The organism is Cryobacterium zhongshanensis (assembly GCF_022760445.1).
Lineage (GTDB): Bacteria > Actinomycetota > Actinomycetes > Actinomycetales > Microbacteriaceae > Cryobacterium > Cryobacterium algoricola.
The window spans coordinates 56,695-114,365 of sequence record NZ_JALGAR010000005.1 but is presented as its reverse complement, the minus strand read 5'-3'; the positions used below and the strand labels follow the sequence as shown (position 1 = coordinate 114,365).

Annotated in this window: 52 protein-coding genes and 2 tRNA genes (2 of these 54 only partly in view); 44 read left to right on the top strand and 10 right to left on the bottom strand. The window is 66.3% G+C overall.

Annotated elements, in window-relative coordinates; all coding sequences use genetic code 11:
* The 9 genes from MQH31_RS16585 to MQH31_RS16545 all read left to right on the top strand — a co-directional run.
* Positions 1-620, top strand: the final stretch of a protein-coding gene (locus MQH31_RS16585; protein ID WP_243012938.1) for a hypothetical protein. The gene continues 1,942 nt to the left of window position 1, outside the view; only the last 620 of its 2,562 coding nucleotides appear in the window; its start codon lies off the left edge, out of view; it ends in the stop codon at positions 618-620.
* 112 nt (positions 621-732) lie between these two features.
* On the top strand, positions 733-1,824 hold the full coding sequence (locus MQH31_RS16580) for a hypothetical protein (RefSeq protein WP_243012937.1): 1,092 nt from the start codon (positions 733-735) through the stop codon (positions 1,822-1,824).
* Between the two features lie 33 nt (positions 1,825-1,857).
* Positions 1,858-2,946, top strand: coding sequence for a hypothetical protein (locus MQH31_RS16575; RefSeq protein WP_243012936.1), 1,089 nt, complete (start codon positions 1,858-1,860; stop codon positions 2,944-2,946).
* 130 nt (positions 2,947-3,076) lie between these two features.
* The gene (locus tag MQH31_RS16570; protein ID WP_243012935.1) at positions 3,077-4,219 is read left to right on the top strand and encodes a WxL protein peptidoglycan domain-containing protein; all 1,143 of its coding nucleotides are present in this window, start codon (positions 3,077-3,079) and stop codon (positions 4,217-4,219) included.
* An 80-nt stretch (positions 4,220-4,299) separates the two neighbouring features.
* Positions 4,300-5,208, top strand: a complete 909-nt coding sequence (locus MQH31_RS16565; RefSeq protein ID WP_243012934.1) for a hypothetical protein — start codon at positions 4,300-4,302, stop codon at positions 5,206-5,208.
* A gap of 126 nt (positions 5,209-5,334) precedes the next feature.
* Positions 5,335-6,081: a hypothetical protein gene (locus MQH31_RS16560; protein WP_243012933.1), complete on the top strand. Its 747-nt coding sequence runs from the start codon at positions 5,335-5,337 to the stop codon at positions 6,079-6,081.
* A gap of 110 nt (positions 6,082-6,191) precedes the next feature.
* The gene (locus MQH31_RS16555; RefSeq protein ID WP_243012932.1) at positions 6,192-7,232 is read left to right on the top strand and encodes a sortase; all 1,041 of its coding nucleotides are present in this window, start codon (positions 6,192-6,194) and stop codon (positions 7,230-7,232) included.
* Between the two features lie 289 nt (positions 7,233-7,521).
* A complete protein-coding gene (locus MQH31_RS16550; RefSeq protein WP_198415978.1) occupies positions 7,522-8,313 on the top strand; it encodes a phosphate ABC transporter ATP-binding protein in 792 nt (263 codons plus the stop codon).
* 86 nt (positions 8,314-8,399) lie between these two features.
* Entirely contained in the window at positions 8,400-8,810 is a 411-nt protein-coding gene (locus MQH31_RS16545; RefSeq protein ID WP_243012931.1) for an arsenate reductase ArsC, read from the top strand.
* On the opposite strand, the gene MQH31_RS16540 is transcribed toward MQH31_RS16545, so the two are convergent.
* From MQH31_RS16540 to arsD, 4 genes are all read right to left on the bottom strand, one after another.
* Positions 8,807-9,313, bottom strand: coding sequence for a GNAT family N-acetyltransferase (locus tag MQH31_RS16540; RefSeq protein ID WP_243012930.1), 507 nt, complete (start codon positions 9,311-9,313; stop codon positions 8,807-8,809). The genes MQH31_RS16545 and MQH31_RS16540 overlap by 4 nt on opposite strands.
* A 43-nt stretch (positions 9,314-9,356) precedes the next feature.
* Complete coding sequence (gene arsB / locus MQH31_RS16535) at positions 9,357-10,478, bottom strand: ACR3 family arsenite efflux transporter (protein WP_243012929.1); 1,122 nt, start codon at positions 10,476-10,478, stop codon at positions 9,357-9,359.
* An 84-nt stretch (positions 10,479-10,562) separates the two neighbouring features.
* A complete protein-coding gene (gene arsA / locus MQH31_RS16530) occupies positions 10,563-12,338 on the bottom strand; it encodes an arsenical pump-driving ATPase (RefSeq protein ID WP_243012928.1) in 1,776 nt (591 codons plus the stop codon).
* 10 nt (positions 12,339-12,348) lie between these two features.
* Positions 12,349-12,756, bottom strand: coding sequence for an arsenite efflux transporter metallochaperone ArsD (arsD, locus tag MQH31_RS16525; protein WP_243012927.1), 408 nt, complete (start codon positions 12,754-12,756; stop codon positions 12,349-12,351).
* A 95-nt stretch (positions 12,757-12,851) separates the two neighbouring features.
* On the opposite strand from arsD, the gene MQH31_RS16520 reads away from it, so the two are divergent.
* The 3 genes from MQH31_RS16520 to MQH31_RS16510 all read left to right on the top strand — a co-directional run bounded on the left by MQH31_RS16520 (position 12,852) and on the right by MQH31_RS16510 (position 15,670).
* The gene (locus tag MQH31_RS16520) at positions 12,852-13,202 is read left to right on the top strand and encodes an ArsR/SmtB family transcription factor (RefSeq protein ID WP_243012926.1); all 351 of its coding nucleotides are present in this window, start codon (positions 12,852-12,854) and stop codon (positions 13,200-13,202) included.
* Positions 13,203-13,236: 34 nt separating this feature from the next.
* The gene (gene arsM / locus MQH31_RS16515; RefSeq protein ID WP_243012925.1) at positions 13,237-13,995 is read left to right on the top strand and encodes an arsenite methyltransferase; all 759 of its coding nucleotides are present in this window, start codon (positions 13,237-13,239) and stop codon (positions 13,993-13,995) included.
* Between the two features lie 145 nt (positions 13,996-14,140).
* Positions 14,141-15,670 (top strand): CYTH and CHAD domain-containing protein, encoded by a 1,530-nt coding sequence (locus MQH31_RS16510; RefSeq protein ID WP_243012924.1) that lies wholly within the window; start codon positions 14,141-14,143, stop codon positions 15,668-15,670.
* Between the two features lie 26 nt (positions 15,671-15,696).
* Here the strand turns inward: MQH31_RS16510 and MQH31_RS16505 are convergent, their stop codons facing one another.
* Positions 15,697-16,188: a MarR family winged helix-turn-helix transcriptional regulator gene (locus MQH31_RS16505; RefSeq protein WP_134535826.1), complete on the bottom strand. Its 492-nt coding sequence runs from the start codon at positions 16,186-16,188 to the stop codon at positions 15,697-15,699.
* Between the two features lie 124 nt (positions 16,189-16,312).
* Here MQH31_RS16505 and MQH31_RS16500 point away from each other — a divergent pair.
* The 3 genes from MQH31_RS16500 to MQH31_RS16490 all read left to right on the top strand — a co-directional run bounded on the left by MQH31_RS16500 (position 16,313) and on the right by MQH31_RS16490 (position 18,869).
* Positions 16,313-16,384, top strand: a tRNA-Gln gene (locus tag MQH31_RS16500).
* An 82-nt stretch (positions 16,385-16,466) separates the two neighbouring features.
* Entirely contained in the window at positions 16,467-17,891 is a 1,425-nt protein-coding gene (glmU, locus tag MQH31_RS16495; protein WP_243012923.1) for a bifunctional UDP-N-acetylglucosamine diphosphorylase/glucosamine-1-phosphate N-acetyltransferase GlmU, read from the top strand.
* Positions 17,892-18,869 carry a ribose-phosphate diphosphokinase gene (locus tag MQH31_RS16490; protein WP_134448255.1) on the top strand — a complete coding sequence of 326 codons (978 nt, stop codon included), beginning with the start codon at positions 17,892-17,894 and terminating at the stop codon, positions 18,867-18,869.
* Between the two features lie 97 nt (positions 18,870-18,966).
* Here the strand turns inward: MQH31_RS16490 and MQH31_RS16485 are convergent, their stop codons facing one another.
* Together MQH31_RS16485 and gnd are read right to left on the bottom strand one after the other, a co-directional pair.
* The gene (locus MQH31_RS16485; protein WP_134535825.1) at positions 18,967-19,353 is read right to left on the bottom strand and encodes a hypothetical protein; all 387 of its coding nucleotides are present in this window, start codon (positions 19,351-19,353) and stop codon (positions 18,967-18,969) included.
* 135 nt (positions 19,354-19,488) lie between these two features.
* Positions 19,489-20,892 (bottom strand): NADP-dependent phosphogluconate dehydrogenase, encoded by a 1,404-nt coding sequence (gnd, locus tag MQH31_RS16480; RefSeq protein ID WP_243013022.1) that lies wholly within the window; start codon positions 20,890-20,892, stop codon positions 19,489-19,491.
* A gap of 357 nt (positions 20,893-21,249) precedes the next feature.
* Between gnd and MQH31_RS16475 the strand changes: the two genes are divergently transcribed.
* From MQH31_RS16475 to MQH31_RS16425, 11 genes are all read left to right on the top strand, one after another.
* Positions 21,250-21,879, top strand: coding sequence for a 50S ribosomal protein L25/general stress protein Ctc (locus MQH31_RS16475; RefSeq protein ID WP_134535824.1), 630 nt, complete (start codon positions 21,250-21,252; stop codon positions 21,877-21,879).
* Between the two features lie 49 nt (positions 21,880-21,928).
* Positions 21,929-22,510: an aminoacyl-tRNA hydrolase gene (pth, locus tag MQH31_RS16470; RefSeq protein ID WP_134535823.1), complete on the top strand. Its 582-nt coding sequence runs from the start codon at positions 21,929-21,931 to the stop codon at positions 22,508-22,510.
* Between the two features lie 99 nt (positions 22,511-22,609).
* Positions 22,610-26,293, top strand: a complete 3,684-nt coding sequence (gene mfd / locus MQH31_RS16465) for a transcription-repair coupling factor (protein WP_243012922.1) — start codon at positions 22,610-22,612, stop codon at positions 26,291-26,293.
* Positions 26,290-27,057, top strand: a complete 768-nt coding sequence (locus MQH31_RS16460) for a nucleoside triphosphate pyrophosphohydrolase (protein WP_243012921.1) — start codon at positions 26,290-26,292, stop codon at positions 27,055-27,057. The genes mfd and MQH31_RS16460 overlap by 4 nt, the downstream gene beginning before the upstream one ends.
* Positions 27,058-27,105: 48 nt before the next feature.
* Positions 27,106-28,383, top strand: coding sequence for a histidine--tRNA ligase (gene hisS / locus MQH31_RS16455; RefSeq protein ID WP_243012920.1), 1,278 nt, complete (start codon positions 27,106-27,108; stop codon positions 28,381-28,383).
* A 124-nt stretch (positions 28,384-28,507) separates the two neighbouring features.
* On the top strand, positions 28,508-29,788 hold the full coding sequence (eno, locus tag MQH31_RS16450) for a phosphopyruvate hydratase (protein ID WP_134535820.1): 1,281 nt from the start codon (positions 28,508-28,510) through the stop codon (positions 29,786-29,788).
* A 101-nt stretch (positions 29,789-29,889) separates the two neighbouring features.
* Entirely contained in the window at positions 29,890-30,363 is a 474-nt protein-coding gene (locus MQH31_RS16445; RefSeq protein ID WP_134535819.1) for an FtsB family cell division protein, read from the top strand.
* Complete coding sequence (locus MQH31_RS16440) at positions 30,360-30,881, top strand: DUF501 domain-containing protein (RefSeq protein WP_134535818.1); 522 nt, start codon at positions 30,360-30,362, stop codon at positions 30,879-30,881. Before MQH31_RS16445 ends, MQH31_RS16440 begins: the two co-directional genes overlap by 4 nt.
* Positions 30,878-32,161 (top strand): S8 family serine peptidase, encoded by a 1,284-nt coding sequence (locus MQH31_RS16435; protein ID WP_243012919.1) that lies wholly within the window; start codon positions 30,878-30,880, stop codon positions 32,159-32,161. Before MQH31_RS16440 ends, MQH31_RS16435 begins: the two co-directional genes overlap by 4 nt.
* A 37-nt stretch (positions 32,162-32,198) precedes the next feature.
* The gene (locus MQH31_RS16430) at positions 32,199-33,728 is read left to right on the top strand and encodes an NAD(P)/FAD-dependent oxidoreductase (RefSeq protein ID WP_243012918.1); all 1,530 of its coding nucleotides are present in this window, start codon (positions 32,199-32,201) and stop codon (positions 33,726-33,728) included.
* A gap of 82 nt (positions 33,729-33,810) precedes the next feature.
* A tRNA-Leu gene (locus tag MQH31_RS16425) sits at positions 33,811-33,886 on the top strand.
* A gap of 65 nt (positions 33,887-33,951) precedes the next feature.
* On the opposite strand, the gene MQH31_RS16420 is transcribed toward MQH31_RS16425, so the two are convergent.
* Complete coding sequence (locus MQH31_RS16420; protein ID WP_243012917.1) at positions 33,952-34,710, bottom strand: SDR family NAD(P)-dependent oxidoreductase; 759 nt, start codon at positions 34,708-34,710, stop codon at positions 33,952-33,954.
* An 86-nt stretch (positions 34,711-34,796) separates the two neighbouring features.
* On the opposite strand from MQH31_RS16420, the gene MQH31_RS16415 reads away from it, so the two are divergent.
* The 3 genes from MQH31_RS16415 to MQH31_RS16405 all read left to right on the top strand — a co-directional run bounded on the left by MQH31_RS16415 (position 34,797) and on the right by MQH31_RS16405 (position 39,365).
* Positions 34,797-35,405 carry a TetR/AcrR family transcriptional regulator gene (locus tag MQH31_RS16415; protein WP_243012916.1) on the top strand — a complete coding sequence of 203 codons (609 nt, stop codon included), beginning with the start codon at positions 34,797-34,799 and terminating at the stop codon, positions 35,403-35,405.
* 495 nt (positions 35,406-35,900) lie between these two features.
* On the top strand, positions 35,901-37,874 hold the full coding sequence (locus tag MQH31_RS16410) for a beta-glucoside-specific PTS transporter subunit IIABC (RefSeq protein ID WP_243012915.1): 1,974 nt from the start codon (positions 35,901-35,903) through the stop codon (positions 37,872-37,874).
* 72 nt (positions 37,875-37,946) lie between these two features.
* Positions 37,947-39,365 carry a glycoside hydrolase family 1 protein gene (locus tag MQH31_RS16405; protein ID WP_243012914.1) on the top strand — a complete coding sequence of 473 codons (1,419 nt, stop codon included), beginning with the start codon at positions 37,947-37,949 and terminating at the stop codon, positions 39,363-39,365.
* 460 nt (positions 39,366-39,825) lie between these two features.
* Here MQH31_RS16405 and MQH31_RS16400 read toward each other — a convergent pair whose 3' ends face one another.
* Positions 39,826-40,530 carry an alpha/beta hydrolase gene (locus tag MQH31_RS16400; RefSeq protein ID WP_243012913.1) on the bottom strand — a complete coding sequence of 235 codons (705 nt, stop codon included), beginning with the start codon at positions 40,528-40,530 and terminating at the stop codon, positions 39,826-39,828.
* A 196-nt stretch (positions 40,531-40,726) separates the two neighbouring features.
* Here MQH31_RS16400 and MQH31_RS16395 point away from each other — a divergent pair, with 196 nt between their 5' ends.
* The 15 genes from MQH31_RS16395 (at position 40,727) to arfA (ending at position 56,915) form a co-directional block, all read left to right on the top strand.
* A complete protein-coding gene (locus MQH31_RS16395; RefSeq protein WP_243012912.1) occupies positions 40,727-41,173 on the top strand; it encodes a TetR/AcrR family transcriptional regulator in 447 nt (148 codons plus the stop codon).
* A gap of 575 nt (positions 41,174-41,748) precedes the next feature.
* Positions 41,749-42,573, top strand: coding sequence for a PRD domain-containing protein (locus MQH31_RS16390; protein ID WP_243012911.1), 825 nt, complete (start codon positions 41,749-41,751; stop codon positions 42,571-42,573).
* Positions 42,574-42,693: 120 nt separating this feature from the next.
* Positions 42,694-44,616 (top strand): beta-glucoside-specific PTS transporter subunit IIABC, encoded by a 1,923-nt coding sequence (locus tag MQH31_RS16385; protein ID WP_243012910.1) that lies wholly within the window; start codon positions 42,694-42,696, stop codon positions 44,614-44,616.
* Complete coding sequence (locus MQH31_RS16380; protein ID WP_279239079.1) at positions 44,613-46,190, top strand: glycoside hydrolase family 1 protein; 1,578 nt, start codon at positions 44,613-44,615, stop codon at positions 46,188-46,190. Before MQH31_RS16385 ends, MQH31_RS16380 begins: the two co-directional genes overlap by 4 nt.
* Before the next feature lie 171 nt (positions 46,191-46,361).
* Positions 46,362-46,796 (top strand): VOC family protein, encoded by a 435-nt coding sequence (locus MQH31_RS16375; protein ID WP_134535812.1) that lies wholly within the window; start codon positions 46,362-46,364, stop codon positions 46,794-46,796.
* A 5-nt stretch (positions 46,797-46,801) separates the two neighbouring features.
* Positions 46,802-47,443: a winged helix-turn-helix transcriptional regulator gene (locus MQH31_RS16370; RefSeq protein ID WP_243012909.1), complete on the top strand. Its 642-nt coding sequence runs from the start codon at positions 46,802-46,804 to the stop codon at positions 47,441-47,443.
* Positions 47,444-47,525: 82 nt separating this feature from the next.
* Positions 47,526-47,882, top strand: a complete 357-nt coding sequence (locus MQH31_RS16365; RefSeq protein WP_243013020.1) for a VOC family protein — start codon at positions 47,526-47,528, stop codon at positions 47,880-47,882.
* Between the two features lie 56 nt (positions 47,883-47,938).
* On the top strand, positions 47,939-48,826 hold the full coding sequence (locus MQH31_RS16360; RefSeq protein ID WP_243012908.1) for a PRD domain-containing protein: 888 nt from the start codon (positions 47,939-47,941) through the stop codon (positions 48,824-48,826).
* Between the two features lie 160 nt (positions 48,827-48,986).
* Positions 48,987-49,175 carry a PTS glucose transporter subunit IIA gene (locus tag MQH31_RS16355; RefSeq protein ID WP_243012907.1) on the top strand — a complete coding sequence of 63 codons (189 nt, stop codon included), beginning with the start codon at positions 48,987-48,989 and terminating at the stop codon, positions 49,173-49,175.
* A gap of 30 nt (positions 49,176-49,205) precedes the next feature.
* A complete protein-coding gene (locus MQH31_RS16350; RefSeq protein ID WP_243012906.1) occupies positions 49,206-50,633 on the top strand; it encodes a glycoside hydrolase family 1 protein in 1,428 nt (475 codons plus the stop codon).
* 78 nt (positions 50,634-50,711) lie between these two features.
* On the top strand, positions 50,712-51,569 hold the full coding sequence (locus MQH31_RS16345; RefSeq protein ID WP_243012905.1) for a Cof-type HAD-IIB family hydrolase: 858 nt from the start codon (positions 50,712-50,714) through the stop codon (positions 51,567-51,569).
* A gap of 370 nt (positions 51,570-51,939) precedes the next feature.
* Positions 51,940-53,304: an ABC transporter substrate-binding protein gene (locus MQH31_RS16340; protein ID WP_134535805.1), complete on the top strand. Its 1,365-nt coding sequence runs from the start codon at positions 51,940-51,942 to the stop codon at positions 53,302-53,304.
* Between the two features lie 142 nt (positions 53,305-53,446).
* Positions 53,447-54,421, top strand: a complete 975-nt coding sequence (locus MQH31_RS16335; protein ID WP_134535804.1) for a carbohydrate ABC transporter permease — start codon at positions 53,447-53,449, stop codon at positions 54,419-54,421.
* Positions 54,418-55,311: a carbohydrate ABC transporter permease gene (locus tag MQH31_RS16330; RefSeq protein WP_134535803.1), complete on the top strand. Its 894-nt coding sequence runs from the start codon at positions 54,418-54,420 to the stop codon at positions 55,309-55,311. Before MQH31_RS16335 ends, MQH31_RS16330 begins: the two co-directional genes overlap by 4 nt.
* Positions 55,312-55,382: 71 nt before the next feature.
* Positions 55,383-56,915, top strand: coding sequence for an arabinosylfuranosidase ArfA (gene arfA / locus MQH31_RS16325; protein ID WP_243012904.1), 1,533 nt, complete (start codon positions 55,383-55,385; stop codon positions 56,913-56,915).
* On the opposite strand, the gene MQH31_RS16320 is transcribed toward arfA, so the two are convergent.
* Positions 56,912-57,671: the 3' portion of an APC family permease gene (locus MQH31_RS16320; RefSeq protein WP_243012903.1), read on the bottom strand. The gene runs 491 nt beyond the window's last position; only the last 760 of its 1,251 coding nucleotides appear in the window; the start codon falls outside the window, past its right edge — the gene reads right to left on this strand; its stop codon occupies positions 56,912-56,914. The genes arfA and MQH31_RS16320 overlap by 4 nt on opposite strands.

Genomic DNA, 57,671 nt, shown 5'->3' with positions numbered 1-57,671 from the left:
CGAACTCCACATCGCTGCTTGCGGCAGCGGCCGCTATGACTCCTTCGGCCGGAAACGCCCGCGTGCTGGAATACGACCCCACGAGCGCGAGCGCAAAGGCGGCCGCGTCCGCCTACCCGATGACCATGCCCGTATATGCGGCACTGAACCCGGTGCAGACCGACGCGGGCCTACGGGCGATCTACGCCAACATGATCCGATACGCCGTCACAAAGGGACAGATACCCGGCACTGCGGTCGGACAGCTTCCCGACGGGTATGCCTCGCTTCCGCAGAGCTGGGTCGATCAGGCCGTTGTCGCGGCGAACGCGATCGAAAAGGGAATCAGCCCGATCGTGGTCGCTCCGACGGCTCCGGCTGCGACGGCGAGCGTCGCCGCGCCGTATGTGAAGGCCCCGGCGGTGGCAAGCCCGGCAGTGACCGCCCCGGTCGCGGCGGCCGCAGTGTCCGCCACCGACCCGACCGCCACCGGTGCTTCTGCCGGACCCCTCGTCGGCAAGCCGACTCCCGCCGATCCCGTCATCGGCCCCATTCCGGCAGCCATCCCTGCCGGACTCCTCTCCGGGCTGCTCGCAGCCGGCGGGGTCCCCCTGATTTCGCGCATCCGGAGACGCTCCTGATGCGCGCACAGCTTGACGTCTCGACCTCGGGTTTCGGCCCTGGACCGGACATCAGGACAGACGTTCCCGCCCGGGTTCGTCTCATGCAGTACACCCGAAAGGCATCATCACAGTGATTTCGAAGAAGGCAATTGCGCTCTGCGCGACCGTCGGCGTCGCCCTCACCGGTTTCGCCATCGCGACCCCGGCCAACGCCGAGCCCGTCTCCAACAGCTACGTCGCCGTCGGATCGGACACCCTGGAGGACGTCGTCAGCACGCTCGCCAACGGTTCCGCGCTCTCCGGTTCACCGCTTCGTTCGACCGCGGCCGGTGGAACAACCATCGGCTCGTTCGACGCGACCGGTACGGCCTACATCACAACCAAGCCGAATGGCGTCCGTTTCGGCCGCCCCAACGGTTCCGGCGACGGCCGCACGGCCCTCCTCCGCTCCATCGACGGCGCCGCATACACCTCCGGCACCGTCGGCGCCCCCGCCGCCGTGGTCATCACCGGTCAGGTCGACATCGCGCGCTCCTCGGGCTCCGGCACCGTCGACACCGCCGGAAGCCTGATCCAGGTTCCGTTCGGCCGCGACGCCATCGCCTACGCCTACGACAGCGGCTCAACGGCCACCGGCATCGACACGATCTCCACCGCGACGATGACGAGCCTCTACACCTGCAGCGTCACCACCCTCGGCGGCGTCACCGTCACCCCCGTCATCCCGCAGGCCGGTTCTGGAACCCGCAAGGACTTCATGTCCAAGATCGGTGTCACCGACGCGACGCTCGGCTCCTGCGTCACCGTCGGCCAGGAGCACGATGCTTCTGCTCTCGGCATCAACACCGTGATGCCCATGTCGGTCTCCCGCTGGGTCGCCATGAACACCGGCGCGAGCTTCCCGAAGCTCAAGGCCACCACGGTTCTCGGCTCGCTCGTCGCCGGCACCACCCCCGTCACCGGCACCGGTACCGCGATGCTCCCGAACCAGACCTACTACAACGACTCCCTCTGGGGTCGCGACACCTACCTCGTCGTGCAGTACGCGCGCGTCGACCCGACCAACGCCTCCTACGACGCCAAGCTCGCCGCGCTCCTCGACCCGACCAAGGCGACCAGCCTCACGAACTCGCAGACCACGCCCACCAAGACCGGTGCGCTGAAGAAGAAGTTCGGCATCCTCGCTCCGTCCACCACCACCGCTGTCCGCATCTCCAAGTAGCTCCACCTACTTCCAGAAAAGGTATAGAAACTCATGAAGCTCAACAACAAGATCCGCCTCGCCGCCGTCGGCGTCGTCACCCTCGGCCTCGTTGCCGGTGCCTCGATGGTCGCCTCGGCCACCACCCAGACCAACGGCTCGGACGCCGCACTCTACGTCTACGACACCAATGGCGACGTCGTCACCAACGCTGCGCAGACCTGGCAGTGGGACGACGACATCTCCGCGTCGTCCTCGGTGACCGACTTCGGAGCGCCGTTCACCTGCCCGGTGCTCTCGACCGGCGTCTACGTGTTCCTCGCGGCCCCCGGCACCGAGCGCACCGCCTCTACCTGGAAGGCCTCGTCCGTTTCCGCCTTCCAGCCCGGCACCAAGGAACTGTCCTACGCCGGCCTCAAGCCCGACACCTTCACCGATGGCGCCAACGCCCTCGCCAAGGCTGCCGGTGGCAACTACAGCCTCGGAATCGCGTGCACGACCGACAACGGCGTGAACGTCAATGGGGCGTTCTTCCGTTCCATCTCCGTGACCCCCGTTACCGGTGTCTACACGATTGCGGCTCCCGCCGACGCCGTTGTGACCCCGCCGCCGACGACCGCGCCCCCGGTCGTCGCCGGCCCGCAGAACGGTACCGTCGCACTCGCGCCGGCCACCACCCTCGCGGCCAATGGCGTGCTCGCCCTTACCGTTCCGACCAACGCGGCCGCGACGTTCTCCGCTCCCTCGCTCGTGGGCAACAAGTCGACCTCGGTCGGCTCCCTCGGTGCCATCACGGTCAACGACCAGCGTGTCGTCACTCGCGAAGGCTGGGACCTGAACGCCAACGTTGCCGACTTCACCACGGTCACCCCGGCGACGGCGACAGGTAACAACATCATCAGCAAGACGCAGCTCGGCCTCGCACCGTCGGTGACGGCCGCCGGCAGCACCGCCGTCGGCGCCACCGCCGCGGCAGCCCAGGTCGCCGGCTCGGCAACCTACCCGGCCGCCTTCGCGTCCGCCGCAGCAAACCAGACGGTCGGCGACAGCGTTCTCAACGCCGGCCTGACCTTCGTCGCACCGCAGGAGAAGGTCGTCGGCACCTACACGTCGACCATGACCCTCACGGTCGTCTCGAAGTAGTAAGAGCAGGAACCGAGTAGTCGGGGAGAGACGGCGTTCGCGCCGTCTCTCCCTTGACTCGGATTTCCCGCCGGTACAGCGTCACCAGCACGACAACTCCAGACCTTCGATTTCAGATTCGCCCGCAGAAATGAGCACGTCGATCGTGATACCTCGCCACCTCGCATCCCATCCCTTCGCGAACCGCGGCCTAGCGGTGATCGCGACAAGCATTCTGCTCGCGCTCGGAATGACGCTCGCTCTCGGCGTCGCGGGCGCTCGTGCAGACGACGGTTCCGACGGCATCGGAGGCGCCCCCTCGACGAACGGTGGCGTCGACCAGGACCGGTCACGGTTCACGTATCAGGTCGATCCGGGTCAGACCGTCAACGACGAGTACCTCGTCCAGAACACCGGAACGACGACTCAAGCGGTGACCGTGTACGCCACAGACGCCTATAACACAGACGACGGCACGTTCGCGCTCCTCGAGGGCGCCGCCGCCCCCTCGGACGTTGGCAGCTGGGTCACCTTCGCCAACGGCACCGATCGGATCTCCGTCACTCTCGATCCAGGCGCTCAGCAGGTTCTCCCCTTCACGGTGACGACTCCGGCAGACGCCAAGCCAGGCGACCACGCCGGCGGCATCGTTGTCTCCGCGCTCTCTCCCGCCGGACAGGTATCCGTGGACCGTCGGGTCGCCATTCGCTTGTACCTGCGGGTCAAGGGGCTGCTTCAGCCGGCTTTGTCGATCAGCAGCATCGAGTCGACGTACGAAGGCAGCATTAATCCGTTCGCCGGGGACACCACGATCCGGGTGAGCCTGACGAACACTGGCAACGTCTCGCTGGGCGCCAACACTGTCTCCCAGGTCAAGGGTGTCTTCGGCATCCCGCTATCCGGCCTGACCGACGAGGTGATCCCGGAGCTGCTTCCGGGCAGCTCACGCACCGTCACGCTTACCGTCTCCGGAGTCGGCGCCTGGGTGTATCTCAACCCGCACGTGTCTCTCGTCGGCACCATCGATGCGGATGCGATCAACCCCGGTCCGCTGCCGACCGCCGAACGCGACACCAGCTTTTTCGTCGTGCCGTGGGGCTTCCTGATCCTGCTGCTGGTCGCAGCACTCACGTGGCTTATCGTGCGACTCAGCCGTAAACGGGACTCGACTCGCGCCGCAGCCTGGGTCGAATACACCGAGGCGGAGGCGCGCCGCAAGGCACGCGAGGAGGCGCTCGTCGGTGCCGCCGCCGGTACGCCCACGGAAAACTCAGGCAACACCTCGACGAGCTAGCCGACACCACCCGCACGACTGCTCTGCAGTTTCACCCAGGCACCGCAGCTCCACCGCATCAGGATCCATCGGGGAAACACATGTTCCAACTGCCCATCCGTTCGACTCTCATCACCGGCACCCTGGTCGCGCTGCTGGCACTGGGCGGGACGGTTTCCGTCTCGTCGAGTGCCCAGGCCGATGACGGTGAGGCGGTCGCGCTCACGGTGAGTGTGGCCGCCAAGCTTCCCGTCGGACCTGTCCAGATCCACTGTCTCCTGCCGGTCGGGTCCCGCGTCGACGCGGCGCCGGTCGTGGTCACCATTCACGGGCTGAAGCCGTTCTCGCACGTTGAGGTCTGGGTGCACTCGACGCCGGTTCTGCTGATCAGCGGAACGGCCGACTCCGCAGGCGATTTCTCGGGGAGCGGTACCCTGCCCGCCGGTCTGGAGGCGGGCGGCCACACCATCGAGGTGATCGGCACCTCGGCCGCGGAGGACCCGTTCAGCCAGGTGGCGGCATCCTTCGCCGTGACCGAGGCGGGCACGATCGGGTCGGCCACGACGAGCGACACGAACGGCGTGCTCGGCCTCGTCGTGCCGGCGGCTGCTGCAGCGGTCTTCAACGCGCCGACGCTCGTGGCGAACCGCTCCACGACGACCGGTGTGCTCGGTATCGTCGCGGTCAGCGACGGACGCACCATCTCCCAGGAAGGCTGGACGTTATCGGCCGACGTCGCCGACTTCGTGAACGCCGGAGATGGCAGTGTCATCGGCAAGGCCCAGCTCGGGCTCGCGCCGCAGCTGGTCAGCACGGAGGCGACGGGCGTGAGCCTGTTCGCGGCCCAGAACGCCGGAGCCGCGACCTACCCGATGAACCTCGCAGCGGGTGCTCCCGCGCAGACCGTAGGCGCGACCGTGCTGAACGCGGGCCTCACCTTCGTCGCGCCACCCGAGAAGTCGGTCGGCACCTATCGGTCCACCCTGTCCCTGACTCTTGTGTCCCAGTAGCGGCACCGTCCAGTCACGGGCCTGCGGCGTGGGGCGTGGCCCCTGAACGGGTGAGGCTCACTTTCCCGACTCGTTTGCCTCTCGTTTGCCCGCCCGTCAGCTCGCCGAAACCTCGAATGGACTAACTTGACTGTGCTCACATCCGCTCACGCGCGCCTGATTCTGGTCGTGGCCCTCATCGCGTTCGCGCCGGTGGCGGGCCTGGCCGGACTCGCCATGAGCGCGCAGGCGGCGACGGACGACCCGAAAGGCGTCGGTATCACCGTGAGCGTCGTCGGGCCGTCGAGCCGGGCCACTGTGGCGCCGTCCGTGACGAGCCCCGTGAAGTCCGTGACCGTGCCTGCGGTCACCCAGACGACGATCACCGACTCCGCCGCCGCGGCCTCCGCGCTCGGCGAAAACCCGACCACGATCGCCGGCATCTTTTACGTGAGCGGCCTCACCACCCACATCGAGTCCGAGGCCGGGCCGGGAGGCGGCACCGTGGAGCTCGATTTCACGATGCGCAACATCACGGACGCCCCGATCACCTCGAGCCTGCGCTTCTGGCTCGACAACGCGGTCGGCCTCCCCGTCGCCATCGTCGACAAAGTCAGTATCGACAGCCTCGCCCCCAATGAGACCCGCACGGTCTCGGCCACCATCCCGGACGTCGGCCAGTGGGCCTGGTTCACGGGGCACGTCACCATGACGCCACCCGCGGACATCGGCGGCACGGCGCTCTCACCCGTCACACGGGACTCGTTCACCCTCATCCCGCCCTACTTCGCCCTGATCGTGCTCGCGGTCGCCGGCATTCTGTCCCTGATCCTGCGCCACGTGCTCCTCCAGCCGCGGACCGCTCCTGAACCCGTGGAAGAGGTGGCGTCATGACGACAGCCCGGCTGCCCCGACGTCCGAAACCTCCGACCGCACCCAAGACGCCGAAGATGCCGCGAGGCTGGGTTCCGCCCGTTCCGAATGGCGTCTCTGCAATGCAGGCTGTGCACCCTCTCGCGGAGAAGACCGCCGGCCCCCGGGACTGGTCGCCAACCGACGAGGACTCGGCCATCGCCGGCGGTGGCGGACTGCCCGGCACGCCGCCCGAGCGCGGCCGCCAGGGCAAGCCGCCCAAGCCCCCGAAGATCCCGAAGCCGCCGCGGCGCAGCCCGGTGCCCCCGCGGCCACCGGTCGTGCTCACCCAACGCGATCAGGTCATCCGTTCGACCCTCGCCATTCTCGCCATCCTCATCTTCGGGTTCCTCGCGAACCTGACCGTGCTCGGCCAGCTGCAGCACATCGTGTCCCAGCAGCAGCTCACGAACACGTTCCGGTACGAGCTCGCCCAGGGCACCGCCCCGGTCAGCGAGGGCACCGTCGACAAGGTGCTGCTCACCGCGGGAACGCCCGTGGCCGTTCTGGACATCCCCTCCATCGACGTGCACGAGATCGTCGTCGAAGGCACCGACTCGGGCACCCTGCGCGCCGGCCCCGGCCACCGTCGCGACACACCGCTGCCCGGCCAGTCCGGCATCAGCGTGCTCATGGGCCGCGCCGCCGCCTACGGGGGACCCTTCGCCCGGCTGCAGGAACTGCGGCCCGGCCAGGAGCTCACCGTGATCACCGGCCAGGGCGAACAGAAGTTCTCCGTGCTCGGCCTGCGCTATGCCGGCGACCCGGCTCCCGCCGCGCTCACCGCGGGCAAGAGCCGGTTGATCCTCGAGAGCGCCCGCGGCCCGGCCTACGTGCCGAGCGGCGTCGTGCGCGTGGATGCCGAGCTCGTCTCCGAGACGAAGCCCGCCGGTAAGCGGCAGACCACCTTCGCGACCCTGCCCCTGCAGGACAAGGAACTCGCCACCGACACCACAACGGTGTGGGCCCTCGTCTTCGCCCTGCAGTTCCTGCTGGTGATCGAACTCGCCGCCGTCTGGGCGTTCCGCCGGGTCGGCCTCCGCAAAACCTGGATCGTGTTCCTTCCGGTCGTCACCGTCGGGGGGCTCTACGTGGCCGACCAGCTGGTGCGCCTCCTCCCGAACCTGCTGTAGTCCCGAACCTGCTTCAGTCCCGAAACTGCTGTAGAACAACGAAACGAGTGTCATGACCGACGATGTGCAGAATGACGAGCTCACCCAAGTGCTGCCGCCGGTGAAGGTCGCGGGGCGGCGCGACCGGAAGGCGCGCGCGGAGGCCCGGCCCGAGGCCCGGCCCGAGGCCCGGCCCGAGGCCGCGGCCGAAACGCGGGCCAAGCCGCCCCGGCTCGGCGGGTTCGGCGCGCCCTGGCTGAAACGGCCGTCTGCGGCGGATGCCGGCGTGTACGCGAGCTACAGCCCGCCCGTGCGCGAACTCGCTCCCCTCGCAACCCTCGAGGGTCGCAACGTCTCGGCGTGGTTCGGCGAACGCCAGGTGCTCGACCGGGTCAACCTCACCATGCCCGCCGGCATCATCACCTCCCTGATCGGCCCGTCCGGCTGCGGCAAGTCCACGTTCCTGCGCATCCTGAACCGGATGCACGAGCTTGTGCCGTCCGCGAGTCTCGCCGGCGAGGTCCTGCTCGACGGCGAGGACATCTACGACCCGGAACGCAAACTCGTCGACGCCCGCAAGAGCATCGGTATGGTGTTCCAGAAGCCGAACCCGTTCCCCGCCATGTCTATCTACGACAACGTCATTGCCGGGCTCACCCTCACCGGCAAGCGCGCCTCCAACGACGAGAAGGACTTCCTCGTCGAGAGCTGCCTGACCAAGGCGGGGCTCTGGAAGGAGGTACGCGACCGGCTGCGGGCGCCGGGCTCAGGACTCTCCGGTGGACAGCAGCAGCGCCTGTGCATCGCCCGGTCGCTCGCGGTGACCCCGCGCATCCTCTTGATGGACGAGCCGTGCTCCGCCCTCGACCCGACCTCGACCCGGGTGATCGAGGAGACCATGCTCGAGCTCGCCCACGAGGTCACGATCGTGATCGTCACGCACAACATGCAGCAGGCCCAGCGGGTCTCGCAGAACTGCGCGTTCTTCCTCGCCGCGCAGGGCACCCCCGGCGGCATCGTGGAGCACGGTCCGACGGATGCCATGTTCGGCAACCCGATCGACAGCCGCACCGCCGACTACGTCAACGGACGCTTCGGCTAACCCCTGCCGGGTGAAGAAACGAACGGGGATTCCTAAAGCATAGACAAACGTCTATACTTTGAGGACATCGAGAGTCAGGAATCCCCGTGTCTGAGAAGCCCACCGTTCTGTTCGTCTGCATCCACAACGCCGGTCGCTCGCAGATGGCCGCCGGCTATATGCGCGCCCTGTCCCATGGAGCCGTCGAGGTGCGTTCCGGCGGTTCTGAGCCGGGCGACCAGATCAACCCGATGGCGATCCAGGCGATGAGCGAAGAGGGCATCGACATCTCCCAGGCCGTGCCCCAGCTCATGACCACCGACCAGGTGCAGGCCTCCGACGTCGTCATCACCATGGGCTGCGGCGACGTCTGCCCGATCTTCCCCGGCAAGCGCTACGAGGACTGGGAGCTCGTCGACCCCAAGGGCAAGAGCATCGACGAGGTGCGCCCGATCCGCGACGACATCAAGGCGCGCATCCAGGTCCTCCTTGCCGAGCTCCTGCCCGCGAGCGTCTAGCTGACGACGTGACTGCGACGCTCGACGAGTAGTACGTCGCGCCAGCGACCCGCCAGGGGGCCGTAGGTCATCAGTGCGAGCCTTTGTCGTTTGCCGACGACGCGAAACCCGTGCGCTGCATGCAGCGCAAGGCTTCCGGTGTTCTCCGGAAATATACCGGACTGCAGAGTCCAGATACCGGCTCTTTCGGTGGAGTCGATGAGGGCGGTGAGGAGGGCGTGGCCGACGCCTCGCCCGCGTGCCTCCGCTGCCACATAGATCGAGTGTTCGGCGACTCCGCGATACGCGTCCCGGGTCGAAGTGGGCGAGGCTGCAGTCCAACCGACGATCGCAGTGCCGTCTACCGCCACATGGCGTTGGGCCGGCAGCTTTCCGGCGTTGAAGTCGCGCCAGCCCGGAGGCTCGACTTCGAATGTGGCGTGTCCGGTTGCGATGCCGCCCCGGTAGATGGCGTCTACGTCCGACCAGTCACCTTCGGTGAGGTCTCGGATGACCAGGTTCATCCGCAGGGGAATTCGCTCGGAGCATGCGAAGGTGAAACCACTGTCATGAGTCCAGTCTGCCTGTTGCCCCGGCCGGGAACAGGCGGGGCCTGAGCCAGAGCGCAACGTAGACGAGGGCGACGAGGGCCGGCACCTCGATCAACGGGCCGACGATCCCCGCGAGGGCCTGGCCGCTGCCTGCGCCGAAGGTGCCGATGGCCACGGCGATCGCGAGCTCGAAGTTGTTGCCCGCCGCGGTGAAGGCGAGGGTCGCGGTGCGCTCGTAGGGAAGGCCGATGAGCCTGCCGAGCAGGAACCCGGTCAGGAAGGTGACGAGGAAGTACACCAGGAGCGGCAGGGCGATCCGGGCCACGTCCAGGGGATGGTCGATGACCTGCCGGCCCTGGAGCGCGAAGAGGAGCACGATCGTGAAGAGCAACCCGTAGAGCGCGAACGGGCCGACGCGCGGGAGGAACCGGCTTTCGTACCAGTCCCGGCCGCGGGTGGCCTCGCCCACCCGGCGGGACAGGTAGCCGGCCAGGAGCGGGATACCGAGGAACACGAGCACGCTCGCGGTGATCGCCCAGATCGAGAACTCTGCGCTCGTGGTGGACAGGCCGAGCCAGGCCGGGAGGATCTGCAGGTAGAACCAGCCGAGCGCCGCGAAGGCGAACACCTGGAAGACGGAGTTGACGGCGACGAGGAAGGCCGCGGCCTCGCGGTCTCCGCAGGCGAGTTCGTTCCAGATCAGCACCATGGCGATGCAGCGGGCGAGGCCGACGATGATCAGCCCGGTGCGGTATTCGGGCAGGTCGGGCAGGAAGATCCAGGCGAGCGTGAACATCAGTGCGGGTCCGACGAGCCAGTTCATCACGAGTGAGGAGATCAGCAGACGCTTGTCGCCGGCGACGGCGCGGGCATCCGAATACCGCACCTTCGCGAGCACCGGGTACATCATCACCAGGAGGCCGATGGCGATCGGCACGCTGACGGAACCGATCGTGAACGCGCCGAGCAGTGCGCCGATGCCAGGGGCGACGACCGCGAGCAGCAGCCCGAGACCCATGGCCGCGAGAATCCAGACCGGGAGGAGCCGGTCGGTGAACCCGAGGCGGGTCGGAGCGATGACCGGAGCGGTGGCCGGGGCGGCAACGGATGCTGCGGGCGGGGTTTCAGGGAATGGCATGGGGCTCCGCAGCATCAGAGGAAATAAATAGATGAACGTCGATATGACGCGGTCCCACTCTATCGATGAATGTCGATTCCCGGGTCACCGGGCCGGTTGCGGGCTGAGCGCGGTCAGTGCCGCCAGCTTCTCCTGTCCGATGGGTTCCTCCGGCAGGAGGGGGACGACGGCGATCCGGTTCGCCAGCAGTCGCACCCGGTCGATCTGCTCGACCTCCCGCGCGGCCCGGGCACGGAGGAAGGGCGAGGTCGGGCGGGCTGCGGCGAGGGAGGCGTTGACGACCCAGGCCCACGGGCGGATGCCGGCCCGCTCGAGGTCGTCCTGCAGCCCTTCGGCCTCGAGCACCGGGGTCGTCTCGGCGAGCGTGACCAGAATGACCTTGGTCAGCGCCGGGTCCTGCAGGCGCATCAGCGGTGTCGTGAACGGAAGCGAGTCGCCGATCTGCCGCGCCATTTCGCGGTGATAGGAACCGGTCGCATCCAGCAGGAGCAGCGTGTGCCCGGTCGGGGCGGTGTCGACGACGACGAATCTGCGGCGCGACTCATGGACGACCCGGGAGAACTGCTGGAAGACGGCGACTTCCTCGGTGCAAGGGGAGAGGAGGTCCTCGGCGAGTGCCGCACGGCCCTCCGCGTCCAGGGCCGTGCCCTTGGTCGCCATCACGTGGTCGCGGTAGGTCTGCACGGCCTCGACCGGATCGATGCGGGACACCTCGAGACCGGGCACGCTGCCGTGCAGGGTTTCGGTGAGGTGAGCGGCGGGGTCCGTCGTGGTGAGGTGGACGGCGTGGCCGCGCCCGGCGAGTGCGACCGCGATGGACGCGGCGATCGTGGTCTTGCCGACCCCGCCCTTCCCCATGCAGAGCACGAGGCCGTGGTCGTCCCGTTCGATTGCGTCCACGAGGGCCGCGAGCGGGGCGTCGGGGATGTCCCCGGTGTCCACGGTCTGGCCGATCGTGTCGGATTCGTCCGTCTCGGTGCTCGCCGCGAAGAGCGTCTGCAGTGCCGGGATGCCGACCATGTTGGCGGCCTTGAGTTCGAGCACGTCCAGCGGGAGGTGGGCGAGAGCGGCGGGGAGGGCGGCCAGCGCGGCTCGCTCCCGGGCGCGGACGGCGCGGGTGAGGTCCTCGGTGCCGGCGACCGCGGGCAGCACGCCGTTCACGACGACGAAGCCGCCGCCGATGCCGATCTGGTTCAGTTCGAGGTAGGTGCGTTCGATTTCTCCGAGAGAGGATGCCTGCGCCCGGGCGACGAGGATCAGGCGTGTGCGCGCCGGATCGGTCAGCGTCGCGACGGCAGCGGCGTACATCGAGCGGTGCTTGTCGAGCCCCGAGAGCGGGCCGAGGCAGGACGGGTCGCCCTTGCCGGCCTCGAGGAAGTCGGTCCAGGATCCCGGCAACTGCAGCAGCCGGATCGTGTGCCCGGTCGGCGCCGTGTCGAAGACGATGTGGTCGTACTGCCCGAAGACGGCCTCGTCGGCGAGGAGGCTCGTGAACTCGTCGAAGGAGGCGATCTCGGTCGTGCAGGAACCGGACAGGCCCTCGATGATTCCGGACAGTTCGTCGTCGGGCAGCAGGCCGCGCACGGGTGCGACGATGCGCTCCCGGTATGCCGCGGCGGCCTGTTCCGGGTCGATCTCGAGGGCGGACAGCCCGGGCACACGGACAAGGGGAGTGACCGTGTTCCCGATCGTCACGCCGAACACCTGGCCGACGTTCGAGGCGGGGTCGGTGCTGACCAGCAGCACCGTCTTGCCCTGACCGGCGAGGTCCAGGGCGGTGGCGCAAGCGACCGAGGTCTTTCCGACCCCGCCCTTGCCGGTGAAGAACAGGAAGCGGGGCGGGTTCTCGAGGAATTTCATCGGAGGCGGCTTAGCAGCAGCCGGAGCCGCCGCCGCAGCATCCGCCCGATTTCTCGGTCTGGCCCCGTTCGGTCAGCCCCAGCTGGGTGCGGGCGGGCACGACCGGCGCCGGGTCGCCGAGGCCGGCGAAGCGGAGCAGCTCGTCGCGGCTCGGGTAGGTTCCGGTCGCGACGGTGACCCCGTCGACGACGGTGAGGGGGAGTCCCTTCGAGCCGACGGTGTGCATGAAGCCGCGGACCGTCTCGTCGGCGATGAACACGGTCGGGTCGGTGGCCAGGTTGTGGCGCTCGATGTCGGCGCCGAGATCCTTGAGGCGACGCACGTCCGCCGTGATGGTCACGAGCGACGCGTCCGACTCGGGTCCGCAGACCCCGGACTCGCAGCACAGGGCCGGCTCGTAAATTCGAATGGCAGCCATCTCGGATTCTCCTCGTTCGCTATATCGACATTCATCGATACCTCCAGTATGGCCCGCTATATCGACAAGTGTCAATACGCGGCTATGCTGGGCCCATGTCGATCACCTCCCTGCTCCCCGTCGCCGACGTCGGCGCCTGCTGCGCGCCGCTGACGCGGGAGACGCTCGCCGCAGCGGATGCCGTCAGCCTCGCGCGATCGCTCAAGGCCCTCGCCGACCCCACCCGGCTGCGCCTGATCTCGATCGTGGCCGCATCCGAGGGGCAGGAAGCCTGCGCCTGCGACCTGACCGCACCGGTCGGGCTGAGCCAGCCCACCGTGTCCCATCACCTCAAAGTCCTGACCGATGCGGGATTCCTCACGCGTACCCAGCGCGGAAACTGGGCCCATTTTGCGCTCGTGCCCGGCGCGCTCGACTCGGTCGCCCGACTGCTGACGAGCGCATGACCACCCCACGATCGTCCGAAGGAAGGAAGCGCTCATGACCGAGAAGTCCGACATCACCGAACTCGTCCGCGAGCGGTATGCCGCCGCTGCGCTCCAGCTCACCGACGTGTCCGCCGCATCCGCCTCGTGCTGCGTGCCCACCGACCTCGGCAACGGCGACGTCTTCGGATCGGTCCTGTACACCGGCGGCGAAGGGGCCGAAGTCCCCGAGGAAGCGCTCCTGGCGAGCCTCGGCTGCGGCAACCCCACGGCCGTCGCCGACCTGCGCGCCGGCGAGACCGTGCTCGACCTCGGGTCGGGAGGCGGCATCGACGTGCTGCTCTCCGCACGCCGGGTCGGCCCCACCGGGTTCGCATACGGCCTCGACATGACCGACGAGATGCTGGCCCTCGCCCGGTCCAACGCCGCCAAGGCCGGCGCTGAGAACGTGGAATTCATCAAGGGCCGGATCGAAGAGATCCCGCTGCCCGACGCGGCCATCGACGTCATCATCTCCAACTGCGTGATCAACCTGTCCGCGGACAAGACCGCCGTCATCACCGAGATGTACCGCGTCCTGAAGCCCGGCGGGCGCCTCGGGATCTCCGACGTGGTCGCGGAGAACCACCTCAGCGAACAGGACCGCATCGAGCGCGGCAGCTACGCCGGCTGCATCGCCGGCGCACTCTCCCACCAGGAATACCTCGACGCGCTCGCCGCCGCGGGGTTCAGCGACCTCAGCGTCGAGTACACCCACGAGGTCGCCCCCGGCATGCACGGAGCCATCGTCACGGCCGTCAAGCCCTCCGACTGACGCCGTCGGCGCGAACGCCCGATGACCGGAGTGCGGCACTCCGAGGCGCCCAGCCGGCGCGTCCCCGTGGTCGGACGGCATTTTCGGCCCATGACGGGGGTTTAGGCCACCCGGGGTGCCGAAGGCCTGGCGTACACTGTCGTGCATGAATGCCGTGGATTTCGCAGAGATCGAGCGCAAGTACGACGTCGACGCGGCATCCGTTCTACCGCCCCTGCAGGACCTGCCCGGTGTGACCTGGGTGGATGCCCCGATCGAGCAATCGCTCGACGCCGTCTACTACGACACGGCAGACCTCACCCTTGCCGCACACCGGATCACGCTCCGGCGACGCACCGGCGGTGACGATGCGGGGTGGCACCTCAAGCTTCCCTCCGGGGTCGAGGGGCGCGGCCCGGACGAGCGCCGTGAGGTGCACGAGCCGCTCGGGAGCGACCCCGAGCTCGTGCCCGCCGGGCTCCAGCAGCGCGTGCGCGTGCTCGTGCGCGACCAGGTGCTCGTGCCCGTCGTGCGGCTCCGCAACCAGCGGATCGTGCACGTGCTGCGCGGCGAGACCGGTGCCGTGCTCGCCGAGGTCTGCGACGACAGCGTCCGGGCGGACCGCCTCGCACCCGGCCCGCTCAGCCAGGACTGGCGGGAATGGGAGATAGAACTCGTCGAGGGCACGCCCGCGCTCCTCGATGCCGTCGCGGACGCGTTCGCCGCCGGGGGAGTCAGCCGTGCGGGCTACCCTTCCAAGCTCGGCCGCGCCCTCGGCGACCGTCTCCCGGCCAACGCCCCGGCCGCTCCGCCCGCCCCGACGAGGTCGAGCACGACGGGCGCGCTGCTGCTCGCCTACCTCGACACTCAGATGCGCGCGCTCGTGCGCCAGGACCCGCTCGTGCGCCGCGACGACGCCGAAGCCGTGCACCAGATGCGGGTCGCGACCCGGCGGATGCGTTCGGTACTGGCCAGCTATCGCGACCTGCTTCCCGGCGGGCTCGCGACCGCCCTCGGCGATGAGCTCCAGTGGATCGCCCGGGTGCTCGGGGCCACCCGCGACAACGAGATCCTGCACCACAACCTGGCCAGGTTGCTGTCGTCGGAACCGGCCAAGCTCGTCGTTGGACAGGTGGGAAAGCGCCTGGACGCGTACTTCACGGCCGATCTCACCGCCGCGCAGGTGTACGCGGACGTCGCCCTGGACAGTCCGCGGTACTTCCGGCTCCTCGATGCCCTCGACGCCCTCATCGCAGACCCGCCGTTCACCGCGCTCGCCAAGAAGCCGGCCCGCTCCGTAGCGCCGTCGATCATCTCGCGCGACGCCGACCGGCTGCGCAAGGCCGTCCGCGGCGCACGCAAGGTGCCGCAGGGCCCCGACCACGATGCCGCCCTGCACGAGGTGCGCAAGATCGCCAAGCGCCTCCGGTACTCGACGGAGTCGGCGCTGCCCCTGAGCCCGAAACGGGCGGCGCGGCTGGTGGCTTCCGCCCGGCTCGTCCAGGACATCCTCGGAGAGCACCACGACAGCGTCGTCGCCAAGGGGGTCCTGCTCAAACTCGGAATGCAGGCCTACATCGAGAACGAGAACTCGTTCACCTATGGTCGCCTGCATGCGACAGAGCAGTTCCGCGGCGCCCACCTCGAGAGCCGGTTCCGCTCGGCGTGGAAGAGCTTCCCGAAGTCCGCCCTGTAGGCGGCCCGGCCAGGCGAGGGGTCGGCTCAGTCGAAGTCGAGGCTGAGCTTGCGGAGCAGGGAGGCGAGGCGTTCGCGTTCTCCCGCCGTGAGGGTGGAGAGCAGTTCGGCCTCCGCGTCCACGAGGCGCGTGATCGCGGCGTCGACCCGGATCAGCCCGTCGGGGTTCATCACGACGAAGATGCCGCGGCCGTCGTTGGGGTCGGTACGCCGGGTGACGAGGCCGCGTTCGACGAGCCGGTCGATCCGGTTGGTCATGGTCCCGCTCGAGACGAGGGTCTGCTGCAGCAGGGCTTTCGGGCTGAGCTCGTAGGGTGCGCCCTCGCGGCGAAGCGCCGACAGAACGTCGAACTCCCACGACTCCAGCTCGGAGCGGGAGAACGCGGTGCGCCTGGCCCGGTCGAGGTGCTTGGCGAGGCGACCGACCCGGCTGAGTACCTGCAACGGGGCGAAATCGAGGTCCGGCCGCTCGCGCAGCCAGGCATCCACGATGCGGTCTACTTCGTCATTGCCGGGCATCGTCCTATTATCCGGCTAGCCGGGGCATCCGCTCACCGGTACAGGTCGTCGACGCGCCCGGCTGTGCGCCGCGCCCGATACTTCTGGCAGACTTATCAGCGTTGGTCGGCCCCGGTCGACGAATTCCGCCGTGGTGTAATGGCAGCACGACAGCCTTTGGAGCTGTTAGGTCCAGGTTCGAGTCCTGGCGGCGGAGCAGTAGATCATTTCCAGTGCTGCATTCCAGTGGCGCCCGCATCCGGTCCCCCCGGCCGGCAACACAGAAGCACGAGGACCCCGTGACCGATTCCCGTCTCGCCATCGTCGTCTTGGCCGCAGGCCAGGGCACCCGGATGAAATCCGCGACCCCCAAACTGCTGCACCCGCTCGCCGGACTGCCCATCCTCAGCCACGTGCTCGCGACGGCATCCGCGCTGAACGCCGCGCACGTCGTCACCGTCGTGCGCCACGAGCGCGACCGGCTCGTCGAAATCGTCGAGGCCGACCTGCCCGAGAGCATCGTCGTCGACCAGGACGAGGTGCCGGGAACCGGCCGCGCTGTCGAGCAGGCCATCGAGGCTCTGCCCGTCGACTTCGAGGGCGACGTGCTCGTCGTCAGCGGCGACGTTCCTCTCCTGAACGCGGCGACCCTCGCGAGCTTCATCACCGCGCACCGCGAACGCTCCGTCGCTGCGACCGTGCTGTCCGCCTTCCCCGACGACTCCACCGGCTACGGCCGCATCGTGCGCGACGCGGCCGGAGCGTTCGACCGCATCGTGGAACAGAAGGACGCCAGCCCGGAGGAACGCCTGATCACGGAGACGAACGCCGGTGTGTACGTCTTCGGTATCGCCGAACTGCGTGCTCAGCTCGCCCTCATCACCACCGAGAACGCCCAGGGCGAAAAGTACCTCACCGACGTGATCGGCCTGCTCCGTGAGTCCGGCTCCGACGTGCGTGCCGTCCCGGTGGCGGATGCCTGGCTCGTCGCCGGCATCAACGACCGGGCCCAGCTCGCCGAGTCCGCCCGGCAGCTCAACGCGCTCATCGTGCGCGGCTGGCAGCTCGCCGGCGTGACCGTGCAGGACCCCGCGACGACCTGGATCGACCTCGCCGCCGCGATCGCGCCCGACGTCACGATCAAGCCCGGCACCCAGATCCTCGGGGCGACGGTCATCGAGACCGGAGCCGTCGTGGGACCGGACACGACCCTCGTGGACTGCGAAATCGGCGCGAACGCCGAGGTGAAGCGCACGGACGCGACCCTCGCGGTGATCGGCGCCGGCGCATCCGTCGGCCCGTTCTCCTACCTGCGGCCCGGAACCATCCTCGGCGCCGACGGCAAGATCGGCACCTTCGTCGAGACCAAGAACGCCGTCATCGGCGAGGGCAGCAAGGTGCCGCACCTGAGCTACGTCGGCGATGCGACGGTCGGTGTGCACTCCAATATCGGGGCGGGAACGATCTTCGCGAACTACAACGGCGTGACCAAGTCGCCGAGCGTCGTGGGGTCGCATGTGCGCACCGGGTCGCACAACGTGTTCGTCGCGCCCGTTAGGATTGGGGACGGGGCTTACACCGGTGCCGGGACGATCGTTCGCAAGGACGTGCCGGCCGGAGCTTTGGCTCTCACCGTGGCCCCACAACGCAATATGGACGGCTGGGTTCAGACCAACCGCCCGGGAACCGACGCGGCGGAAGCCGCGGCTAAGAGCGGAGACTAGGTGCCTGGAATCAATGCCAGCGGCGAGAAACGACTTGTATTGGTTTCGGGGCGAGCACACCCACAACTGGCACTGGACATCGCCAAGGAGCTCGGTACCGAACTCGTGCACACCGACGCGCGTACCTTCGCGAACGGCGAGATTTATGCCCGTTTCGACGAGAGCGTGCGCGGCAGCGACACCTTCGTGATCCAGTCGCACACCAACCCGATCAATGAATGGCTGATGGAACAGCTCATCATGGTCGACGCGCTCAAGCGGGCCTCCGCCAAGCGCATCACGGTTGTAGCGCCGTTCTACCCGTACGCCCGCCAGGACAAGAAGGGCCGCGGCCGCGAGCCGGTATCGGCCCGTCTCGTCGCCGACCTGTTCAAGGTCGCCGGCGCCGACCGCATCATGTCGATCGACCTGCACGCCGCCCAGATCCAGGGCTTCTTCGACGGCCCCGTCGACCACCTCTTCGCCATGCCGGTGCTGCTCGAGCACTTCCAGGAGAAGCTCGACCCCGCAACGCTCACCGTGGTGTCGCCGGACATGGGCCGCGTCCGCGTCGCCGATATCTGGAGCGACAAGCTCGGAGCCCCGCTGGCGATCATCCACAAGCGTCGCGACCCGCTGGTGCCGAACCGCGTCTCCGTGCACGAGATCGTCGGCCAGGTCTCCGGCCGCGTCTGCCTGCTCGTCGACGACATGATCGACACCGGACGCACCATCGTCCTCGCCGCCGAGGCACTCCGTGCCGCCGGCGCGATCGGCGTCGTCGTCGCCGCGACCCACGCGGTGTTCAGCCACCCCGCGCTCGAACTGCTGCAGAACCCGGCGATCACCGAGGTCGTCGTCACCGACACCCTGCCGATCCCGCCGGAGAAGCGCTTCCCGACCCTGACCGTGCTGCCGATCGCCCCGCTCCTGGCCCGCGCGATCCACGAGGTCTTCGACGAGGGATCCGTCACCTCGATGTTCGAGGGCGCCGCGTAACCAGCGCTGCCCCCACCGACGGATGCCCCGCTCACCCGAGCGGGGCATCCGTCGTTAACCCCGACGCCCCTGCCGGGCGCACGCGGTCGGCGGATGCCTAGGCCGGCACGATCGGTGGGCCGAAGCCCGGCGCGCGGGGGATCAGGCCGAGTGCGATCACCCAGGCCTCCCGCTCGTGCACGTCGATCGCGTAACACTGCCAGCCGAACCCGCCGGGCCCGGCCAGGTCGAAGCGCGCGGTGGACCCCTCCGCGAGCGGGTAGTAGTGGGCGACCGCGACGGAGCACGCGTTCGTGGCGGTGGCGGATGCAATCTGGAGCGACGTGAGGATCCCCGGCACGATCAGGGCCACGAGCCCGAGCAGCACGGCGATGCGCATGACGAGCAGTGTCCGCCTGCTACGCAGCGGACGTGCGCTGTCATGCGGCTCATACCCGGCGAGCTCCGGGTGCTCGTGCTGCTCGCTGCCGTCGTCGTCGTTCATCGTGGGCTCCAGTATCCCAAATTCCGGCTCCACTCTCCGCGAGAGCGTAAAAAGTGCCCCTTCCCGCACAGGGAAGGGGCACTTTCTCCGCTCTCGCGGAGAGCGTTCAGGCTCGGAGAGAGGCGGATGCTTCGACTAGTGGGTGGAGGCTTCCGTGGCGATCTCGGTGCGGTCGCCAGACCACAGGGTGTGGAACACGCCGGGCTTGTCGACGCGCTTGTAGGTGTGCGCTCCGAAGAAGTCGCGCTGCCCCTGCACGAGGGCGGCGGGCAGGCGTTCCGCGGCGAGCGAGTCGAAGTAGCTCAGGGCCGAGGCGAACCCGGGAACCGGGATGCCGGAGAGCGCGGCCGTCGAGACGACGCGGCGCCAGGCCGACTCGCCCGAGGCGACGGCGGCGGCGAAGAACGGGTCGACGAGCAGGGTCGGGATCGACGGGTCGTTCGCGTAGGCATCCACGATGCGGTTCAGGAACTGGGCGCGGATGATGCAGCCGCCGCGCCAGATCGTGGCGACGGCGCCCTTGTCGATGCTCCAGTTGTACTTGGCGGCACCGGCGATGATCTCGTCGAAGCCCTGCGCGTACGCGACGACCTTCGAGGCATAGAGCGCCTGGCGCACGTCGTCGACGAAGGTGTGGCCGACGACGGCGATCTCGGGGCGGGCGCTGATCGAGGCACGCACCGGGCCGCGCTGTTCGGGGTGGCTCGACACGGCACGGGCGAACACGGCCTCCGCGATTCCGGCGACGGGCACGCCGAGGTCGAGCGCGTTCTGCACGGTCCAGACGCCGGTTCCCTTGGAGCCGGCCTCGTCGAGGACGATGTCGATGAACGGCAGGCCGGTCTCGGCGTCGACCTGGCGGAGGACCTCGGCGGTGATCTCGATGAGGTAGCTCTCGAGGTCGCCCTTGTTCCATTCGGTGAACACGTCGGCGATGGCGGCGGGGGAGTGGCCGGTCACGTGGCGGAGCAGGTCGTAGGCCTCGGCGATGAGCTGCATGTCGGCGTATTCGATGCCGTTGTGCACCATCTTGACGAAGTGGCCGGCGCCGTCGGTGCCGATGTGGGTGACGCACGGGACGCCGTCGACGACGGCGGCGATCGACTCGAGGATCGGGCCGAGGGTCTCATAGGCGAGCGCGGAGCCGCCGGGCATGATGCTCGGGCCCTTGAGTGCGCCCTCTTCGCCGCCGGAGATGCCGGCGCCGACGAAGTTGATGCCGGTCGCGCTGATCGCCTTTTCGCGGCGGATGGTGTCGTGGAAGTCCGCGTTGCCGCCGTCGACGATGATGTCGCCGGGCTCGAACAACTCGGCGAGCTGGCTGATGACCGCGTCCGTGCCCTTGCCGGCCTGGACCATGATGATGGCGGTACGCGGGCGGCTCAGCGACGCGACGAAGTCCTCGATGGTCTCCGAGGCGACGAAGCCGGCCTCGGGGTGTTCCGTCATGAGGGTCTGGGTGCGCACGTACGAGCGGTTGTAGACCGCGACGGTGTTCCCCTCCCGGCTGGCGAGGTTACGGGCGAGGTTCGAGCCCATCACCGCCAGTCCGACGACGCCAATATTTGCCTGTGCTGCACCGGTTACGGTCACGTTCGCTCCTTCAAAATCGTTGGTTGAGAACCACGTTCAAGGTTAGTCGGTCGGGCTGGGCGCCTGCCCGACCGGGGCGGGCGGATGCTGGTGCGCGGTTCCCCCACACTCCGCTAGGATTGGCAGTTGAACTTCGGCGAGGGCTGCCAGGCGTGTCACTCGCGCTCGGCATCCGTTATCGACGCGGCGAAATGCTTCACGGCCTTTCCTCACGCGACACGCGTTCGAGTTGAACCAGCACCCATCGCGCGGCCATCGGCTGCGCAACTGATCTGGGCCGTAGCGGCCTGACAAGGAGACATCATGGCTGAGGCCAAGGACAAAAAGGTCATCGACAACAAGATCGACGCCGACCTGCGCACCAAGTTCGGCAAGGGTGCGGCCCGCAAGCTGCGCGTGCTCGGCAAGATCCCGGCCGTCATCTACGGCCACGGCACCGACCCGGTGCACGTTGCACTTCCGTCCCACCAGATCGGCCTGATCCTGCGTCGCGCCAATGCGGTGCTCGAGCTCGAGGTCAACGGCGAGACCCACCTGACCCTCGTCAAGGACGTCCAGAAGGACCCGGTCCGTCAGATCATCGAACACCTCGACCTCATCGTCATCCGCAAGGGTGAAAAGGTCCAGGTTGAGGTCGCCGTGCACCTGACCGGTGAGATCATCGCCGGAAACGTCATCGACCTGGACATCAAGACCCTGCTGCTCGAGGTCGAAGCGACCAACATCCCGCAGAACGTCGTTGTCAACGTCGAGGGCCTCGACGAGGGCGCCCAGATCAAGGCCGGCGAGATCGTCCTTCCCGACGGTGCCGCGCTCATCTCCGATGCAGACGCCGTCGTCATCAGCGTGCACCTGCCCGAGGCCGAGGAAGAGGAAGAGGTCGTGGCTGACGCCGACGCCGAGGCCGCCGTCGTGGAAGCCCCCGCCGAGTAGCATCCGCTTCACAGCTTCTGCCTGATCTCGTCGACCAAGGAGGATTTCCCTGGACGAGAATCTCTGGCTCGTAGTCGGGCTCGGTAACCCCGGGCCCGACTACGCCGGAAACCGCCACAACGTCGGTCACATGGTGACCGCCGTGCTCGCCGACCGACTGTCGGCGAATTTCAAGACCCACAAGACCAACGCGACGGTCGCCTCCGGGCGCAGCTTCCCCGGCGGCCCCGGGCTCGTGCTCGCGACGCCGAACACCTACATGAACGTGTCCGGCGGGCCGGTGTCCGCCCTGCTGCGGTTCTACAAGCTCGAACCGGAGCGACTCATCGTCGTGCACGACGAGCTCGACCTGCCGTTCGACACGCTCAAGATCAAGGTCGGCGGCGGTCACGGGGGCCACAACGGGCTCCGCGACATCATTGCGGCCGTCGGCACGAAGGACTTCGTGCGCATCCGCCTCGGTCTGGGCCGCCCGCCCGGCCGCCAGGCACCGGCTGACTTCGTGCTGCGCGACTTCTCGAAGACCGAGCGCGAAACCCTGCCGAACCTGCTCGAAGACGCAGCGGATGCGATCCAGCTGATCGCCGCCGAGGGCGTCACCGCTGCGCAGCAGAAGTTCCACGCGCCCTGACCCGCCCGCGACAGTGACCTTTCCGGTCGAGAGTTCCCGGCGGAACGGCAACTCTCGACCGGAAAGGCGATGGTCGGTGGTGCTGCGTAGAATTACCGGGTGACCCTCCACGGCGTAATTGCCACCCTTTCGCGCGCCTCCACGTTCGAGCGAGCCCTCGCGTGCGCGGGCCGCGACGCCGACTTCTCACTCACCGAAGGACTCAGGGCCCCCGTGCTCGCCGCGCTCCTCGAGCAGCGCGCGCGGCTGGGCAAGGCCCCGGCCCTGCTGGTCATCACCGCGACCGGGCGTGAGTCGGAGTACCTGCACGACAACCTCGACTGCTTCACCGAAGACGCCGAGATCATCGGCTTCCCGGCCTGGGAGACCCTCCCGCACGAACGGCTGAGCCCGAGCGCGGAGATCGTCGGCAAGCGGCTCTTCGCACTGCGGCGGATGCGGGAGTGGGAGGAGACCGAACCGGACCTCCGCCGCCCGCTGATCGTGATCGCATCCGTGCGCGCGGCCCTGCAGCCGGTCGCCGACAACCTCACCGACTTCGCCCCCGTCGTGCTCACGGCAGGCGCCCGCGGCAACGACCTGAGCGCCATCGCCGTGCAGCTCGTCGAGCTCGCGTACACCCGCGTCGACATGGTCACCAGGCGCGGCGAGTTCGCCGTGCGCGGCGGCATCCTCGACGTGTTCCCCTCGATCGCCCCGCACCCGTCCCGGGTCGAGTTCTTCGGCGACGAGGTCGAGCAGATCCGCGCCTTCTCCGTCGCCGACCAGCGCTCCCTGCCGGAACCGGTCGCCTCGGTGAGCCTGCCGCCGAGCCGTGAACTGCTGCTGAGCCCCGCCGTGCGGCAGCGCGCCCGGGAGATGCAACACGAGTTCCCGAGCCTCGCCGGGCTGCTCGCCAAGATCGCGGAGGGAATCCCGGTCGAGGGCATGGAGAGCCTCGCGCCCGCCCTCGTCGACCGGCTCGTGCCGATCACGCACTACCTCCCCGCCGAAGCCGCCGTCGCCGTGGTCTCGCCCGAGCGCGTCGCCAGCCGGGCGATCAGCCTCGCCGAGACCAACCGGGAGTTCCTCGGCGCCGCCTGGAGCGCGGCGACCGCCGGTGCAGACGCCCCGATCGACCTCGAATCCGGCGACTTCCTCACCCTCGGCCGGCTGCGCGACTCGGTCACGCACACCGCCCCCGGCGCGCCGGCCTCCGCGCACGTCTGGTGGACCTTCAGTTCCTTCCAGGCCGCCCCGACGGATGCCCCGGTGCTGCCGGAGCACCGCGAAATCGACGAGCTCCTCACCATCAGGGTCGAGGGCGAGGCGGTCCCCAGCTTCCAGGGCAGCGTCGAGGGCGCCATCGGGCACCTCAGCAGCCGGATGAAGGACGGCTGGACCGTCGGCGTGCTCGCCCAGGGTGCCGGGCTCGTCGAACGCGCCGCTGCCGTTCTCTCCGAGCATGAGCTCCCCGCGCGGATCGTGACCGAATGGCCCGCCCAACCGGAACCCGGCATCGCGTACGTGCTGAAGGCATCCGTCGACCACGGTTTCGAGCTCGCCGAGACGAAACTCACCCTCGTCAGCGAGTCCGAGTTCTACGGGCGCACGGTCGGCTACGACGCCCGCCAGGTGAAGAAGCTCGCGAGCCGGCGCAAGAACGTCGTCGACCCGCTGCAGCTGAAGGCCGGCGACCACGTCGTGCACCAGACCCACGGCATCGGACGGTTCGTCGAACTGACCCAGCGCGAGGTGTCGAGCGGAGGCCGCAACCCGGTCAAGACCAAGCGCGAGTACCTCGTGCTCGAGTACGCGCCGTCCAAGCGCGGGCACCCCGGCGACAAGCTCTTCGTGCCCACCGACCAGCTCGACCTCGTCAGCCGGTACATCGGCGGCGAGGCTCCCGCGCTCAGCAAGATGGGCGGCAGCGACTGGTCGAGCGCGAAGTCGAAGGCCCGGCACGCGGTGCGGGACATCGCCGTCGAGCTCGTCAAGCTCTACTCGGCACGCATGGCGAGCAAGGGCCACGCCTTCGGTCCGGACACCCCGTGGCAGCGCGAGCTCGAGGAGGCGTTCCCGTTCGCGGAGACCCCCGACCAGCTCACGACCATCGACGAGGTCAAGGCCGACATGGAACGGCCCATCCCGATGGACCGGCTGCTCTCCGGCGACGTCGGTTTCGGCAAGACCGAGGTCGCCGTGCGTGCCGCGTTCAAGGCGATCCAGGACGGCAAGCAGGTCGCGATCCTGGTGCCGACGACGCTGCTCGTGCGTCAGCACATGGAGACGTTCCAGGAACGATTCGCCGGCTTCCCCGTGCACATCCGGGCGCTGAGCCGGTTCCAGACCGAGAAGGAGTCCCGGGAGACGATCGCGGGCATCCTCGACGGCACCGTCGACCTCGTGATCGGCACCCACCGGCTCCTGACCGGCTCGATCATCTTCAAGGACCTCGGGCTCGTCATCATCGACGAGGAGCAGCGGTTCGGCGTCGAGCACAAGGACGCCCTCAAGAAGCTCAAGACCAACGTCGACATCCTCGCGATGAGCGCGACGCCGATCCCGCGCACGCTCGAGATGGCGGTCACCGGCATCCGCGAGATGTCGACCCTCGCGACCCCGCCGGAGGACCGGCACCCGATCCTCACCTTCGTCGGGCCATACTCCGACCGGCAGGTCGCCGCCGCGATCCGGCGCGAGCTGCTCCGCGAGGGCCAGATCTTCGTCGTGCACAACCGGGTGTCGAGCATCAACCGGATCGCCGCGCACCTCGCCGAACTCGTGCCCGAGGCCCGCATCGCCGTCGCCCACGGGCAACTGCCCGAGGCGCAGCTCGAGCAGGTCGTCGTGGACTTCTGGGAGCGCAAGTTCGATGTGCTCGTCTCCACGACGATCATCGAGACCGGCCTCGACATCGCCAACGCGAACACGATCATCATCGACAGGGCGGACAAGTTCGGGCTGAGCCAGCTGCACCAGCTGCGCGGCCGCGTCGGCCGCGGCCGGGAGCGCGCGTACGCGTACTTCCTCTACGACGAGAACAAGCCGCTCACCGAGATCGCCCACGACCGGCTCTCGACGATCGCCGCGAACAACGAGCTCGGCGCGGGCATGCAGGTCGCCCTGAAAGACCTCGAGATCCGCGGAGCGGGCAACCTGCTCGGCGGCGAACAGGCCGGGCATATCGCCGGCGTCGGCTTCGACCTCTACCTGCGCATGATCGGCGAGGCCGTGAGCGCCTTCCGCGGCGACGTCGCAGAGGGCCAGACCGAGCTCCGGCTCGAGCTGCCCGTCGACGCGCACATCCCCGAGGACTACGTCGACAGCGAGCGTCTCCGCCTCGAGGCCTACCAGAAGCTCTCCGCGGCGAGCTCCCCGACCGCGGCCAGGGACCAGATCGACCTCGTGCTCGACGAGCTCACCGACCGCTACGGCGAGCCGCCGCAGCCGGTGCAGAACCTGATCCTGGTCTCCCGGCTGCGCTGGCTCTCCCAGCAGGCCGGCCTGAGCGAAGTCGTCGCGATGGGCTCCAACCTGCGGGTCGCCTCGGCCGACCTCGCCGACTCGATGCAGGTGCGCCTGAAGCGGATGTACCCCGGCTCGCGGTACACCGTCGCAACCGGGGCCATCATGGTGCCGATGCCGCGGATCAACGACGAACCGCTCGGCGACGCGGCCCTGATCGCCTGGGCGGGTTCCCTGCTCGCGGCGATCTTCCCCCGCCCGGTCGAGGAACCGGTCGCCCCCGCCGCTCCGCCGGCGACGGCGCAGAAGAACCCCAACCCCAGGAGGTCGTCGTGACCGACACCAGCCCGCTCGACCCGTCCGTCGATTCTCGGATCGACACCCCGATCGACGTCCTCATCCGGACGGTCGCCCGGCTGCGCGCCCCCGACGGCTGCCCGTGGGACGCGGAGCAGACCCACGCCTCGCTCGTGCCCTACCTGCTCGAGGAGAGCCACGAACTGATCGAGGCGATCGAGGCGGGCGGTCGTGAGGAACTCCTCGAGGAGCTCGGCGACGTGCTCTACCAGGTCCTCTTCCACGCCGACCTCGCCGCGCACACCGCCGGGGAGGACTTCGACCTGCAGGATGTCGCCGCGCGCCTGACCCGGAAACTCGAGGGCCGGCATCCGCACGTCTTCGGAGACCTCGACCTCGCGACCGCCGACGACGTCGCCGCAGCCTGGGACGGCTTCAAGGCCACCGAGAAGCCCGGCCGCACGAGCGTGCTCGACGGCATTCCGCAGGGAATGCCCGCGCTCGCCCTCGCCGACAAGGTCCTCGGGCGCGCCCAGAAGATCGGGCTGCTCGACGCGGACGGCGCCGACTTCCCGCTCCCTCTCGAGAGCGAGGACGAGCTCGGCCCGCTGTTGCTCGCGATCGTCTCGGCGGCGAAGGCCCGCGGCCTCGACTCCGAGCGCGCCCTGCGCACGGCCGTCCGCGGCCTCCAGGATGAGATCCGCGCGGCGGAACTCGACAGCACGGAGTTCGCGGGTGCGGCGGATGCCGCCACCGACTTCTCGGATGCCGGCATCATCGGCCTCCCCACCGCGAACGACTGAATCGCCGGCGGGCCGGGTCGCCCGGCCCGACCTGAGACAATGGGTTCCATGGCAACACAGGTGACCCCGCCGCGCGGCATGCGCGACTTCCTCCCCGCCGAGAAGGCCGGCCGCGAGCACGCACTCGGCGTGATCCGGCGCAGTTTCGCCGCCCACGGCTTCGACGAGATCGAGACCCCGGTCATGGAGGACTCCGCCCGGCTGCACTCCGGCCTCGGCGGCGACAACGAGAAGCTCGGCTTCGCGGTGCTCAAGCGCGGCCTGGCCCCGGCGGACGCCCTCGCCGCCGCGGAGTCCGGCGACCTGCTCAGCCTCGCCGACCTCGGCCTCCGCTTCGACCTCACCGTGCCGCTCGCCCGGTTCTACGCGACGCACCGCGCCGCCCTGCCCACGGTGTTCCGCGCCATCCAGATCGCCCCGGTCTGGCGAGCCGAACGCCCGCAGAAGGGCCGCTACCGCCAGTTCGTGCAGTGCGACATCGACATCATCGGCGAGGCCGGCCCGCTCGCCGAGATCGAGCTCATCACCGCGACGATGGCCGCGCTCGACGCCCTCGGCCTCACCGGCTGCTCGGTGCGCATCAATGACCGCCGCATCCTCACCGCCCTGCTCGCGCACTGGAACGTGCCCACGGACCTCAACGAGCGCGCCCTGATCACGATCGACAAGCTCGACAAGATCGGCGTCGACGGCGTCGTCACCGAACTCGACGGCCTCGGCATCCCCACCGACGGCATCGCGGAGACCCTCCGCTCGATCGCGTCCGCGGGCTGGGACCTGCTCGGCTCCGCGAGCGAACCCGACGCTGCCGTCGCACCCGCCTGGCTCGACCCGGCCGCATACGCCGACCTGCTCGCCCTCCGCGACGCCCTCCCCGGCGCCGACCTCGTCTTCGACCCGACCCTCGTGCGCGGCATGGGCTACTACACCGGAACGATCTTCGAGATCGCGCACCCCGAGCTCGGCTATTCGCTCGGCGGCGGCGGGCGGTATGACGGCATGATCGGGCGGTTCCTCGGCGTCGACGTTCCGGCGTGCGGTTTCTCGATCGGCTTCGAACGCATCGTCGACCTGCTCGGCGACGCCGGCGCATCCGCCGAGAACGCCGTCGTGCTCATCCACGAGAAGGACGCAGCGCCCGGCCGCCTCGTCGCCCTGAAGACCGCGCTTGTCACCCAGGGACTGCGCGTCCGGCTCGAACACCGCACCAAGAACCTCAAGGCCCTGCTCGGCCGTGCCGCCGAGGCGGGCTATGGGCGGTACGCCTTCGTCACCGATGAAACAGCGGATGCCGCCACGCTCGAGTTCCGTCCGCTCGCGGGCTGATTCCCGCGCCCGGAGCCTCCGTCGCTAGACTGTTACATGATTGGAACACAACGTCGTCTTCCTGCACGTTCCCCCCAAACCAACACCCCACCCATTAGGAAATAACAGGAAACAGGAGATAGCTGTGGCTCTCATTGAGGCAGTAGTAGCGCGCGAGATTCTCGACTCCAGAGGCAACCCGACCGTCGAGGTCGAGGTATTGCTTGATGACGGCTCCGTCAGCCGTGCCGCCGTTCCGTCGGGCGCATCCACCGGTGCGTTCGAAGCTTATGAACTTCACGACGGCGACAAGTCGCGTTACCTCGGCAAGGGCGTCCTCAAGGCCGTCGACGCCGTTATCGACGAGCTCGGCCCGGCAGTCGAGGACCTCGACGCCACCGACCAGCGCATCGTCGACGCCGTCCTTATCGAAACCGATGGCACCGAGAACAAGCACCGCGTCGGCGCCAACGCCATCCTCGGCGTGAGCCTCGCCGTCGCCAAGGCCGCAGCCACCTCGGCCGGCCTGCCCCTGTTCCGCTACCTCGGTGGCCCGAACGCGCACACCCTGCCGGTCCCGATGATGAACATCATCAACGGTGGCTCGCACGCCGACAACGACGTGGACATCCAGGAATTCATGGTTGTCCCGCTCGGCGCCGAGTCCTTCGCCGAGGGCCTCCGCTGGGGCACCGAGACGTACCACGCCCTGAAGGCCCTGCTCAAGTCGAAGGGCCTGTCCACCGGCCTCGGCGACGAGGGTGGATTCGCTCCGAACCTGCCGAGCAACCGTGCGGCACTCGACCTCATCGTCGAAGCCATCACCAACGCCGGCTACACGCCCGGCAAGGACATCGGCCTGGCACTCGACTGCGCCGCCTCCGAGTTCTACAAGGACGGCGTCTACCACTTCGAGGGCAAGGAACTCTCCGCCCAGGAGCTGTCCGCGTACTACGTCGACCTCGTCAAGTCCTACCCGCTCGTGTCGATCGAAGACCCGCTCGAGGAAGACGACTGGGACGGCTACGTGCACCTCACCGCCGAAATCGGCGGACTCGTGCAGATCGTCGGAGACGACCTGTTCGTGACCAACCCGGAGCGTCTCGCCAAGGGCCTGGCCCTCGGCACGGCCAACTCCATCCTGGTCAAGGTCAACCAGATCGGTACCCTCACCGAGACGCTCGACGCCGTTGCCCTCGCGCAGCGCGCCGGCTACACGACCGTCATCTCGCACCGCTCCGGTGAGACGGAAGACACCTTCATCGCCGACCTCGCGGTCGCCGTCGATGCCGGCCAGATCAAGACCGGAGCGCCTGCCCGCTCCGAGCGCGTTGCCAAGTACAATCAGCTGCTGAGGATCGAAGAAGAGCTGGGCGAGGCCGCCGTGTACGCGGGCCGCTCTGCCTTCCCCCGTTTCAAGGCCTAGTTTCGACTGGAGCTCTCGAAGCGCGGGGTGAATCCCGCGCTTCGAGAGCTCTGTTTTTTTATCCGGTGAGAACCGCCGAGGAACCGGCGAAGGGAGTCGTCATGGCCGTCAAAGGCACGGAACGGCAGCCCGTCGCGCTCGGCGTCGACGAAACCCCGATGAACGGCTGGCTTCGCGGCCTGCGCCTGTCCGGGTTCTCGCTCATGATGATGGGCATCCTCATCCTCGCGGTCGTCGTGCTCGCCCCGAGCCTTCGCACCTACGGCGAGCAGCAGCAGGAAATCAGCCGGCTCACCGCAGATGTCACCACACAGCAGACCACCGTCGACCAGCTCAAGACCGAGCGGGAACGCTGGAACGACCGCACCTACGTCACGACCCAGGCCCGTGCCCGGCTGTCCTATGTGCTGCCGGGTGACGTCAGCTTCCTCGTGATCAATGACCTGCCCTTGCCGGCCGCCGCTGCCGCAGCGCCCGCCGCGACCACGGCCATTCAGAACACCGACATCGATTGGGTATCGTCCATGTTCGCTTCCGTCATGACCGCCGGACTCGCCCCTCAGGCCACCCAGTGACCCGGCCGCCGTTCGCTCCCGTCACCGCAGACGACCTGAAGATCGTCAGCGCACAGCTCGGCCGCCCCGCCCGCGACGCCGTGGGCATCGCCGCCCGCTGCGTGTGCGGAGCCCCCACCGTCGTCGCTACTGCGCCCCGGCTGAGCGACGGCACGCCGTTCCCCACGCTCTACTACCTGACCCACCCGGCCGCGACCGCGGCGCTCTCCTTCCTCGAGGCGACCCAGGTCATGAACGAGTTCAACCAGCTGCTCGCCGACGATGAGACCGTCCACGACCAGTACCGTCGCGCCCACACCGGTTTCCTCGCCGACCGCGCCACGCTCGGTGACGTACCCGAGATCGCCGGAATTTCCTCCGGCGGCATGCCCGACCGGGTCAAGTGCCTGCACGCGCTCGCGGCGCACTCGCTCGCCGCGGGACCCGGCGTCAACCCGATCGGTGACCTCGCGCTCGCGCGGGCTGCCTGGACTCCCGCCGTCTGCGAGTGCCTCGACTATTCCGCGGCGGACGCGTGACCCGTTCCCTGCAGCAGCGGCGCCTCGGCGCCGTGCTCGCGCTGGCTCTGGCCGCCGTCCTCGGCGGAGTCTCCGTCGTCGGCGACGCGGCACCCGCGCACGCCGACCAGGTGCGCGACCTCGAATACTGGCTCAACGACTACGGGTTCACGCAGGCGTGGGCGACGACCAAGGGCGCAGGCGTGACGGTCGCCGTGATCGACACCGGGGTGAGCACGAGCGTTCCCGAACTCGCCGGTGCCGTCGTCGGCGGCACGGATGTCTCGGGCCTGGGGTCGAGCAACGGCCAGACCCCCGTGGGTGACGGCAGCGAGCACGGCACACTGGTCGCTTCCCTGATGGCCGGCCGCGGGTCCGCGGAGGGGACCGGAGTCATCGGCGTCGCGCCAGAGGCGTCCATTCTCGCGGTGTCGGTTGCGTTCGGGAGCAGCGGTGCAAAGCTCAGCAATGACGACCAGATCGCGGCCGGCATCCGCTGGGCCGTCGACCACGGCGCCGACGTGATCAACATGTCGCTCACCCGGAACACCCTCGACTGGCCATCGAGCTGGGACGACGCCTTTCTCTACGCGTTCGACCACGACGTCGTCGTCGTCGCCGCCGCGGGAAACCGGGGGAGCGGCACGACGGAGGTCGGCGCCCCGGCCACGATCCCCGGCGTGCTCACCGTCGGAGGCGTCGACCGTAACAAGACCGCGAGCTTCGACGCCTCGTCGCAGGGCATCACGATCGCCGTCGCCGCTCCGAGCGAACAACTCGTCGGCGTGGTGCCGAACGGCGGCTACGTGCAGTGGAGCGGCACGAGCGCATCCGCCCCGATCGTCTCCGGCCTCGTCGCCCTCGTGCGGGCCGCGTTCCCGAAGCTCAGTGCCGCTGCGGTGATGAACCGCGTGATCGCGACGGCCAACCCGAACGGCCACGTCGTCCCGAGCCCGGTCTACGGCAACGGCTTGATCGACGCGGCCGCCGCGGTCACGGCGTACGTGAAGCCCTCGACCTCGCCGTCGCCCTCTGTCCTGCTCCAGGACTGGATCCACCTGCACCGGCGCATCGACACGGTCCCGACAGCGGCACCGACGGCCGCACCCGTCGTCCGCGCCATCCCGAGCAGCGACCCGCCGCTGCCGACGGACACGGCCGCGAGCCCCTGGCTTCCGACCGAGCTGACGCTGACCTATATCAGCGTTCCGCTGCTTGTGCTGTTGGGGTTTGCTATCCTAGTAACGCTGTTCGGCATAGGTGCTCTTCGGCGGCTCAAGCGAAATCGATCGAATCGGTAAGTTTTCGCATATTCCATCATGTAGGAGGACCCTTATCGTGCCAAAAATTCTCATTGTCGGTGGCGGCTACGCGGGCTTCTACACCGCCTGGAAGCTTGAGAAGTGGCTGCGAAAAGGCGAGGCCGAGGTCACCATGGTCGACCCCCTCCCGTACATGACCTACCAGCCCTTCCTTCCCGAGGTCGCGGCCGGCTCGATCGAAGCCCGGCACGCCGTGGTGGCGCACCGTCGTCACCTCTCGAAGACGAACGTCGTCACCGCGAAGGTCACCCACATCGACCACGCGTCGAAGACCGCGACGATCACCCCTCCCGTCGGCGAGCCGTACGAGTTCGCCTACGACATCGTCGTCGTCACGGCCGGAGCCGTGTCGCGCACCTTCCCGATCCCCGGAGTCGCCGACCAGGCGCTCGGACTCAAGACCATCGAGGAAGCCGTCGCCATCCGCGACACCGTGCTCACCAACTTCGACAAGGCCTCCCTGCTCCCCGCCGGACCCGAGCGCGACCGCCTGCTCACCTTCGTCGTCATCGGCGGAGGCTTCGCCGGCATCGAGGTGTTCGCCGAGCTGCGCTCGTTCGCGACCTCGCTGCTCAAGTCCTACCCGCAGATCGGGTTCGACGACATCCAGTTCCACCTCATCGAGGCGATGGGCCGGATCATGCCCGAGGTCTCCGTGCCCACGAGCCTCTGGGTCATCGACAACCTCGACAAGCGCGGTGCGAAGATCCACCTCAACACGCAGCTGACGAGCGCCGTCGACGGCGTCGTCGAGCTCTCCACCGGCGAGAAGTTCGAGACCGACCTGATCGTCTGGACCGCCGGCGTCATGGCGAACCCCGGGATCGTGCGTCACACCGACCTCCCGATCGAGGAACGCGGCCGCCTGCAGGTTCGCCCGGACCTCCGCGTCGGCACCGCAGACGAGATCATCGAAGGCGCCTGGGGCGCCGGCGACATCACCGCGATCCCCGACCTCAGCGGCGGCGGAGTGGGCGGATTCTGCGTTCCCAACGCCCAGCACGCCGTGCGCCAGGGCAAGCTCATGGCCCAGAACATCGTCGCCGTCCTCCGCGGCGAGGGTCCCAAGGACTACATCCACAAGAACATGGGCGCCGTCGCCGGTCTCGGTGTCGGACAGGGTGTCTTCCAGTCCGGCAAGCTGGCCATCAAGGGCCCGCTGGCCTGGATTGCGCACCGCGGCTACCACGGCCTCGCCATGCCGAGCTGGGAGCGCAAGCTGCGCGTCGTCTGGGGCTGGGTGAACAACTTCTTCCTCGGTCGCGACATCGTCTCGCTCGCCGCCGTCGAGTCCCCGCGCGCCGTCTTCGTCGAGTTCGCCTCGCGCCCGAAGCCCGCCGCGGGTGCCGCGGCGCCGGCGAAGGCAGCATCCGCTGCCGTCACTCCGCCGGCTCCGGTCACCGTGCCGGCTGCGGCTGCGGCAGCACCTGCAGCCAAGGTCACGGCGCCGCGCGCGCCCCGCAAGGCGCCCGTCAAGGCTCCGGCCGCGGCACGGGCGACCACGGCAACGGATGCCCCGACCGAGGCGGCCACGCCCGTCAAGTAACCGGCTGCTCCGGCAGCACCTACGCTTGAAGCGTCAGAGTCTCTCCGGGCTGAGTCCACTCAGCCCGGATCGACTCGGACGCGCCCCCGTAGCCCAATGGCAGAGGCAGACGACTTAAAATCGTCACAGTCTGGGTTCGACCCCCAGCGGGGGCACCATCGTCCGGCACTGAACGTCCGCGCGATTCAGCGGAAGTTCGGCCCTGGCACGGTGATGAAGTCGGTCACCAGGGTGCGCGGGTGCCGTCCCAGGACCACAGGGATCCGGTGGGTCCGTCGTCGGGGAGCAGCGCGAGGCGGACCACGCCTGAGGCCGCTTCTGCCGGGTCTCCGCCAACGGTCATGCCTGCGATGAGGTTTGTGCGGCGCAGTCCCGGTGCAAGGGCATTGACCTTGAAGGTATTGCCGAGTGCCTGAGCGGTGAGAAGAGTGACAGCGTTGACAGCGGTTTTAGAGCTCCGGTAGGCGAGACCGCCACCCTGCGCGCGTTCCCAGTCGAACTGCGGGTTGGGGCCACTGTTCCAGGTCAGCGATCCGGTACCGCTGGAGACGTTGACGATGCGGGGGTGCGCAGATCGTTTTAGCGCCGGGAGAAAGCCTTGCGTCACACTGATCAGGCCGAAAACGTTCGTCTCGTAGGCGGTGCGAAGCTGATCGATCGATGTAGTAGTGACGTCTTCGCCGCCCGAGTTCACGCCGGCATTGTTCACGAGAATGTCGAGCTTTGCGATTCTTTCCACCGCTGCGGCGACCGATGATGAATCTGTGACATCGAGTTGCACGACATGCACGGCCGAGCCGAGCTGGCTTGCGGCACGCTCTCCTTTGCTGAGGTCGCGCGAGCCGACCCACACGACCACCCCGTGATCGAGAAGTTGCCGCGCGACGGCGAATCCGATGCCGCTGTTCGCTCCCGTCACCAACGCTGTCGTGCCCGGCTCTGGCGGCCGAATTTCCGTACTGAGACGATCAATCTGATCCATGACCCATCCTCCAACTCCAACGATGTGGTTGGAACATTACCGCGAAACCACCAAAACTCCAACTCGAGCGTTGGTAACCTGATTTCATGGCATGGGATACCGAAGGAACGCGCCGAAAACTCCGCGAGGCCGCGCTGGCAGAGTTCGCCGACCGAGGACTGGACGGTACGACCGTCGGATCCATCGCAGCACGGGCCGGAGTGAACAAAGAGCGGCTGTACAGCTACTTCGGAGACAAGAAGGCTTTGTGGGATCTTGTGCTGGCAACCGAGCTCGAGCGTCTCGCGTCTGCTGTGGCACTCACCGGCGTTGGCTTGACAGACATCGGCGAGTTCGCAGGCGCGACATACGACTATCACGCTGCCCACCCTGAGCTCGGTCGCCTCCTTCAATGGGAAGGACTGCAGGGCGGTCCGCCCGCTGACGCCGTCGGGCGCACGGCGCACTACCGCGAGAAAGTGGACCGATTTGCCGCCGCCCAACGGGCGGGGCGCCTCGACCGTGGCCTTGACCCCGCCCACCTCATCTTCGCGCTGATCGCCATGGCCGCGTGGTGGCAGACCGTGCCTCAGCTAGCCGAAATGATCACCGGCGCCGATCCAGAAGACCTGCAAGAACGCGCTCAACGACGCCAGTTCGTCGTCGAAGCAGCCCGGCGACTCGCCTCACCACCACGTGAACAGCTCCACCCGTAACCCCATCACTGGCCACCGCGCCCAGTCAATATGACAGGCTGGCGCTCAGCTCCTGAAGTGCGGAACAGAGGTCTTCATACCTCACTCGTTTTTTGCAAGTATGTCGTCACCCCACATGGGAACCTCTAGAAGGAGACACGATGACAACGATGGAGGAATCCACGTCACGAACTTGCGCGAATGGATTGAACAGAACCTTGCGGCCCAGGTAGCAATAGGCGGCGGCGCAGGTCAACGGGAACTGTAATCGACCGCAGGTGTCGGCCGACTGCCTGGAGTCGGTCCATGCTCGCCGCCCGGCGTGGCTCACCTGCGGGCGTGCGCCGCTTGCCGTGCAGGCACAGTTGCAGCGCCACCGCAGGACGAATCAGAGCTTCACAGGCTGCAAGACCTGTGTTACTTTCAGTGAAAGCAGGGCATGGTTGCCCTGCGAGCGCGACGGATTGTTACTGCTCGGCAGGCAAAACCTGAATTCTCATCACCAATTGGTGATGTTTGAGTTCAGGTTTTTTTATTGCCCAAAAACAAGCTGGAGCGTCGTCCATCTGTGCCGCAGTGCTGCGGCAGAGCAAGAACCGCGGAGCTGCGGTAGATAGTGAGAATTCCCATATGAAACACTCTGAGACGGCTGCCAACATCCTCCAGAATATCGGTGGCGAAAAGAATGTGCGTTCGCTCGTCCACTGCGCAACTCGCCTTCGGTTCGTTCTGGCGAACGAGTCGAAGGCAGACACTGCGCGTATCAAGGCACTCCCGGGTGTCGTGACCGTGGCACAGGCGGGTGGGCAGTACCAGGTGGTCATCGGCAACGACGTGCCGGAGGTCTACGCGGAGATCGGCAAGATCTCGAAGCTCGGCGCGAGCTCGGATGGCAGTGGCTCCTCGTCGGCTTCGGCGGAGAAGACGAGCATGTTCAACCGTTTCATCGCCATGATCGCCGCGATCTTCACGCCCCTGCTCTGGGCTCTCGCAGGAACGGGATTGTTGAAGGCGTTCCTTGCCGCCGCGGTGACCTTCGAGTGGATCTCCCCGGAAACTTCCACGTATGTGGTGCTGAACGCGTTGTCGGATGCGTTCATCCACTTCCTGCCGCTTGCATTGGCCTTCACTGCGGCTCGCTACTTCAAGGCGAACGAGTTCACCTCGTTTGCGATCGCCGCAGCGCTGCTCTACCCGACGCTGCCGACACTCACGGGGCAGCCCGACGTCACCTTCTTTGGTGTGCCATTCACCATGGTCAGCTACGTCACGAGCGTCATCCCAATCATCGTGATCGTGTGGCTCCAGAGCCACGCTGAGAAGTTCCTTTACGCGAAACTGCCCAGCGTCCTGCGTCGTTTTGTCACGCCGATGATCGTCGTGCTCATCGCCGTCCCGTTCGTCTTCATCGTGGTCGGGCCCATCTCCGCTATCGTCAGCGGCTGGCTCGGTGGCGGTATCAGTTGGGTGTTCCAGGTGGCACCGTGGGCAGGCGGGGCGATCATGGGCGGGCTCTGGCAGGTGTTCGTCATCTTCGGTCTCCACTGGGGCCTCGCCCCATTGGCTGCGCTGGAGCTGCAGGAAGCAGGCCGGTCCCTCATCATTGCGCCGCTGTTCGCCGCGGTCCTCGCGCAGGGTGCAGCAACCGCCGCGGTCTTCTTCCGAACCCGCAACCAGAACCTCAAATCCCTAGCCGCCCCGGCGACCCTCTCCGCGCTCCTTGCTGGCATCACGGAGCCAGCAATCTACGGTGTCAACCTCCCGCTCAAGCGACCATTTGCTTTCGGTATCGTCGGTGGAGTCATCGGTGGCGCGATCATCTCACTGGGGGGTGGCTTCACAACCGCATTCGTGACACCGTCGGGTCTCGCCCTGCCCGCGCTCATCGGCAACGGCAGCGCAGTGGCAACGGTCATCGGACTCCTTGCGTCCGTCATCGTTCCGTTCATGCTGACATTGGTCTTCGGATTTAAGGAACCGGAAGAGCCCACTACTCCAGCTGAAAGTGGCACGCAAATCGAGGTATCGAGCCCGCTCGACGGCACCGTCATTGCCTTGAGCGAGACCCCCGACGCTGCGTTCGCCGACGGGTCCCTCGGGCATGGTGTTGCCATCATTCCTCGAAAGGGAGCCCTGTACGCACCGCTGGATGCGACCGTAGTCGTCGCATTCCCAACCGGTCACGCCATCGGACTCCGCCACGCGGACGGCGCTGAGTTGCTGATTCACGTCGGAATCGACACAGTCCGCCTCGGCGGCGAGCACTTCTCACTCAAGGTCGCCCGCGGACAAACCGTCTCGAAGGGCGACCTGCTCATCGAGTTCGATCTCGACGCCATCACCGCAGCCGGATACGACCTCACCACACCCGTCATTGTCACCAACGGCGAGCTTTATCCGACGCTGTTCGATCAGGCAGCAGGACCCATCTCCCACGGAGATCCACTCTTCAGGGCCGTCGCGATCGACCAGGCTGTCGCCGTCAACTAACCCCCTTCGGGGTCGGCGGTCAGAACCGTCGACCCCCAAGTCCACCCACAGACACAAGAGGACCGAGCATCCATGACCAACACCACCTCACCATTCCCCGAAGGCTTTCTGTGGGGCGGCGCGACCGCAGCCAACCAAATCGAAGGCGCCTACAACCAAGACGGCAAGGGGCTGTCAGTTCAGGACGTCCTCCCGCATGGGTTGCGTTCACCCCGCACACCAGCGCCAACCCCCGATAACCTCAAGCTCGAAGCCATCGACTTCTACCACCACTATGCCGAGGACATCGCCCTGTTCGCCGAGATGGGCTTCAAGGTCTTCCGGTTCTCCATCGCGTGGAGCCGCATCTTCCCCAACGGCGACGACAAGGAGCCGAATGAGGCTGGCTTAGCGTTCTACGATCGCGTTCTCGATGAGCTCGAGAAACACGGAATCGAAGCCCTCGTCACGCTCTCCCACTACGAAACGCCGCTGCACTTGGCGGACGCCTACGGCGGATGGACCGACCGCCGACTCATCAACCTCTACGAGCGATACGCACGCACGCTGCTCGAGCGCTACGGCAGCCGGGTCAAGTACTGGCTGACGTTTAACGAGATCAACTCCCTCGTCCACGAGCCCTTCATGTCGGCCGGCATTCCCGAAACGGAGCAGCTGACGGAACAGGACCTGTACCAAGCCATGCACCACGAACTCGTCGCATCGGCGAGGGCCACACGCATCGCCCGAGAAGTGGCACCGAACGCGAAGATCGGATGCATGATCATCGCCATGCCGATCTACCCGCTGAGCCCGTCGCCACAAGACGCTGCAGCCGTCATGGATCTCGACCACTCCAACCTCGCGTTCGGCGACGTGCACACCCGCGGCGCTTACCCCGGCTACTTCCTTCGTGCCCTGAAGGAAAAGGGGATCGAGCTCAACATCACCGACGAAGATCGCACAGATCTGACCAACACGGTCGATTTCGTTTCCTTTAGCTACTACCAGTCCGTCGCCCACACCTCTGACCCGGCCAAGCTCATTCGAGGTGAAGGGAACATCATGGGCGGCGTTCCGAACCCGACGCTGGAAGCTAGCGAATGGGGATGGCAGATTGATCCCATCGGATTGCGTCTGGTGATCAACCAGTTCTGGGACCGTTGGCAGAAGCCGCTCTTCATCGTCGAGAACGGGTTCGGCGCGAAGGACCAACTCGTCGACATCAACGGTGTGAAGACAGTAATCGACGACTACCGGATCGCGTACCTCAACGACCATCTGGTCCAAGTCGGGGAAGGAATCGCCGATGGTGCCGACGTCATCGGCTACACCTCGTGGGGGTGCATTGACCTCGTCAGCGCGACGACGGCCCAGCTGAGCAAGCGGTACGGGTACATCTACGTCGACCGGAACGATGACGGAAGCGGCTCCCTCGAGCGCTTCAAGAAGAAGTCGTTCGACTGGTATGCCGAAGTGATCCGTACGAACGGGGCGACGCTGCAGGGTTAGTCCTTTATGAAGTGTGGCCGCCGGTCAGTCGCGGCGGCGACCACATCAGCCTCTCGGATCAGAGGCCGCGTGCACCTCACCAGGGTTCACCCCTTGTGAGCGGAGGTAGGTCATCCACTGGCGATGACATCAGTCGAGAGACCGTCTATGCGTACCTCCGCGCCGAGGCCTGAACGTCGCATCGTGCACACGACGTTGAACAGCTGGCCGCTCGAGGTCGCCTGCGCCCGCCGCGGATAAACGCGGTAGGCCGTGCAGGCGACCTCGAAAAGCGACACTGTTTGCAGGGATGCACCCCGCACTGCTTGTTGGCGTTCTGATCGGAACCTGGATCAAATCAGCTTCTTCAAACGAGCCATACTCACACCCGGGCATCACACCGATGAAACGGGCCCACTAAAGCGTCCACAAAACCCGGGGCTTGACGCCGATACCCGCCACGCGTCGATCATCGCGAAGATCAGGGGCCGAGCAGCTCCATGAGCTGAGTGGCGACGAGGTCGGGACGTGTGATGAACGGGTGGTGGCCCGTCCGCACTTCGACGCTGCGGGTTGCTCGCGCGGCGTGGAAGCGCTGCAACTCGATCGAGGTGCTCTGGTCGTCCCCGCACACCAGATAGGTCGAGTCGACACCCTCCCACCCTGCTGCGGTGGTCGGCGTCATGAATGCCCCGGCGTCCTGGGTAGTGACGCGTTCCCACGCCTGCTTCTGGGTCTGTGCATCTGCGTCCTGGAGGAATCGAGCTCCGAAGGAGGCCGCGTCATAGCCGGACACGCCGAGGGTGCCGTCCTCGTTCGGGGCGATGGTGACCGGGTTTCGCTCCGCGCTCATGATGTTTCCTTGCGACTGGCCGATCTCGGGCAGGTACGAGGAAATGAAGAGGAGGTGCTTCACCGCGGGATGCGTGCCGGCTTCAGCGATGACAGTTCCGCCGTATGAGTGCCCGACCACGATCGCCTCTCCAGCGGTGTCGAGTTCACGGCGCAGAGTCGCTGCGTCGCCGGTCAAGCCGCCTGCGCTCCGTTCGCGTGTCAGTTCGCCGCACGATGGCAGCGCAACAGCACGGCTGCGGATGCCCGTTCGGGACTCGAGGAGGTCAGCGGTCGCAGACCACCACCACGATCCATCGCGCACCAGCGCGCCGTGCACGAAAAGTACTTCCATTGGACACGTCCTCCTGGGTCTCTTTCCTTCCACGCTACACGTAACAGAAATTACGTGAAAAGGTGGGGGTATGGGAAGACAGCCGCAACCGCACATTCGAGACGAGCTGCTCGAGCGCTGCACTGATCACGCAATAGAGTCCGGTCTTCCGACTCGGCTCGATCCTCTCGTGAAGTCCACGGGAGTCTCCGCCCGTATGCTCCTGTACCACTTTGGAACGAGAGACGACCTGTTCCTCGCGATTCTGCGGCGTGCCCGGCAGCGCCAACTGGCGACTTTCGGCGATCTGCTGCGCGTTCGGCCGAACGAGCCGTATACGCGGACGCTCGCTCGGGCGTGGGCGACGATGACGGACGGTGAGGGGAAGCCGTACCTCCGAATGTTCAGTCAACTCCGGGTCAATGCCGAATTGTCTCTCTGGCCCGATTTTCAGCGGTCGGCAACGCTCGACTGGTTGGAGCCCCTCGAGATCGGCCTGCTCAGTATCGGCAGGCCCCAGACCGCGACCCTGGCGCTCGCCGTGATCCGCGGCCTGCTGATGGACATCGACGCGACCGGCGACACCACCCGGGCCAATCGGGCTTTCGCCGATTTCCTGGCTTTGCTCACGCCACCGGAGACTGCTCAGGCTGAGTCGACGTAAGAACGACAATACGAGGCCTTGACAGCTAACTTGTATCGTCGCCGTGATCCTCCTGCGAATCGTAGTCATTCCCGGGGTCGAGCTCATCCCCTGGGGCGCCCTTCTCGGGGCCGGCGTCTTCGTCGCGGTTTGGGTGTTGAGCGAAATCCTTGCCTCTCTCGTGAATCGGAGAGTCCCCAACGGCTTCACGGTCCCTTCGACCCCCTGGCGCGCCGATCGGGGATCGAAACCAGGTCAGCATCCGCCAGATGGCTGTTTCGGGGGCAGCATTTCTACTCCTGGAGCGAGGATCGTGCCGGGCAGTGTGACGTGTCCAACTTCGTTGTCGGAGTCCTGCCAGGTCGAGACACCTGCTGGCGTGCCTGCACATTCACGTCGGGGAAGACAAACCGTACCGAAAGGGAGCAGTGCCTGCATCGTCGGTGCGGAGAATCGCGCGCGAGACCAGCGAAGGCAGAGTCGACACTGCTAGTCTTTTGGTGGCTTGTCACTGCATTCGCAGGCAACACCGCAGCTGTTATCGAGGACGATGACAGCAGGAGTGTTTCTCGAACGGGTGTGAAGGTGAAAAAGCAGTGATCGTCAGACGAGTTCTGAACAACAACGTCGTTGATGCCCTCGACGACTCTTTGCAGGAAGTCATCGTCTTCGGCAAGGGTTTGGGGTTCAACTCAAAGCCAGGCGAATCCATCGACGAGTCCTTGGTCGAGAAGATATTCCGGCTCGACGACGATGCCGCCAGTCGTCACTTCGCCTCGATCGTCGGGTCGATCCCCGGAGATATTCTTTCCGCGACCGCTGATCTCGTCACTCGTGCCCGCGATGAACTGACCACGAAAATCAGCGACAGCCTGTACGCATCGCTGGCCGATCATCTCTCTTTCGCTGTGGAACGAGCACGAGATGGGGGTGAATTCACCGTGCCGCTCGCGGTCGACGTGCGGCGTTTTTACCCCAATGAGTATGCGTTCGCAAAGAGCGCCGTCGTCGAACTCAACTCAAAGCTCGATTCCGCCTTGCCCGCCGAGGAAGCCATCAGCATTGCCCTGCACGTAATCAACGCCCAGGTGGGCGGTGCGGCAGATAGCGCCACACGGCTCATGGAGCTCACCCATTCAGTCCTCGAGATCGTGCGCCTGGATTTCGGTCTTGCTTATGACGAAGACAGTCCGGCATATCTGCGTTTTGTCACCCACCTTCGTTTCTTCGCGCAACGTGTTCTTCTTGGAGAGACGGTTCAACGTGATGACGCGGAACTCCTACGCATCCTCCGTGAGCAGAAGCCTTCGGCTTTCGCGTGCGTGGACAAGGTCGATTCCTTTGTCATGCGCAGTCATGGGCACGCGATGAGCGCATCCGAAAAGGTCTACATCGGACTTCACATCGCCAGTTTCCTGTAGCAGGCGATCCTCAAACCCGGAAGCATCCGCTTCCGCCACCAGAAAACAGAATACGAATCCGAAGCCGCGTCAGGGTCACCGCGTGAAGCCCGGGATTCTTCACGAGAAGGAGAGTTCCTAATGAAGTACGAAAAGGATGCCGCGGCGATCATCGCCGGGGTCGGCGGGGAGGACAACATCACTTCCCTCTACCACTGTGTCACGCGTCTACGCTTTGCGCTGAAGGACAGCACGAAGGCCGACCGAACCGCGCTGACGGCTGTGACGCCGGTCATGGGCGTGAACGATGCTGGCTCCCAGTATCAGGTCGTGATCGGCAACGATGTTCCCGACGTCTACCGTGCGATCGTCGCCAGACTTCCCCGCCTGGCCAGCGTCGACTCCGTCGAGACCCTCGCGGCCGGGGCGGCGGGTGAGAAACAGAAGCTGCACCTGCGATTCCTGGACTTTATCTCGGGCACATTCGCGCCGATTCTCCCAGCGATTGCCGGTGCCGGTCTGCTCAAGGGAATCCTGGCGCTGATCAAAGCCTTCGGTTGGGTTGACCCGACTTCACAGACATTCCTGATCTTCTCCGCCATCGCGGACGCAGTCTTCTTCTTCCTGCCCATCATCGTCGCGGTGTCGGCAGCCCGGAAGCTCGGTGCCAATCCCTACGTTGCCGCGTCACTCGGTGGCACGCTGGTTTATCCGGCACTCACTGCACTCCTGGGCGCGGGTGATCCGGTGGGCTTGCTGGGTATCCCCGTCACTACTGCGGTCTACTCCTACTCCGTGATCCCGGTGTTGTTGGGTGTATATCTCTTGTCGTGGGTTGAGCGTGGCTTCACGAAGGTCGTTCCCTCGTTCCTCAAGCTCACCTTCGTGCCCATGTTGTCCCTTGTCGTCGTGGTACCGATTACACTCATCGTTCTCGGTCCTCTGGGCACTTTCGTTGGGAAGGGCATTGCCGGCAGCATCAACTGGGCGCTCGACAATGGTGGTGCCCCAGGCGGTTTCGTTATCGGCGCGCTGCTGCCGCTGATCATCATGACGGGTATGCACTACACGCTGGTGCCCTTCATCTTGCAGAACCTGGCCGCGCTCGGCTATGACAAGTTCTTGCCCCTCACGTACGTGCAGACCTTTGCCACAGCGGGCGCTGTATTCGGTGTCTTCCTCCGCGCAAAGAACACGCAGGTCAAGGCCCTTTCACTGTCCACAACGTTCACGGCCCTCATGGGTGTGACGGAGCCGGCGCTGTATGGTCTCGCTCTCCCGCTTCGCCGGCCGCTGATTGCGTCGATGGCTGGTGCGGGAGTTGGTGGCGCCATCTCACTGGGATTCGGTGTGAAGGCCTATGTTCTCGCCGGCAACGGTGGCCTGCCAGGCCTTCCCGGTCTTGTCGGTGAGACATTCGGGTGGTCACTCGTGGGCATTGTCGTCGCCTTCATCGTGTCTGCGGTCGTCTCGGCGGTTCTCGGCATCGACGAGTCCATCCTTGTCGGCAGCACGGACAACGCAGCCGCCACGGCTTCGGTTCGCTCAGTCGTGGGGGTGCCTGCAGCCCCGTCCGCTGCAGGTGTCAGCGAGATTGTTTCCTCGCCGATGACCGGTGAGCTCGTCTCTCTCGATGACGTGCCTGACAAGACATTCTCTCAGCGACTCGTTGGCGAAGGTACGGCCATTCGGCCGACTGACGGCAGGGTTACCTCACCGGTAGACGGTGAGGTCGTGACAGTGTTTCCAACGAAGCATGCGGTCGGCGTCCGTAGCGATTCGGGTGTTGAAGTACTCATCCACGTGGGTCTCGACACAGTCACACTTCGGGGTGCAGGGTTCACCACCCACGTGGTCGTCGGTGATCGGGTGTCGGTGGGTGACCTCTTGGTGGAGGTGGACTTGGACACGGTCGGCGCCACCCACGACACCCTGAGTATCGTCGTCGTCACTAACTCGGCCAGCTACGCAGTCGATCCGGGTACCACCGGGCCGGTGCGAGCTGGGGACGCCCTCATCCGAGTGACGCCTGTCGTCGCATCCGCCGTGGAGGTCGTCGTATGACCCACGAAATGACAACTGTCGACACAGCTACGGATCCAAGTCCGACGGGAGCGACCGGCGCTTTTCCCGATGCTTTTCTCTGGGGTGTCGCATTCGCGGCCAATCAGGTCGAGGGCGGATTCGACGAGGGCGGCAAGGGCCTGTCGCAGGCAGACGTCATCCCCTTTCGTGTCGCGAGCGATTACGTCGACATCACCTCTCTCATGGAGGCCTCGGCGGCCTCAATCGCCCAGGCGGTTGCGACTCCCGGCACCGATGGCTATCCGAAACGACGGGGCAGTGATTTCTATCACCGCTGGGAAAGTGACATTGACCTCTTTGCAGAGATGGGCTTGAAGGCCTTGCGAATGTCGATCGCCTGGTCCCGCATCTTCCCGAACGGCGACGATCTGGAACCGAACGAGGAAGGTTTGCTCTTCTACGAACGCCTCTTCCTGCGCCTCCGCGAGAAAGGTATCGCACCCGTTGTCACGATGTCTCACTACGAGATGCCGTTGAACCTCGTCACAGAGTATGGCGGTTGGACCAACCGGGCCGTCGTGGGCCTGTTCGAGCGGTACGCACGCACGATCGCGACCCGCTATCAGGGCCTGGTGCACTATTGGCTGACATTCAACGAAATCAATACCACCGTGATCGAGCCATACACCGGCGGGGGAGTCATCGCTCGGGAACCCGACCCAGGCGTTGACCCCCGGCAGGCGAGCTACCAGGCGTTGCACCATCAATTCGTGGCGAGCGCATCGGCCACCCGAATCGTGCACGACGTCGATCCTTCGGCGCAGGTTGGCTGCATGCTGGCTCGTATGTCGCACTATCCGGCGTCGAGCGACCCGGCGGATGTCGTGAAAGCCCAATTCGACAACAATATGAACCTGTTTCACTCCGACGTTCAAGTTCGTGGCCGATATTCAGGTCATGTTCGCCGATTTTGGCGTGACCAGGGCATTGACGTGCGGATGGAGCCAGGTGACGACGAACTATTGGCCGCGAACACGGTGGACTTCCTGTCGTTTAGCTACTACATGAGCCTCGTATCGTCGGTTGCGCCCGAGAAATATGGTGCGACGGGGGGCAATCTGTTCTCGACGATCAAGAATCCGCACCTCTCGACCACGGAGTGGGGGTGGCATCTTGATCCTGAAGGCCTCCGCTACGTGCTGAACGATCTGTGGGACCGGTACCAGGTTCCCCTGTTCATCGTCGAGAACGGTCTCGGCGCAACCGACGTGCTCACGGGCTCACCCGCCGATCCCACGATGGGCGCGCCTGACACGCGCCGGGTACACGACCCATACCGCATCGATTACTTTGTCCAGCACCTTCGCCAGGTGCGCGAGGCGATCGCGGACGGGGTCAATCTCCTGGGATACACGGCATGGGGCGGATTAGACATTGTCAGCGCTTCAACCTCGCAGATGACCAAGCGATACGGGGTCATTTATGTCGATGCCGACGACGATGGACGTGGAAGCTTCGACCGCATTCGCAAGGACAGCTTCTATTGGTACAAGCGCCTCGTGGACACGAACGGCGAAGTGCTCGATGAGTTGATGTCACAGAAATCGGACTGAACGGCGGCGGAACACCGGGGGTCGCAGACAGTGGCTGCGACCCCTCTCCGGGTTTCTCGATGGACGGGCTGGGCGGTCGCGCCCGGAAGGGCTCGGTAGAGGCCTTGACAGCACACTTGTTTTTTGCAAGTATGGCGGCAGTCCACATGGAAACCACTAGAAGGAGACACGATGACAACGATGTTCGTCAACCTGCCGGTGACCGACCTGGAGCGCGCGAAGGCGTTCTACACGGCGCTCGGATTCACCATCAACCCGGCCTTCTCGGACCACAACGCGGCTTGCGTCGTGGTCGAGGAAGACCACAGCTACTTCATGATCCTGGTCCGCGAGTACTTCCAGACCTTCACCGACCTGCCGATCGGCGACCCGGCCGTGAATCCCTCGGTGTCGACCGCACTCTTCCTGGACAGTCGCGAGGCGGTCGACAAGGCCGTCACCGACGGCGTCGCCGCTGGAGGGTCCGAGCCCAAACCAGCCTCGGACTATGGCTTCATGTACCAGCGCCAGCTGAACGACCCCGACGGCAACTTCCTCGAATTTGGGTGGATGGACCCGGTAGCGGCCGCTCAAGGCCCCGAAGCCTTCGCGAATCAGCAGGACTGAGGTCGATGGCCGCACGTGACTATGGTCAATACGGTGGCGTCACGCGAGGCCTGGAGCTTGTGGGGGAGCGCTGGGCCCTGCTCATCGTGCGCGACCTGCTCGTCGGGCCGCGCCGCTACGGCGAACTCGCCGGGGGACTCGCTCGTATCCCGAGCAATATCCTGGCCGCACGGCTCAAGGAGCTGCAGGTGGCGGGCATCATCCGACGAGTGCCGCACTCGCGCGTCATCGTCTACGAGCTGACGCCGTACGGCCGCGAGCTCGAACCCGTCGTGCTCGCACTCGGGGCGTGGGGCTTCAAGTCCTTGGGCGATCCGCGGGAGGAGCAGGTGATCACCCCCGACGCGATGACGATGGACCTTCGGACCGCCTTTCGGCCGCTGGTTGCGGGGCAGTTCCCGGCGACCGCGTACTCTGCGCGGTTCGGTCGTGCCGAGCTGCTGATCCGGGTGGACGGCTCCACCCTCGACGTGACGCGCGGGGACGGGCCCGTCGACCTCGCCTTCGCCGCTGGTCCCGCCATCCGCCTGCTCATTTCCGGTGAGCTTGCTCCGGAGCGCGCGATCGAGACCGGGGTCGTCGAGGTGCTGCGCGGTCGGCGAGCCCTCCTCGGCCGCTTCGCGAGCACGTTTCACCTGGCCGCCTGAACCGATCGCCGAACCGCTCGGGCGGCAACCGGAGTGTTCCGCGCCTGGACCTGGGGTGAAGCTCGGGCGTAGTGTGTCCGGCATGTCGTTGTTCTGGGAAGAAGTCGTCGTCGATTGTCGCGACCCGAAAGCGCTCGGGCGATGGTGGCAGGAAGCCCTCGGTTGGATCGTGGTCGGCGAGAGCGACGACGAACTCGAACTCGCCGCCGCCGAGGGTGCGCACCCGACCTTGCTTTTCGGCGCAGTGCCCGAGGGGAAGACCGTGAAGAACCGTCTCCATCTGGACTTCGTCCCGGACGACCAGGCCGCCGAGGTCGGGCGTCTGGTCAGCCTTGGGGCGACGCGAGCCGATGTGGGTCAGCGAGACGTATCCTGGGTGGTCCTGGCGGACCCGGAAGGCAATGAATTCTGTGTACTGTCAGCCCGCACCGCTGCGTAGCGCACGCGCCGGTCGAACACGGCGACCGCGGAAGACCAGCGCCCTAAACTAGCGTTATGGCGAGGCAAGACGGGGCAGCACGCACACCGGACAAGGTGGTGCACAAGGTGCTCAACAACAACGTCGTCATCTCGATCGACAAGTCCGGTCAGGAACGTGTGCTGATGGGCCGCGGACTGGGATTCCAGCTGCTTCCGACCGACACGATCGATCCGGCCAAGGTCGAGAAGACCTTCGTCCTCGATCAGGGCAGCGACGCCGACCACGCCCGCCAGCTTCTTGCCTCCGTACCGTACCCGGTGATCGAAGCGGTCACGACGGCCATCGACGAGGCCGAACGGACCCTGGGCCGAAGCCTCGGGCGCCGAATGCCGCTTGCCATCATCGACCACATCCAGTTCGTGCTCGAACGGATGCAGAAAGGCATCCGCATCCCGACGACGTCCATGCCCGAACTGCGCGTCCTCCATCCGCAGGAGTTCGACGCCGCGACGGCAATGGCCCGGTCGGTCAGCGCGAGCCTGAACACCGCCCTCCCCGACGAGGAAGCGGTTTTCCTCACCATGCATCTCCTCAACGCGACCAGGGACGAGCCCAATGGGACCGCGGCACTGCTCTTCCGTCGCGTGCAGCACGTGGTGACGACGGTCGAGGCCGGGCTCGGTGTGAAGCTCGACGTGGCGAGCCCCGACTACGCGCGGTTCATCCTGCACATCCAGTTCCTCCTGCAGCGGCTCGTGGCGAAGTCGATGTTGCGCGGCTCGGATACGTCCTTCTTCGAATTCGCCAAGCACAGCTATCCGCGCTCCTATGCCATCGCCGCGGACGTCAAGTCGTATGTCAGTGCCGCAACGGGCTCCGACCTCACCGACGAAGAGCTCCTCTACGTGATCGTGCACGTCGAGCGATTGGCGAACCAGATGGTGGATGGTGCCGCAACCTGATCGTGTGCTACGTTGAAAAAGCAGGGCGAGGAAGCCCTGTGGAAGCATTTTCGGATTGTTACCGCTCAGCGGGCAAAACCTGAACTCGCATCGCCAGTATGGCGGTGAATGAGTTCAGGTCTTTTTTTGCCCAAAAGCCGCGAACAATCGCTTCCTGAGCATGGAAGACGCGTTGTCACGGGGGAAGGCGAATGAGACCGGTGGACTGCAGCACGCGGATGGAGCGGACGCGTTGATCCACGTCGGCATCGACACGGTCAAGCTCGGCGGCACGTTCTTCTCCCTGAAGGTGGAGAAGGGTCAGCAGGTCAAGGCCGGCGATCTCCTCCTCTACCGGTCACCTGCGTAAAACGTAGTCAGCGATAAAAGGAGTACACGAATGACCGATTCAACACCCGTCACGTTCCCGCAGGACTTTCTCTGGGGCGGCGCGACCGCCGCGAACCAGATCGAGGGCGCATACAACGAGGGCGGCAAAGGCTTGTCCATTCAGGACGTCATGCCGCAGGGAATCACGACTCCGCGCACCGCGGGCCCCACGGACGACAACCTCAAGCAGGTGGCCATCGACTTCTACCACCGCTACGCCGAGGACATCGCCCTGTTCGCCGAAATGGGCTTCCGCACCTTCCGTTTCTCTATGGCCTGGAGCAGGATCTTCCCCCTCGGCGACGAGACGGAACCCAACGAGGAAGGCCTCGCCTTCTACGACCGCGTCATCGACGAGTGCGAGAAGCACGGCATCGAACCCTTGGTGACCATCTCGCACTATGAGACCCCGCTGCACCTGACCGAGACCTACGACGGCTGGGTCAACCGTGACCTGATCGGATTCTACGAACGCTACGCCCGGGTGCTCTTCGCCCGCTACGGCGCCCGGGTGAAGTACTGGCTCACCTTCAACGAGATCAACTCCGTGCTGCACGCGCCGCTGTTGTCCGGCGGCATCAACACCCCGAAGGACCAGCTCACTCGGACAGACCTGTATCAGGCCGTGCACAACGAGCTGGTGGCGAGCGCGCTCGCCACCAAGGCTGCCCGCGAGCTCGCCCCGTCCGCCCTGGTCGGCTGCATGATCCTCGCGATGCCGGTCTATCCGTTGTCTCCGGATCCCGACGACGTGATGGCCTCGCTCACCACCGAACGCACCAACCTCGCCTTCGGCGACATCCATGTGCGCGGAGAATACCCGGGGTACTACCTGCGCAGCCTGCGCGACCAGGGCGTCGAACTGGTGATCACCGACGAGGACCGGGCGCTGCTCAAGGAGAACACCGTCGACTTCGTCTCCTTCAGTTACTACGTGAGCGTGGCCGAGACCGCAGACAACTCGAAGCGGGTCATGGGCGAAGGGAACATCTTCCCCGGGGTCGCGAACCCGACGCTGAAGGCCTCCGAGTGGGGCTGGCAGATCGACCCGGTCGGCCTGCGCATCGTGCTCAACCAGTTCTGGGATCGCTGGCAGAAGCCGCTCTTCATCGTCGAGAACGGCCTCGGAGCCAAGGATGAGCTCGTCACGGTGGTTGGCCGGAAGACCGTCATCGACGACTACCGCATCGAGTACTTCAACGATCATCTCGTGCAGGTCGGCGAGGCCGTCGCCGACGGCGTCGACGTGATGGGGTACACGTCCTGGGGCTGCATCGACCTCGTCAGCGCCAGCACGGCACAGATGAGCAAGCGATACGGCTTCGTCTACGTCGACCGCAACGACGACGGCACCGGAACCCTGGACCGCTACAAGAAGAAGTCCTTCGACTGGTACGCCGAGGTCATCCGTTCGAATGGAGCGAGCCTCACCCGATAGCGTAGAACCAACCGGGTTCGTCCCGTCGGCCGCCTCCCGGATGCACTGTCCCGGAGGCGGCCTCGTTTGGAGCAGATCATGATTTCCCCCCGCATCGCCTTCGTCGACGTCGACGGCACCCTCATCGACTCCGGGGAGGTGATCGCACCCTCGTCGATCGAGGCCGTGCGGCTCGCCCGGCAGAACGGGCACCTGGTGTATCTCAGTACCGGGCGGGCCTCGGTGGAGATCTACCCGGCGATCCGGGAGATCGGCTTCGACGGTGCGGTCAGCGCCGGCGGCGGATTCGCCGAAGTCGGCGACGATGTCGTGATCTCCCGCACGATGCCCGAAGACGCGGTAGCGAGAATGGTGGCGTTCTACGAGGACGCGGGATACGACTTCTACCTGCAGTCCTACGACAAGCTCTACCCGAGCCCCGGCGTGCGCGCGCGTTTTGCGACCTATCTCGAGGACGACAAGGAACGACAGGGCGATCCCCGGCCGGACCTGGGCTCCGTCACCGGCGCCGATGAGCATCCGGTCCTTAAGGCCTTCGCCGACGTGCGCCCCTTCACCTTCACCGGCATCGCCAAGTCGGTCTTCCTCGCGGGAGACCTCCGCGCCTTCGAGCGCGTCACGAACGCGCTCGGCGGGGACTTCCACGTCATCACCGGCACCATTCCGCACATGGGTCGCGGCAGTGGTGAGGTGACCCTCGGCGGGGTGAACAAGGGCACCACGATCCTGCAGTTGCTCGACCTGCTCGGCCTCGACGCGGCATCCGCCATCGGTATCGGCGACAGCAACAACGACATTGAAATGCTGCAGGTGTGCGGGGTCGGCATCGCAATGGGCAACGCCACCGCGGAGGTCAAGTCCCATGCCGACGAGGTCACCACCTCCGTGCTCGACGACGGGGTCTGGAACGCCTTCCGCCGCCACGGCCTGATCTGAGGGCAGTTCAGGACCCGGTGTCCTGATGAGGCGGGGACCGGTCCCGCAATTTGAACAATTCTCTTGACAACGACCGCGCGGGTCACCATGATCAATTACAACGTTGGAAATTACAACGTTGTACCTGTTGTTTCGCCGCACTCATTCGTACATGACGAGGTGAAGGCACGCCGAATCAAGGAGGATTCGTTGTCAATGATCTGCGCAGACATCGCCGTATACGGCACCCTTGACTGCTCCCGCATTCGTCGCTCCGACGCCTCGTGATCCGTCCATCGATCCGACGCGGATTCACCACCGCGCCCGGACGCTTCACACCTATGACTCTCGACAGCTTCGTCGGGATCTCCATTGAAGGGAAACAAACACAGTGAACAAAAAAACCCTCGTCGCAGCAGTGAGCACCGGTGCTCTCCTGCTCGGACTCACCGCTTGTTCGGCCGACGGAAGCACGAGCGGTGCTGGTTCCACGGCCGCGGCGGATGCCACGTCCTGCAGCAACACCATCGTCTATCCGGACGCCCCCAAGGTCTCGGTCTGGGCCTGGTATCCGAACATCAACACGGTCGTCGACCTCTTCAACAAGGCCCACAAGGATGTGCAGGTCTGCTGGTCCAACGCGGGACAGGGCGGTGACGAGTACGCCAAGTTCTCGACGGCCATCGCCGCGGGCACCGGCGCTCCCGACGTCATCATGCTCGAAGACGAGGTACTGCCCGGATTCGAGCTGCAGAAGGCGCTTGTCGACCTGACCAAGTACGGTTCGGACGACGTCAAGGCGAACTTCAGCAGCGGTGCCTGGAAGGATGTCTCGAGCGGAAGTTCCGTCTACGCGATCCCGGTCGACGGCGGACCGATGGCCATGATCTACCGCAAGGACATCTTCACCAAGTACGGCATCACGATCCCGACGACGTGGGCCGAATACGAGGCCGCGGCCGTGAAGCTCAAGGCGGCCGGCGGGCCGTTCATGGGCGACTTCGGAAGCAACGTTCCTGCCTGGTTCACCGCGCTGATGACCCAGAACGGCCAGACCGCCTGGAAGTACGACAACAGCAGCCCACAGAGCATCGGCATCGCGCTGAATGACGCGGGCAGCAAGGAGGTCGCCACCTACTGGCAGGGACTCATCTCCCAGGGCCTCGTCGACACCAAGGACCAGTTCAACACCGATTATGTCGGCGGGATGGCGAGCGGCAAGTACGCCACGTACATCTCCGCAGCCTGGGCCCCCGGATACCTCTCGGGCAACGGCGGCGCGGCGACCGGGCCGGGCGCGGAATGGGCCGTTGCGCCGCTTCCGCAGTGGGACACCAGTAAGCCCGTTTCGGTCAACTGGGGCGGATCAACGCTCGCGGTGACGACCCAGGCCAAGGATCCGGCCCTCGCCACCACGGTCGCCAAGGAACTGTACGCCTCAGACGCCGAACTGAAGGATGGCGTCGACACGCAGACCATCTTCCCGCTCAGCAAGTCGGTGCTGGACGCCGAGTGGTTCGCCTCCACCCCGGTGGCTTTCTTCAACGGCCAGAAGGCCAACGGCGAGGTCTACATCCCGGCAGAGAACGCGTACAAGGGCTACACCTACAGCCCCTTCACGACGTACTACTACTCGGAGCTGACGAAGGCGATGGTCACCATCATCAAGCAGACCTCGACCGGCGAGAAGGCCCTCGACGACCTCCAATCGACGATGTCCACCTATGCGAAGGCACAGGGCTTCACCGTCCAGTAACGTGACCGGGCAGATTGCCGAACCGGCGATCTGCCCCGGATCCGGGGCGGCTGCGCATCGCGGCCGCCCCGGGTCTTCCTCCTCCGTCCTCTGGCACCGGATCATCCGGTCAGGACACACCCTTTCTTCTAAGAAGGACGAAATGACCAACCCAGCAACGACGCTGTCCTCCCCAGGAGCCGCCGCGACGACGCCCCAGGCAGCGTCGACGTCGAAGAAGCCACAGTCGCGACGGCGATCCGTCAGCCGCGGCTGGATCGGCTGGCTCTTCATCGCCCCCTTCGGGATTGTCTTCGTCGTCTTCCTCGTCAGCCCTCTGGCGTACGCCTTCTACCTCAGCCTCTTCTCGAAGGGGCTCGCCACCGGGACCATCTTCAGCGGCGTCGGCAACTACGTGAAGGCCTTCACCGACCCCGAGTTCCTCAGCGGCGTCTGGTTCGTGCTGCGATTCGCCGTGGTGCTCATCCCCGTGCAGATGGCCGTTTCCCTCGCCGCAGCGCTGGTACTGGATTCCCTCACCACGCGACTGGCGAACTTCTCCCGGCTGATGATCTTCGTGCCGTACGCCATCCCCGCCGTGATCGGCTCGATCATGTGGGGCTTCCTCTACAGCCCGTCCTTCGGGCCGCTGAACAACCTGTTCTCGTTGATCAACCAGCAGGCGCCCGAAATCCTCAACTCGGACAACATCTTCGGCGGCCTGATGAACGTCGTGGTCTGGCAGTGGGCCGGCTACTACATGATCATCATCTACGCGGCACTCCGGGGAATCGACCCCAGCATCTACGAGGCCGCTCGCATCGACGGCGCGAACCCGCGACAGATCGCCCTGCGGGTGAAGGTCCCGATGATCACCTCGGCCCTCGTCCTGATCCTCGTCTTCGCGCTGATCGGCACCCTGCAGTTCTTCACCGAGCCGCAGGTGCTGAAACCCATCGCCAACGGCGCCATCACGGCCAGCTTCACCCCCAACATTTACGCGTACAACCTGGCATTCCAGTTCTCGCAGTTCAACTACGCGTCGACGATCTCGTTCTCCCTCGGGATCGTGGTGTTCATCGCGGTCTACATCTTCCTATTCAGTACCCGCAAGCGCAGAGGAGGGTTCAGCTCATGACCGCCGCAACCATTACGAGAGCCCGCCCCCGCACCGGCCGGCCGAAGCGCAACATCACCGCTCACATCTTCCTGGTCGCCCTCGTGCTCTACTTCCTGATGCCGCTGTGGTGGCTGTTCGTGGCGAGCACCAAGGACGCCCAGGGACTGTTCTCCGGTGCGGGCGGCGCGCTCTGGTTCGACAAGAACTTCAATCTCGTGCAGAACATCCAGGAGCTCTTCACCTACAAGGGCGGCCTGTACCTGCGCTGGCTCGGCAATTCGGCCCTCTACGCGGTTGTCGGGGGAGTCGGCGCGACCGTCCTCGCCGTTCTGGCCGGTTACGGCTTCGCGAAGTTCCGGTTCAAGGGCCGCGACTTCTCCTTCGCTATCCTGCTCGGCTCCGTGATGGTCCCCCTGACAGCCCTGGTCATCCCGACCTTCATGCTGATGAGTCAGATGCACCTGACGAACACCATCTGGGCGGTCATCCTGCCGTCACTGCTCAGCCCGTTCGGCGTCTACCTGATGCGCGTCTACGCAGCGGATGCCGTTCCAGACGAGCTTCTGGACGCCGCCCGCGTCGACGGCTCAGGCGAATTCCGCACCTTCTTCCGGGTGGCCGTTCCCCTGATGCGCCCCGCGATCGTGACCGTGCTGCTGCTCTCGGTGGTCGGCACCTGGAACAACTACTTCCTGCCGCTGGCCGTGCTGTCCGACCAGAATCTGTACCCGATCACGGTCGGCCTCGGCGGCTGGCAGGCCCTCGCGGCATCGAACAACGGTGGCGGCGCATCCCTGTACACCCTCATCGTGGTCGGATCGCTCATCTCCATCATTCCGCTCATCATTGCCTTCCTCAGCCTGCAGAAGTACTGGCAGGGCGGCCTGTCGCTCGGAGCGCTCAAGTAGCCGAATCGCACCATCGGGGCCGGCCGGCGCTTGCCCGAAATCCAGTCACCTCTACCTCACGAAAGATGCCCATGCTCACCGCACGCCTCACCATCGACCCCCACTTCGCCGTCGGAGCGGTCAACCGACGCCTGTTCGGATCATTCGTCGAGCACCTCGGCCGGTGCGTCTACGACGGCATCTATGAACCGAGTCACCCCACGTCCGACGCGGAGGGGTTTCGCCAGGACGTCATCGAGCTCGTCAAGGAGCTCGGAGTCTCGACCATCCGCTATCCCGGTGGCAACTTCGTTTCCGGCTTCCGCTGGGAGGACAGCGTCGGGCCCGTCGCCGAGCGTCCCCGCAGGCTCGACCTCGCCTGGCATTCGACGGAGACCAACGAAGTGGGGCTCCACGAGTTCTCGGGCTGGCTCGACAAGGTCGGCAGCGAACTGATGATGGCGGTCAACCTGGGAACCCGGGGAACGATGGACGCGCTCGACCTGCTCGAATACTCCAACATCGCGGCCGGCACCACGCTGAGTGACCGGCGGGTCGCGAACGGCAAGACCGACGCCTTCGGCGTCAGGATGTGGTGCCTCGGCAACGAGATGGACGGTCCCTGGCAGCTTGGACACCGCTCGGCAGACGACTACGGCAAGATCGCCTCGCGGACGGCCAAGGCCATGCGCCAGGTCGATCCGAGCATCGAGCTCGTCGCCTGTGGCTCCTCGAGCGCGCACATGCCCACCTTCGGCGAGTGGGAGCGGGTCGTGCTGACCCACACCTACGAGGACGTCGACTTCATTTCCTGTCACGCGTACTACGAGGAGAAGAACGGCGACCTGGGGAGCTTCCTTGCCTCGGCCGTCGACATGGACCACTTCATCGATTCCGTCGTCGCCACCGCCGATCACGTGAAGGCCGTGCTCGGCAGCACGAAGACGATCAACATCTCCTTCGACGAGTGGAACGTCTGGTACATCGACCGGTTCGAGAACGTCGACAAGATCACGGGCCTCGACAACTGGCCCGTTGCCCCGCGGCTGCTCGAAGACTCCTATTCCGTCGCCGACGCCGTCGTCTTCGGGAACCTGCTGATCTCCCTCCTTCGGCACGCCGACCGGGTGACGAGCGCGTCACTCGCCCAACTGGTCAACGTGATCGCGCCCATCATGACGGAGCCCAATGGCCCGGCCTGGCGCCAGACGACATTCTTTCCCTTCGCGCTCACCTCGCGACTGGCGCAGGGCGTTGCGCTCGAGGTCAAGCTTGAGAGCGAGACGTACTCGACTGCGGTCTACGGCGACGTGGCCGTCGTCGATGCCGTCGCCACGCACGACGAGGAGACCGGACTGACGAGCGTGTTCCTGGTGAACCGGGACCAGACTCGCGCGGTTTCTGTCGAAATCGACACGACGGCGCTGGGGGATGTCACTGTGCGCGAGGCCCAGACCCTGTCCGACGCGGAAGTGTACGCAAAGAATGTGCTCGACGACCAGGAGCGCGTCGGCCTGCGCGCCAACGACAGCGTGCGCGTCTCCAGGGACGTCGTCAGCATCACCCTTCCGCCCGTTTCCTGGACGGCGGTCTCGCTCGCCATTGGTGTCGACGACCTCGACTAGTCGCGTCTGCCGAGCCGGATAAGACGGTATCCGACACCAGCGACGAGGACGATCACCCCGGCGACGATGGAAACCGGGGGCAGGGTCGCGACCAGGACGAGGCATCCGCCGGCGCCGAGCACCTGGATGGCCTTCGGATACCGGCGCATCACCCGGGGCTGGGTGAACGCCGACAGATTGGCGACGAGGTAGTAGACCAGGACGCCGAACGACGAGAACCCAATCGCACCGCGGAGATCGACGGTGAGGACCAGAATGCTCACGACGGCTGCGAGGGCGATTTCGGCACGGTGCGGCACGTGGTATTTCGGGTGGACCGCGGCGAGCCGGCCGGGCAGATCGCCGGTACGGGCCATCGCTAGGATCGTGCGCCCGACCCCGGCCACGAGCGCGAGGAGCGCTCCGAGCGAGGCCAGGGCCGCACCGAGTCGCACCAGCGGGGTGGCCCAGGCCCAGCTGCCGGCCGTGGCGACGTCGACCAGGGGTGCCACGGACGTGGCCAGCCGGTCCGGTCCGATCACGAGAAGCAGGGTGACCGCGATGATCGCGTAGATGACGAGCGCGATGGCCAGTGCGGTCATGATCGCCCGGGGGATGGTGCGCTTCGGATCCCTGACTTCCTCGCCCATCGTGGCGATGCGGGCGTAGCCGGCGAAAGCGAAGAACAACAAACCCGCGGATTGCAGGATTCCGTACCAGCCGCCCGCGAACAGGTTCGTGCCGAGGCCGAGCGGATGCGTCACGCCACCGGCGAGG

Excerpts from the sequence above, each read along its gene's own strand:
- MQH31_RS16345 (WP_243012905.1), top strand. The coding sequence starts at position 50,712 with ATGATTTCCCCCCGCATCGCCTTCGTCGACGTCGACGGCACCCTCATC.
- hisS (WP_243012920.1), top strand. The coding sequence starts at position 27,106 with ATGGCAACACAGGTGACCCCGCCGCGCGGCATGCGCGACTTCCTCCCC.
- MQH31_RS16510 (WP_243012924.1), top strand. The coding sequence starts at position 14,141 with ATGAATGCCGTGGATTTCGCAGAGATCGAGCGCAAGTACGACGTCGAC.
- MQH31_RS16570 (WP_243012935.1), top strand. The coding sequence starts at position 3,077 with ATGAGCACGTCGATCGTGATACCTCGCCACCTCGCATCCCATCCCTTC.
- arsD (WP_243012927.1), bottom strand. The coding sequence starts at position 12,756 with ATGGCTGCCATTCGAATTTACGAGCCGGCCCTGTGCTGCGAGTCCGGG.
- MQH31_RS16575 (WP_243012936.1), top strand. The coding sequence starts at position 1,858 with ATGAAGCTCAACAACAAGATCCGCCTCGCCGCCGTCGGCGTCGTCACC.
- MQH31_RS16330 (WP_134535803.1), top strand. The coding sequence starts at position 54,418 with ATGACCGCCGCAACCATTACGAGAGCCCGCCCCCGCACCGGCCGGCCG.
- MQH31_RS16350 (WP_243012906.1), top strand. The coding sequence starts at position 49,206 with ATGACCGATTCAACACCCGTCACGTTCCCGCAGGACTTTCTCTGGGGC.
- MQH31_RS16420 (WP_243012917.1), bottom strand. The coding sequence starts at position 34,710 with ATGGATCAGATTGATCGTCTCAGTACGGAAATTCGGCCGCCAGAGCCG.
- MQH31_RS16385 (WP_243012910.1), top strand. The coding sequence starts at position 42,694 with ATGAAGTACGAAAAGGATGCCGCGGCGATCATCGCCGGGGTCGGCGGG.
- MQH31_RS16375 (WP_134535812.1), top strand. The coding sequence starts at position 46,362 with ATGACAACGATGTTCGTCAACCTGCCGGTGACCGACCTGGAGCGCGCG.
- MQH31_RS16365 (WP_243013020.1), top strand. The coding sequence starts at position 47,526 with ATGTCGTTGTTCTGGGAAGAAGTCGTCGTCGATTGTCGCGACCCGAAA.
- gnd (WP_243013022.1), bottom strand. The coding sequence starts at position 20,892 with ATGGGCTCGAACCTCGCCCGTAACCTCGCCAGCCGGGAGGGGAACACC.
- MQH31_RS16370 (WP_243012909.1), top strand. The coding sequence starts at position 46,802 with ATGGCCGCACGTGACTATGGTCAATACGGTGGCGTCACGCGAGGCCTG.
- MQH31_RS16475 (WP_134535824.1), top strand. The coding sequence starts at position 21,250 with ATGGCTGAGGCCAAGGACAAAAAGGTCATCGACAACAAGATCGACGCC.
- MQH31_RS16540 (WP_243012930.1), bottom strand. The coding sequence starts at position 9,313 with ATGAACCTGGTCATCCGAGACCTCACCGAAGGTGACTGGTCGGACGTA.
- MQH31_RS16355 (WP_243012907.1), top strand. The coding sequence starts at position 48,987 with ATGGAAGACGCGTTGTCACGGGGGAAGGCGAATGAGACCGGTGGACTG.
- MQH31_RS16360 (WP_243012908.1), top strand. The coding sequence starts at position 47,939 with ATGGCGAGGCAAGACGGGGCAGCACGCACACCGGACAAGGTGGTGCAC.
- MQH31_RS16395 (WP_243012912.1), top strand. The coding sequence starts at position 40,727 with ATGCTCCTGTACCACTTTGGAACGAGAGACGACCTGTTCCTCGCGATT.
- MQH31_RS16400 (WP_243012913.1), bottom strand. The coding sequence starts at position 40,530 with ATGGAAGTACTTTTCGTGCACGGCGCGCTGGTGCGCGATGGATCGTGG.
- MQH31_RS16335 (WP_134535804.1), top strand. The coding sequence starts at position 53,447 with ATGACCAACCCAGCAACGACGCTGTCCTCCCCAGGAGCCGCCGCGACG.
- arsA (WP_243012928.1), bottom strand. The coding sequence starts at position 12,338 with ATGAAATTCCTCGAGAACCCGCCCCGCTTCCTGTTCTTCACCGGCAAG.
- MQH31_RS16505 (WP_134535826.1), bottom strand. The coding sequence starts at position 16,188 with ATGCCCGGCAATGACGAAGTAGACCGCATCGTGGATGCCTGGCTGCGC.
- arsM (WP_243012925.1), top strand. The coding sequence starts at position 13,237 with ATGACCGAGAAGTCCGACATCACCGAACTCGTCCGCGAGCGGTATGCC.
- MQH31_RS16380 (WP_279239079.1), top strand. The coding sequence starts at position 44,613 with ATGACCCACGAAATGACAACTGTCGACACAGCTACGGATCCAAGTCCG.
- arsB (WP_243012929.1), bottom strand. The coding sequence starts at position 10,478 with ATGCCATTCCCTGAAACCCCGCCCGCAGCATCCGTTGCCGCCCCGGCC.
- MQH31_RS16415 (WP_243012916.1), top strand. The coding sequence starts at position 34,797 with ATGGCATGGGATACCGAAGGAACGCGCCGAAAACTCCGCGAGGCCGCG.
- MQH31_RS16520 (WP_243012926.1), top strand. The coding sequence starts at position 12,852 with ATGTCGATCACCTCCCTGCTCCCCGTCGCCGACGTCGGCGCCTGCTGC.
- MQH31_RS16405 (WP_243012914.1), top strand. The coding sequence starts at position 37,947 with ATGACCAACACCACCTCACCATTCCCCGAAGGCTTTCTGTGGGGCGGC.
- MQH31_RS16565 (WP_243012934.1), top strand. The coding sequence starts at position 4,300 with ATGTTCCAACTGCCCATCCGTTCGACTCTCATCACCGGCACCCTGGTC.
- MQH31_RS16485 (WP_134535825.1), bottom strand. The coding sequence starts at position 19,353 with ATGAACGACGACGACGGCAGCGAGCAGCACGAGCACCCGGAGCTCGCC.
- arfA (WP_243012904.1), top strand. The coding sequence starts at position 55,383 with ATGCTCACCGCACGCCTCACCATCGACCCCCACTTCGCCGTCGGAGCG.
- MQH31_RS16445 (WP_134535819.1), top strand. The coding sequence starts at position 29,890 with ATGGCCGTCAAAGGCACGGAACGGCAGCCCGTCGCGCTCGGCGTCGAC.